57 protein-coding genes (2 of these 57 running past the window's edge) are annotated in these 57671 nt (G+C 45.8%); 37 read left to right on the plus strand and 20 right to left on the minus strand.

Features of this window, described 5'->3' with window-relative positions; translation table 11 throughout:
- Positions 1 to 778, plus strand: the 3' portion of a protein-coding gene (locus EKN16_RS30350) for a (Fe-S)-binding protein (RefSeq protein ID WP_125665154.1). The gene continues 593 nt to the left of window position 1, outside the view; 778 of the gene's 1371 nt are visible here — the last part of the coding sequence; the start codon falls outside the window, past its left edge; it ends in the stop codon at positions 776 to 778.
- 148 nt (positions 779 to 926) lie between these two features.
- Here EKN16_RS30350 and EKN16_RS30355 read toward each other — a convergent pair whose 3' ends face one another.
- Positions 927 to 2168, minus strand: a complete 1242-nt coding sequence (locus EKN16_RS30355; protein WP_125665156.1) for an MFS transporter — start codon at positions 2166 to 2168, stop codon at positions 927 to 929.
- 14 nt (positions 2169 to 2182) lie between these two features.
- A complete protein-coding gene (locus EKN16_RS30360) occupies positions 2183 to 2644 on the minus strand; it encodes a MarR family winged helix-turn-helix transcriptional regulator (RefSeq protein ID WP_232016102.1) in 462 nt (153 codons plus the stop codon).
- Positions 2645 to 2793: 149 nt separating this feature from the next.
- On the opposite strand from EKN16_RS30360, the gene EKN16_RS33335 reads away from it, so the two are divergent.
- Both EKN16_RS33335 and yunB read left to right on the plus strand, forming a co-directional pair.
- Positions 2794 to 2997 (plus strand): hypothetical protein, encoded by a 204-nt coding sequence (locus EKN16_RS33335; protein WP_232016104.1) that lies wholly within the window; start codon positions 2794 to 2796, stop codon positions 2995 to 2997.
- Positions 2936 to 3793: a sporulation protein YunB gene (gene yunB / locus EKN16_RS30365; RefSeq protein ID WP_125665158.1), complete on the plus strand. Its 858-nt coding sequence runs from the start codon at positions 2936 to 2938 to the stop codon at positions 3791 to 3793. Before EKN16_RS33335 ends, yunB begins: the two co-directional genes overlap by 62 nt.
- 141 nt (positions 3794 to 3934) lie before the next feature.
- Here yunB and EKN16_RS30370 read toward each other — a convergent pair whose 3' ends face one another.
- A complete protein-coding gene (locus EKN16_RS30370) occupies positions 3935 to 4969 on the minus strand; it encodes a M23 family metallopeptidase (protein WP_125666826.1) in 1035 nt (344 codons plus the stop codon).
- A gap of 217 nt (positions 4970 to 5186) precedes the next feature.
- On the opposite strand from EKN16_RS30370, the gene lipA reads away from it, so the two are divergent.
- Complete coding sequence (gene lipA, locus EKN16_RS30375; RefSeq protein ID WP_125665161.1) at positions 5187 to 6080, plus strand: lipoyl synthase; 894 nt, start codon at positions 5187 to 5189, stop codon at positions 6078 to 6080.
- A 19-nt stretch (positions 6081 to 6099) separates the two neighbouring features.
- On the plus strand, positions 6100 to 6915 hold the full coding sequence (locus tag EKN16_RS30380) for a YutD family protein (protein ID WP_125665162.1): 816 nt from the start codon (positions 6100 to 6102) through the stop codon (positions 6913 to 6915).
- 87 nt (positions 6916 to 7002) lie between these two features.
- Here EKN16_RS30380 and EKN16_RS30385 read toward each other — a convergent pair whose 3' ends face one another.
- From EKN16_RS30385 to ylbJ, 3 genes are all read right to left on the minus strand, one after another.
- On the minus strand, positions 7003 to 8742 hold the full coding sequence (locus tag EKN16_RS30385) for an ABC transporter ATP-binding protein (RefSeq protein ID WP_125665164.1): 1740 nt from the start codon (positions 8740 to 8742) through the stop codon (positions 7003 to 7005).
- A complete protein-coding gene (locus tag EKN16_RS30390; protein ID WP_125665166.1) occupies positions 8743 to 9540 on the minus strand; it encodes an NAD kinase in 798 nt (265 codons plus the stop codon).
- A 70-nt stretch (positions 9541 to 9610) separates the two neighbouring features.
- Complete coding sequence (gene ylbJ / locus EKN16_RS30395; RefSeq protein WP_125666828.1) at positions 9611 to 10696, minus strand: sporulation integral membrane protein YlbJ; 1086 nt, start codon at positions 10694 to 10696, stop codon at positions 9611 to 9613.
- A gap of 457 nt (positions 10697 to 11153) precedes the next feature.
- Here ylbJ and EKN16_RS30400 point away from each other — a divergent pair, with 457 nt between their 5' ends.
- Together EKN16_RS30400 and EKN16_RS30405 are read left to right on the plus strand one after the other, a co-directional pair.
- Positions 11154 to 11534: a globin domain-containing protein gene (locus tag EKN16_RS30400; protein WP_125665167.1), complete on the plus strand. Its 381-nt coding sequence runs from the start codon at positions 11154 to 11156 to the stop codon at positions 11532 to 11534.
- Between the two features lie 18 nt (positions 11535 to 11552).
- Positions 11553 to 12248 carry a DUF2225 domain-containing protein gene (locus EKN16_RS30405; protein WP_125665169.1) on the plus strand — a complete coding sequence of 232 codons (696 nt, stop codon included), beginning with the start codon at positions 11553 to 11555 and terminating at the stop codon, positions 12246 to 12248.
- Between the two features lie 161 nt (positions 12249 to 12409).
- Here EKN16_RS30405 and EKN16_RS30410 read toward each other — a convergent pair whose 3' ends face one another.
- Both EKN16_RS30410 and EKN16_RS30415 read right to left on the minus strand, forming a co-directional pair.
- Complete coding sequence (locus tag EKN16_RS30410) at positions 12410 to 12643, minus strand: hypothetical protein (RefSeq protein WP_125665171.1); 234 nt, start codon at positions 12641 to 12643, stop codon at positions 12410 to 12412.
- A complete protein-coding gene (locus tag EKN16_RS30415; protein ID WP_125665172.1) occupies positions 12640 to 12837 on the minus strand; it encodes a YycC family protein in 198 nt (65 codons plus the stop codon). Before EKN16_RS30415 ends, EKN16_RS30410 begins: the two co-directional genes overlap by 4 nt.
- A 196-nt stretch (positions 12838 to 13033) precedes the next feature.
- Between EKN16_RS30415 and EKN16_RS30420 the strand changes: the two genes are divergently transcribed.
- Both EKN16_RS30420 and ndk read left to right on the plus strand, forming a co-directional pair.
- Complete coding sequence (locus EKN16_RS30420; RefSeq protein WP_125665174.1) at positions 13034 to 14842, plus strand: M3 family oligoendopeptidase; 1809 nt, start codon at positions 13034 to 13036, stop codon at positions 14840 to 14842.
- A gap of 131 nt (positions 14843 to 14973) precedes the next feature.
- Positions 14974 to 15444 carry a nucleoside-diphosphate kinase gene (gene ndk, locus EKN16_RS30425; protein WP_125665176.1) on the plus strand — a complete coding sequence of 157 codons (471 nt, stop codon included), beginning with the start codon at positions 14974 to 14976 and terminating at the stop codon, positions 15442 to 15444.
- Positions 15445 to 15548: 104 nt separating this feature from the next.
- Here ndk and EKN16_RS30430 read toward each other — a convergent pair whose 3' ends face one another.
- A complete protein-coding gene (locus tag EKN16_RS30430; protein ID WP_125665178.1) occupies positions 15549 to 16187 on the minus strand; it encodes a nitroreductase family protein in 639 nt (212 codons plus the stop codon).
- Between the two features lie 286 nt (positions 16188 to 16473).
- Here EKN16_RS30430 and EKN16_RS30435 point away from each other — a divergent pair, with 286 nt between their 5' ends.
- From EKN16_RS30435 to EKN16_RS30480, 10 genes are read left to right on the plus strand one after another with little or no spacing between them, the layout of a single operon-like run.
- Complete coding sequence (locus tag EKN16_RS30435) at positions 16474 to 17622, plus strand: AAA family ATPase (RefSeq protein ID WP_125665180.1); 1149 nt, start codon at positions 16474 to 16476, stop codon at positions 17620 to 17622.
- A complete protein-coding gene (locus EKN16_RS30440; protein ID WP_125665182.1) occupies positions 17588 to 18826 on the plus strand; it encodes a TadA family conjugal transfer-associated ATPase in 1239 nt (412 codons plus the stop codon). Before EKN16_RS30435 ends, EKN16_RS30440 begins: the two co-directional genes overlap by 35 nt.
- Positions 18823 to 19647 (plus strand): type II secretion system F family protein, encoded by an 825-nt coding sequence (locus EKN16_RS30445; RefSeq protein ID WP_232016107.1) that lies wholly within the window; start codon positions 18823 to 18825, stop codon positions 19645 to 19647. Before EKN16_RS30440 ends, EKN16_RS30445 begins: the two co-directional genes overlap by 4 nt.
- A gap of 32 nt (positions 19648 to 19679) precedes the next feature.
- Positions 19680 to 20561, plus strand: a complete 882-nt coding sequence (locus EKN16_RS30450) for a type II secretion system F family protein (RefSeq protein ID WP_125665184.1) — start codon at positions 19680 to 19682, stop codon at positions 20559 to 20561.
- A gap of 27 nt (positions 20562 to 20588) precedes the next feature.
- Positions 20589 to 20774: a Flp1 family type IVb pilin gene (locus EKN16_RS30455; protein ID WP_375782088.1), complete on the plus strand. Its 186-nt coding sequence runs from the start codon at positions 20589 to 20591 to the stop codon at positions 20772 to 20774.
- The gene (locus tag EKN16_RS30460; protein ID WP_125665186.1) at positions 20758 to 21489 is read left to right on the plus strand and encodes a pilus assembly protein; all 732 of its coding nucleotides are present in this window, start codon (positions 20758 to 20760) and stop codon (positions 21487 to 21489) included. Before EKN16_RS30455 ends, EKN16_RS30460 begins: the two co-directional genes overlap by 17 nt.
- 40 nt (positions 21490 to 21529) lie before the next feature.
- Positions 21530 to 23755 (plus strand): hypothetical protein, encoded by a 2226-nt coding sequence (locus EKN16_RS30465; protein ID WP_125665188.1) that lies wholly within the window; start codon positions 21530 to 21532, stop codon positions 23753 to 23755.
- Positions 23718 to 24686 carry a TadE/TadG family type IV pilus assembly protein gene (locus tag EKN16_RS30470; RefSeq protein ID WP_125665190.1) on the plus strand — a complete coding sequence of 323 codons (969 nt, stop codon included), beginning with the start codon at positions 23718 to 23720 and terminating at the stop codon, positions 24684 to 24686. The genes EKN16_RS30465 and EKN16_RS30470 overlap by 38 nt, the downstream gene beginning before the upstream one ends.
- A gap of 40 nt (positions 24687 to 24726) precedes the next feature.
- Entirely contained in the window at positions 24727 to 25245 is a 519-nt protein-coding gene (locus EKN16_RS30475; RefSeq protein ID WP_164523057.1) for an A24 family peptidase, read from the plus strand.
- A gap of 18 nt (positions 25246 to 25263) precedes the next feature.
- On the plus strand, positions 25264 to 26865 hold the full coding sequence (locus EKN16_RS30480) for a DUF6382 and FHA domain-containing protein (RefSeq protein WP_164523058.1): 1602 nt from the start codon (positions 25264 to 25266) through the stop codon (positions 26863 to 26865).
- A gap of 23 nt (positions 26866 to 26888) precedes the next feature.
- Here the strand turns inward: EKN16_RS30480 and EKN16_RS30485 are convergent, their stop codons facing one another.
- The 3 genes from EKN16_RS30485 to EKN16_RS30495 all read right to left on the minus strand — a co-directional run bounded on the left by EKN16_RS30485 (position 26889) and on the right by EKN16_RS30495 (position 29071).
- Complete coding sequence (locus tag EKN16_RS30485) at positions 26889 to 27797, minus strand: TIGR01777 family oxidoreductase (RefSeq protein WP_125665196.1); 909 nt, start codon at positions 27795 to 27797, stop codon at positions 26889 to 26891.
- A 26-nt stretch (positions 27798 to 27823) separates the two neighbouring features.
- Positions 27824 to 28339, minus strand: a complete 516-nt coding sequence (locus tag EKN16_RS30490) for a hypothetical protein (protein WP_125665198.1) — start codon at positions 28337 to 28339, stop codon at positions 27824 to 27826.
- A 300-nt stretch (positions 28340 to 28639) separates the two neighbouring features.
- A complete protein-coding gene (locus EKN16_RS30495; RefSeq protein ID WP_125665200.1) occupies positions 28640 to 29071 on the minus strand; it encodes a DUF2621 family protein in 432 nt (143 codons plus the stop codon).
- 301 nt (positions 29072 to 29372) lie between these two features.
- Here EKN16_RS30495 and EKN16_RS30500 point away from each other — a divergent pair, with 301 nt between their 5' ends.
- The 4 genes from EKN16_RS30500 to ppnP all read left to right on the plus strand — a co-directional run bounded on the left by EKN16_RS30500 (position 29373) and on the right by ppnP (position 34359).
- Positions 29373 to 30500, plus strand: coding sequence for a deoxyribonuclease IV (locus EKN16_RS30500; protein WP_125665202.1), 1128 nt, complete (start codon positions 29373 to 29375; stop codon positions 30498 to 30500).
- 57 nt (positions 30501 to 30557) lie between these two features.
- Positions 30558 to 31457 (plus strand): formyltetrahydrofolate deformylase, encoded by a 900-nt coding sequence (purU, locus tag EKN16_RS30505; RefSeq protein WP_125665204.1) that lies wholly within the window; start codon positions 30558 to 30560, stop codon positions 31455 to 31457.
- Between the two features lie 371 nt (positions 31458 to 31828).
- Complete coding sequence (tkt, locus tag EKN16_RS30510; RefSeq protein ID WP_125665206.1) at positions 31829 to 33844, plus strand: transketolase; 2016 nt, start codon at positions 31829 to 31831, stop codon at positions 33842 to 33844.
- Positions 33845 to 34047: 203 nt separating this feature from the next.
- Entirely contained in the window at positions 34048 to 34359 is a 312-nt protein-coding gene (ppnP, locus tag EKN16_RS30515) for a pyrimidine/purine nucleoside phosphorylase (protein ID WP_125665208.1), read from the plus strand.
- 101 nt (positions 34360 to 34460) lie between these two features.
- Here ppnP and EKN16_RS30520 read toward each other — a convergent pair whose 3' ends face one another.
- Complete coding sequence (locus EKN16_RS30520) at positions 34461 to 35756, minus strand: NAD(P)-binding domain-containing protein (protein WP_125665210.1); 1296 nt, start codon at positions 35754 to 35756, stop codon at positions 34461 to 34463.
- Positions 35757 to 35991: 235 nt separating this feature from the next.
- Here EKN16_RS30520 and EKN16_RS30525 point away from each other — a divergent pair, with 235 nt between their 5' ends.
- The 6 genes from EKN16_RS30525 to EKN16_RS30550 all read left to right on the plus strand — a co-directional run bounded on the left by EKN16_RS30525 (position 35992) and on the right by EKN16_RS30550 (position 41979).
- Positions 35992 to 37341: a glucose-6-phosphate isomerase gene (locus tag EKN16_RS30525; protein ID WP_125665212.1), complete on the plus strand. Its 1350-nt coding sequence runs from the start codon at positions 35992 to 35994 to the stop codon at positions 37339 to 37341.
- Positions 37342 to 37344: 3 nt separating this feature from the next.
- A complete protein-coding gene (locus EKN16_RS30530) occupies positions 37345 to 37977 on the plus strand; it encodes a YigZ family protein (RefSeq protein ID WP_125665214.1) in 633 nt (210 codons plus the stop codon).
- A gap of 209 nt (positions 37978 to 38186) precedes the next feature.
- Positions 38187 to 38993 (plus strand): sulfate ABC transporter permease subunit CysT, encoded by an 807-nt coding sequence (gene cysT, locus EKN16_RS30535; RefSeq protein ID WP_375782090.1) that lies wholly within the window; start codon positions 38187 to 38189, stop codon positions 38991 to 38993.
- A complete protein-coding gene (locus EKN16_RS30540; protein ID WP_125665218.1) occupies positions 38990 to 39787 on the plus strand; it encodes a sulfate ABC transporter permease subunit in 798 nt (265 codons plus the stop codon). The genes cysT and EKN16_RS30540 overlap by 4 nt, the downstream gene beginning before the upstream one ends.
- A gap of 3 nt (positions 39788 to 39790) precedes the next feature.
- Positions 39791 to 40855 (plus strand): sulfate/molybdate ABC transporter ATP-binding protein, encoded by a 1065-nt coding sequence (locus EKN16_RS30545; RefSeq protein WP_125665220.1) that lies wholly within the window; start codon positions 39791 to 39793, stop codon positions 40853 to 40855.
- A gap of 47 nt (positions 40856 to 40902) precedes the next feature.
- On the plus strand, positions 40903 to 41979 hold the full coding sequence (locus tag EKN16_RS30550; protein ID WP_125665222.1) for a sulfate ABC transporter substrate-binding protein: 1077 nt from the start codon (positions 40903 to 40905) through the stop codon (positions 41977 to 41979).
- 162 nt (positions 41980 to 42141) lie between these two features.
- On the opposite strand, the gene EKN16_RS30555 is transcribed toward EKN16_RS30550, so the two are convergent.
- Positions 42142 to 43287 (minus strand): stalk domain-containing protein, encoded by a 1146-nt coding sequence (locus EKN16_RS30555; RefSeq protein WP_183530810.1) that lies wholly within the window; start codon positions 43285 to 43287, stop codon positions 42142 to 42144.
- Positions 43288 to 43503: 216 nt separating this feature from the next.
- Here EKN16_RS30555 and EKN16_RS30560 point away from each other — a divergent pair, with 216 nt between their 5' ends.
- The gene (locus EKN16_RS30560) at positions 43504 to 44553 is read left to right on the plus strand and encodes a YeiH family protein (RefSeq protein ID WP_375782089.1); all 1050 of its coding nucleotides are present in this window, start codon (positions 43504 to 43506) and stop codon (positions 44551 to 44553) included.
- 137 nt (positions 44554 to 44690) lie between these two features.
- Here EKN16_RS30560 and EKN16_RS30565 read toward each other — a convergent pair whose 3' ends face one another.
- Both EKN16_RS30565 and EKN16_RS33860 read right to left on the minus strand, forming a co-directional pair.
- Complete coding sequence (locus tag EKN16_RS30565) at positions 44691 to 45497, minus strand: Cof-type HAD-IIB family hydrolase (RefSeq protein WP_125665226.1); 807 nt, start codon at positions 45495 to 45497, stop codon at positions 44691 to 44693.
- 87 nt (positions 45498 to 45584) lie between these two features.
- Positions 45585 to 45875, minus strand: a complete 291-nt coding sequence (locus tag EKN16_RS33860; RefSeq protein WP_125666837.1) for a helix-turn-helix domain-containing protein — start codon at positions 45873 to 45875, stop codon at positions 45585 to 45587.
- On the opposite strand from EKN16_RS33860, the gene EKN16_RS30575 reads away from it, so the two are divergent.
- Together EKN16_RS30575 and EKN16_RS30580 are read left to right on the plus strand one after the other, a co-directional pair.
- Positions 45843 to 47267 (plus strand): S41 family peptidase, encoded by a 1425-nt coding sequence (locus tag EKN16_RS30575; RefSeq protein ID WP_125665228.1) that lies wholly within the window; start codon positions 45843 to 45845, stop codon positions 47265 to 47267. The two genes, EKN16_RS33860 and EKN16_RS30575, sit on opposite strands and share 33 nt — an antisense overlap.
- A gap of 138 nt (positions 47268 to 47405) precedes the next feature.
- Positions 47406 to 48905 carry an IMP dehydrogenase gene (locus EKN16_RS30580; protein WP_125665230.1) on the plus strand — a complete coding sequence of 500 codons (1500 nt, stop codon included), beginning with the start codon at positions 47406 to 47408 and terminating at the stop codon, positions 48903 to 48905.
- Between the two features lie 120 nt (positions 48906 to 49025).
- Here the strand turns inward: EKN16_RS30580 and EKN16_RS30585 are convergent, their stop codons facing one another.
- Both EKN16_RS30585 and EKN16_RS30590 read right to left on the minus strand, forming a co-directional pair.
- Complete coding sequence (locus tag EKN16_RS30585; RefSeq protein ID WP_125665232.1) at positions 49026 to 50510, minus strand: M14 family zinc carboxypeptidase; 1485 nt, start codon at positions 50508 to 50510, stop codon at positions 49026 to 49028.
- Positions 50511 to 50820: 310 nt separating this feature from the next.
- Positions 50821 to 51057 carry a hypothetical protein gene (locus EKN16_RS30590; protein WP_125665234.1) on the minus strand — a complete coding sequence of 79 codons (237 nt, stop codon included), beginning with the start codon at positions 51055 to 51057 and terminating at the stop codon, positions 50821 to 50823.
- A 269-nt stretch (positions 51058 to 51326) separates the two neighbouring features.
- Between EKN16_RS30590 and EKN16_RS30595 the strand changes: the two genes are divergently transcribed.
- The 3 genes from EKN16_RS30595 to EKN16_RS30605 all read left to right on the plus strand — a co-directional run bounded on the left by EKN16_RS30595 (position 51327) and on the right by EKN16_RS30605 (position 54071).
- A complete protein-coding gene (locus EKN16_RS30595; protein ID WP_125666839.1) occupies positions 51327 to 51932 on the plus strand; it encodes a DUF2087 domain-containing protein in 606 nt (201 codons plus the stop codon).
- The gene (locus tag EKN16_RS30600) at positions 51929 to 52570 is read left to right on the plus strand and encodes a hypothetical protein (protein ID WP_125665236.1); all 642 of its coding nucleotides are present in this window, start codon (positions 51929 to 51931) and stop codon (positions 52568 to 52570) included. The genes EKN16_RS30595 and EKN16_RS30600 overlap by 4 nt, the downstream gene beginning before the upstream one ends.
- Before the next feature lie 832 nt (positions 52571 to 53402).
- On the plus strand, positions 53403 to 54071 hold the full coding sequence (locus tag EKN16_RS30605) for an MBL fold metallo-hydrolase (protein ID WP_125665238.1): 669 nt from the start codon (positions 53403 to 53405) through the stop codon (positions 54069 to 54071).
- Between the two features lie 88 nt (positions 54072 to 54159).
- On the opposite strand, the gene EKN16_RS30610 is transcribed toward EKN16_RS30605, so the two are convergent.
- Both EKN16_RS30610 and EKN16_RS30615 read right to left on the minus strand, forming a co-directional pair.
- Entirely contained in the window at positions 54160 to 55194 is a 1035-nt protein-coding gene (locus EKN16_RS30610; protein WP_125665240.1) for an RluA family pseudouridine synthase, read from the minus strand.
- A gap of 261 nt (positions 55195 to 55455) precedes the next feature.
- Positions 55456 to 56274 (minus strand): phytanoyl-CoA dioxygenase family protein, encoded by an 819-nt coding sequence (locus tag EKN16_RS30615; RefSeq protein WP_125665242.1) that lies wholly within the window; start codon positions 56272 to 56274, stop codon positions 55456 to 55458.
- 143 nt (positions 56275 to 56417) lie between these two features.
- On the opposite strand from EKN16_RS30615, the gene EKN16_RS30620 reads away from it, so the two are divergent.
- Positions 56418 to 57293: a helix-turn-helix domain-containing protein gene (locus EKN16_RS30620; RefSeq protein ID WP_125665244.1), complete on the plus strand. Its 876-nt coding sequence runs from the start codon at positions 56418 to 56420 to the stop codon at positions 57291 to 57293.
- A gap of 147 nt (positions 57294 to 57440) precedes the next feature.
- Positions 57441 to 57671, plus strand: the 5' end (the start) of a protein-coding gene (locus EKN16_RS30625; RefSeq protein WP_125665246.1) for a stalk domain-containing protein. Its footprint extends 1338 nt past the window's final position; 231 of the gene's 1569 nt are visible here — the first part of the coding sequence; its start codon is at positions 57441 to 57443; its stop codon lies beyond the right edge, outside the window.

Raw genomic sequence — 57671 nt, forward strand, 5'->3', positions numbered from 1 at the left:
AGGAGAGCCAATTGCTAGGGTGGCTCTGTTCAGAGGCTGTATTATGGACGTCCTGTTCGCTGGAACGAATGTGAACACGGTGAAATTATTATCGGAGGCAGGCTTTGAGGTATTCATCCCTGAGACGCAGGTTTGCTGCGGAGCGCTTCATGCACACAGCGGAGAAATGGATGCAGCCAGAGAACTAGCCAAGAAGAATATAGCGGCCTTCAAGGCGGCCAATGTTGACTATATCGTTTCTAACGCTGGCGGCTGCGGAGCGCTTCTGATTGAATACGATCATTTGCTGCATGAAGATAAGAACTGGCATGAGGACGCAAGCTGGTTCGCAACGCGTGTGATCGATGTGAGCCAGCTCATTATGGAGAAGGGACGAATCCCGTCTTTCGCTGACGCTCTTGCGAATACTGGAACATCCGAGATGGTTCGGATTACGTATCAGGATTCCTGCCATCTACGCAACGCCATGAAAGGTTCAGCGGCTCCAAGACAGCTGATGAAGCGGGTTGCCAATGCCCAATTCATCGAAATGAAGGAATCGGATCGCTGCTGCGGGTCAGCTGGCATCTACAATGTTACCCAGCCGGAGATGGCTGGACAGCTGCTGGAGCATAAGATGGAACATGCCAATCAAACGAATGCTCGGTATATGCTGACAAGCAATCCCGGTTGTCTGCTCCAAATGAAGCTCGGAATTCAGAAACATAAGCCCGAAGAGAAAATGGAAGCCATGCATATCGTCGATTTCTTGCATGAGCGGCTGATTGTTTCCGACTAATTAAGGAGGCTGTAACAGTCCTCATAGCTTCATTAAATATACGAACCTGATCATACCTTCATCAAATTAGACCAATTGGAAAAGCTAAAAAAGCGCGTGCCGATAATCAACCGGTGCGCGCTTTTTCAGCTTGCTTTACTATACATTCTTATTTTACAAGTTGAGGTTTCTTCTTATTACCCACAAGGAGGATGCAGCCATATACGAGCAAGAATACAAGCATAATGCTGGCAGCATAGCGATACATAACAGCATAGCTGCTGACAGATGCAATTGAGCCAAGCAGCATAGCACCTAGAGCGACACCCAAATCAGTGGAATTGTAAAACATACTATTTACCATGCCATGCTTCTCAAGAGGTGATTCTTTAAGCATCCAGGCTTGAGTGGCTGGTTGAATAACACCGAGTCCAAGTCCGTAAAGCAACGCGGAGATGACTAGAGAAGGGAACGTATGCGCATAAGAAAGAATAGTCAGACTCGCGATGATGAATAATGCACCGGGAATGAGTAATACCATATGTCCTCTTCGATCAAAGAGGCGCCCAGATATCGGCCGGATGATGAGAACCGATAAAGCATTGAAGAGGAAAAATAAACCGATATGGGCAAGATGGACCTCTTTAGCAAACAGGGCAATAAAGCTTAACAGGCCTCCATAAGTGATGGAGAATAAGGCGTTCAGAATAGCCGGTAGTAGAAATTTTCTGCTTGATTTTGTAATTGGCTTCCTTGTAGCGGTTGCAGTTGAGTTGCGTTCATCTGGTGCTTGAACCGGCTTCATCGTTAGGCTGCGACTGAATACTAGGGTAGGGATAATGATGATAACGATAACGCTACTAAGAGTGGTTAATGAAGGGAATCCGTATCCAGCCAGCATGCTGAGACCGATCATAGGTCCGAATGACATTGCTAAGCTGGTGGATAAGCCGAAATATCCGACTCCTTCACCTAATCGACTGCGAGGTATAATTTGTGAGACTAGCGTAGGCAAGATCGTGCTGCTCATGCCAAAACCAATTCCGAAGCCAACCCGAAGAAACAATAATACGGTAATGGAATCAGTAAATGAGATTGTAGCAGTTGATACTGCGGTAAGGAACAAACCGATGAAGAGCAGAAGATTACGTTGATACTTACGCATCAATATAGCAGTAGCAAATCGGGATACGATGGCGGCCAACGCAAATAGACTGGTTAATAAGCTCACGACAAAATTACCCGAGTGAAACTGATCCTTTACATAGGAAGGTAGCGGGGCAAGCTGCATTTGCAAGCATAGAAAAAGCAAGAAAAAAGATAGCGTTAACGCGATAAACGTCGACGTCCACAGCTTCTCCGGTTTCTCTATGAGCTTTGTATTATTTTGAAGTTCTAGCTGATTAGACATGGTCAGGACTCTCCTTAGTCTTCTTTCGTTAATTGATTCAGATTCTCGCCAATTCGCAAGAGCAGCTGGATGAGCATATCATATTCGCTCTTGCTGAAACCGGCTGTAACATCGACTAGCGTTTGCCGTTCGATGGGTAGGGTTTGCTCAATGAGTGTGTTGCCCTTTTCAGTCATGTAAATAAGAAATGATCTTCTGTCGCTTTTATCTGGTTTCTTCGTAATATACTGCTTGCTTTCCAATGTATCTAGAATTCGTGTTGTAGTTGGCTTATCTTTACCAGAACGCGCTGCGAGTTCCTTCTGAATTAAGCCCTCCTGTTCCCGCACACGAACGAGTACAGCCCATTGTTCAGGCGTTATATCATAATTTTTGAGCCGCTGAAGCAAGAAGTTTGTTAATTTTCGGTAGGTTACTCCCATGAGGAAGCCAACCGATTCATCGAGCTGGCTTGTTGTTAACGGTGATTGTTCCACTTTAAAAACACCTCAATATCATTTAGTTGTTAAGACAACTATAAGTGAGACAACTACAATTGTCAAATCAATCGTTAGCCCAATCCAACCTTTGGCTAATGATTGATTTGACGATAATCCCGCGGCTCCTACTGATATGGATTTACTCGGTGAAATGGTTCAGAACATTTCGTATCATAACGCTCGTCGTTATTTCGAATTCTAATGGAAGTGACCTGTTGTCTTCTTTTTTGGACGATCTCCGCATAAGCTTGGAAAAGAAATGCGGACGAAGTGCAGAGGAGGCGTCGCATGCCAAAGTGGGGGAGACGGCGATGGCGCGGCAGCAGCGGCGGAAAACGCCGATCAGGTAAAAAGAGCCGTAAGGGTTTGTGGTTATTCATTCTGCTGATCCTATGCTTACTTATGTTCCAAATGTTCATATTCGTCGAGCGCAACTTGCAGGAGCCGCTGATGACGGTTGCTAAGATTCGTGTGAAGCAGGTCGCTACGCAAGCGATCAATGAAGCGATATCCCAGCAAGTAGCCACGCAGACCAATCCGGATAAACTGATCGATTGGAAAACGAATGCCAGTGGTAAAATCTCGGGCTTCATGCTTAATTATGCCGAGCATATGCGTATTACGTCAGAAACAGCTATTCGAGTGCAAAACACACTTAACCATATGGGTGATATTCCAGAGAAAATTCCACTTGGGCAAGCACTGGGTAGCGCGATTATCGCCTCATTTGGTCCGCGAATTCCGGTAAAGTTCGAGCCGATCGGAGCGGCCAAGGTTGATCTGGAGACAAAACAGCAGAATGCCGGGATTAATATGATTTTGGTAGAGGTATATATGCATATCGTTGCAGAGGTTTCGATCATTATTCCGTTTGACACACAGCCTGAACTGGTTGAAACGGATGTGCCGATCTCTTATCTGCTCGTTGTTGGTGACGTGCCGATGTACTACTACGATAATAACGGGAAGCCTGTTGGCAGCTCGGCACAGAATGCTCCGAGCATTTCATTACCGGTGCAGAACGGCCGAGGTGGTGTCTCGACGACAGTTCCACATAACGATCCAAATACAGAATCGGACTCTTCCGACACATCGACCCATTCGATGAAAAGTGATTCAGCTTCAGGCCATTCAAATAGCCCTTAGAATTAGTTGAAAAATTTGCAAAAAAAAAGCGGTTGCTCAATTGAGCTGAAACTCGGGTGGATCGATACTTAGTCCTAAGAACCTAAGTGTCTATTCACCTGAGTTACGGTTTCAATTTGAGGGCAGCCGCTTGTTCGCATGTTACTTATTTTTTATTCGTTTCCGCTCCTCGGCTTCCCACTGCCGAAGTAACGGATAAGGGTCGAATGACCATTCCATTAAACCTCGATCCCGATACACCCCGTAATGCAGGTGAGGAGGGAATTTGCCTTGTGTGCCGGGCTTGCCATAGCCGGAGCTTCCCACCCAGCCGATAATTTGGCCTGGTTTCACTACAGTACCAACTTCTATCGTCTTATCATAACCAGAAAGATGAGCATAGTAATGGTAAATATTATTTAAATCACGAATCCCCATCCTCCAGCCACCATAAGGATTCCAACCCTTCACCTCAATGACACCATAACAGGTGCTGCGTACCGGCAGTCCGTGATGGGCAAAAATATCGGTCCCTTCATGGATGCGATAGCCGCCCCAGCTTCGTTTGGTGCCCCACGTCCCCTTATAGGAGTAGTTGTTGCCTACGGGAACGGGGAAAGCATGCTCGAAGAGGTCTAGCTTACCGAAAGCCGCATACAAGCGGGAGAACTGCTGAACACGTTGAACCGATCTCGCATTATGGTAATAATCCCACATACCAATCGCAAAATCCTCCTCTGAGCCCCCATATCGCATCAAATGGCTGGCAACCGAATAGAGTAAATCTGTGTCATTTGTACGTTTTGCTATACCGTCTCCGTCTCCATCGGATCCAATACCGTTGAACCAACGAATGGAGGCAGGAACCTCATCGTGAACGTCCGGGTTTAATTGTCCGCTCCAATCGGCTTCGGTTACGAATATGCTAATCCAACTGCCAAGCTGCTCTCGGGTCTTGGAGCGAACCTTCGTAATATTTCGTTCATATTGATCAATTGCGGCAAGGCGGTACCACGGGATACTCGTTAATTCGCTGATTCGATTGTAAAGTTCCTGTCTTTTCTCAAAGCCGTCATCCTTTGGTGCCGAAGTTGGATTTGCGGACATTTGGCTAGCAGGATTGAAGATAGTGATCGCTTGCGGCTGTACAGCAGCAGAGGAAACACGGCTGTCGTAGAATGCTTCTGCTGTACCCATGACGATCGTGCTTAGTAGCGTAAGGCGTAATAAGTTATGTCTCAATTGCTTCTTCTCCCAACCACAAAAGGTAAGCCTAGCTTGTAGGCTGGTCGTCTGACGAAATCAGAGTGAAATGGTGGCTGACCGACTGTTGTTATGATTTGCAAATCATTGGTTTTTATTCGAAACATGTTATAATAGGGCGAAGGAATCAACAGAAAGCAGGTATGCCCTCATGAAGACCAAACAGAAGGAATCTCTTCCAAAACCGGACTGGCTCCGAATTAAGCTAACAACAGGCGGCAATTATGCCGAACTTAAAGATATGATGCGTTCCAAAACACTTCACACGGTATGCGAAGAAGCGCGCTGCCCGAACATTTATGAATGCTGGGCGAACCGAACAGCGACTTTTATGATACTTGGCGATATTTGTACAAGAGCATGCAGATTCTGCGCGGTAACAACGGGTATGCCAACAGAGCTTGATCTGGAGGAACCAGAACGCGTAGCGGATGCAGCAGAACAAATGGGACTGAAGCATTGCGTCATTACTTCTGTAGCCCGTGATGATCTAGCTGATGGCGGGGCAATGATCTTCGCTGAAACGATTAAAGCTGTTCGTAAAAGGATGCCTTTATGCAGCGTTGAAGTACTTATTCCAGATTTTCTGGGTAACATGGATGCACTCCAAACCGTTATGGATGCGAATCCGGATATTCTTAATCATAATATCGAGACCGTCGAGCGATTATCTGATCGCGTTCGCGCGAAAGCTAAGTACAGCCGTTCCATGGAGCTGCTGAAGCGTGCTAAAGAAATGAAGCCAGAAATCCCTACGAAGTCAAGTATTATGCTTGGTGTTGGGGAAGAATGGGACGAGATTTTGCAGGCCATGGATGATCTCCGTGCCCATGACGTTAATATTTTAACACTTGGTCAATATTTGCAGCCTTCGCCAACTCATCTGGCAATCGATCGTTATGTCCACCCGGATGAATTTGCTCAATTGAAGGTTGAAGGTTTGAAACGCGGGTTCAGTCACGTTGAATCTGCACCGCTTGTCCGAAGCTCTTATCATGCGCATGAGCAGGTAAAGTCCGCTACCGAGGCAACGGCAACAATGTGAGAAGGAGTGGGGAGAACCTTTGATCTATATCAGCGGCAGAACTTACGAGCTAATGCATGAAAATAAAAATGGATGGAACATCGAAGCCTTTCGCGAGCGTTTCAGCGATGTTCTGGAACGATACGATTACGTTGTCGGTGATTGGGGCTACAATCAGCTTAGGTTGAAAGGCTTCTTCCGTGATAATAATCCAAAAGTAACGCGCGATAGCGCTTTTTCCAGTATGGTAGATTACATCAATGAATATTGTAATTTCGGATGTGCATACTTCGTGCTCCATAAGCAGCCAGAGAGTCCGAAGCAAGGTGAGGATGCAGAGTTGTCTGGTCATGAAGAAGACGACGCTAATGCTTCTGAGCATCGAGAGGGCAGCGAAGAGATTTATGAAACAGGCCCTTCTCGTACAGCGACTGTAGTCGAGGGTGAAGAAGGTGCCCAGGAATATCAACAGGTCAAATTCCTGCCGCGTCATCAGCGTGATCAACGGAGGGAATTCCACCATAAGAATGTCCGGAAGGATGCTCCGAAGGAAACGGATAAAGATCAGCCGCCTGCCAAAGAAGGCCGTAAGCCCTTTAACAAGGACCGTGATAAAGGTGCTCCTAGGCAGCAGCAGGGTGGCAGTGCGAATCTTCAACAGCAGGAACGTGCCAGTAACGCAAATGAGCGTAGTGAACGACCGGAACGATCAGATCGTGGCGATCGTAACGAACGCAACCGTGCGAAGAGACAGCATTTCGCAGGCGCAGCCAAAGCTCCTGTTGCTGCAGCCTCCGAAACGGGTTCACCGCAGCAGCAAATGCGGGGAAAAGATCAAGGACCTAAGCTTAGTTAATTATAAAGAACCTTCAGTTCCACTTAATAGTGGAACTGAAGGTTCTTTTGCACATTTTATGGGATTGGTACAGGATCCATTCTTTGCCTACAAATGCTGCACATTATATAGCCTCGCATAAGCCCCGTCTTGCTCCATGAGCTCTTCATGCGTTCCTTGTTCGGTAATCGATCCATGCTCAATAACAACAATTAGATCCGCATGTGTGATGGTTGATAAACGGTGTGCAATTACGAGTGTGGTACGGTTCTGAGCTAGCTGAGCAAGTGATTCTTGAATGGCATGCTCCGACTCTAAGTCTAGTGCCGAGGTTGCTTCGTCAAGAACAAGAATGGCGGGGTTCTTCAAGAATACCCGTGCAATTGCAATACGCTGCTTTTGCCCCCCAGAGAGCTTGACACCGCGTTCTCCGATCTCGGTGTCATAGCCCTTAGGTAGTGTCAGGATAAAATCATGGGCATTCGCTTGTTTGGCAGCTGTCAGCAGTTCCTCTTCTGAACCGAATGGATTACCAAGCTGAATATTCTCGCGGACAGATCCGCTAAATAGAATGTTATCCTGGAGCACCATGCCGATTTGTGAGCGTAAGCTTTGCTGCGTAACCTTACGTATATCTTGTCCATCAATTGTGATTCTGCCTTCCTCGGCATCATAGAACCTGGCGAGAAGGCTGACCAACGAAGATTTGCCGCCGCCACTCATTCCGACAAGCGCTACCGTATGTCCACGGGGAATGGTTAAATGGATATGCTGGATGACCCAATCACTGTCATTGTCATAACGGAAAGAAACATCATTGAATGTGATATCGCCTTTTACCTTCATCATGCTAACCGCATCAGGCAAATCTTGAACTTCTGGTTCCTCATGAAGCAATTCCATGACACGTTCAAGTGAGGCCGACGCCTGCGTGAGCACTGTTGATGAATCAACAAGCCTGCGAAGCGGTCCATAAAGACGGTCCAGATAACCATAGAAGGCTACAAATTCACCAATTGTCAATCGGCTCTCAATAACCAGATAACCGCCAAATAGAAGCACTAGAAGCGGTGCGATCTCCGTTAACGTGTTCACGATAGACTGAGTAAATGCATTCCATCTCGTAAGCGCGAATGCACGTTCTAAAAAGCTTTTATTACGTGCACCGAACTGCTGTTCTTCGTAGGACTCTAGCGTAAAGCTTTTCACGACGGAAATGCCATTAATATGCTCATTTAGATAGCCCTGCATCTCCGCAAGAGATTGGGAGCGCGAACTGGAATAACTACGGAGACGCTTATAGAGCTTTTTCACGGCGTATGCATAGAAAGGAAAGATAGCAATCGCTACGAGAGTTAATAGAACATTCATATTAAACATAATAAGCAAAGCAATAGAAAGAGTGAACAGATCGAGCCAAATGTTCATGAGGCCGGTTTCAACGATGGTTTTGGTCTGTTCTGCATCATTCATTATACGAGAAATGATCTCGCCTGATTTGCGGTTTTGATAGAATCGAATGGAGAGCCTCTGCAGATGAGCATACAGCTTGTTTCTTAAATCAAATAAAACGCGGCTCGTCGTGAGCTGCGCAAAATATTGGCGGAAGTATTCAATCGGATAGCGTATGATGACAAATAGGATAAAGGCTAGTCCGACTGCATGGAATAACTTCTTGTATTTATCAGGAGCTGGAAGAGGCGCAAGCAATATATGATCAATGACATACTTAAGAAAGAGCGGCAATGTAAGCGGAATAGAGAATTTAATGATGCCGATCACAATCGTCCACCCGATTAACCATTTGTATGGCTTTACGATCTGCAAATAAGCACGAAATACCTTCATCTACTTCACGTCATATCCAATAAACGCTTCACGCACACGGTTCCAGAAAGGAAACGGACGATAACGTGCGAAGCTGACTTTGAAACCGGCAACGCTGCAGCGAATGGATCGAATGTCGCTGCGAGTAATATTCAAATGATCAAAGGTCAGCTGTAAACGCTGATCCTTGCGCGAAATAATATCGCAATGGTGATGCTGCGGCAGGACGACGGAAGAACCGAGCGTCCGGTAAACACGATTATTGATAGATGCAATCTCGGCAAGCTGCAGTGATTCAATGGAGGGATGAATAATCGCGCCTCCCACGCTTTTATTATAAGCCGTGCTGCCTGATGGCGTGGAGACGACAATGCCATCGCCCCGGAACATTTCGAACAGCTGATCATTGATATTGATTTGTGCAACTAATGTATTGTCTACGCCTTTGACCGTAAACTCATTAAGTGCCAAGCGGGTGGAAAGTCCTTCTTCTGTATCTAATTCAATTTGGGCGAGCGGGTACCGTACGATGCGCGGATCACTCTCAGCCATCATACGTACAAGCTCTTCAAGCTCATCAGCTTTCCAGTCGGCAAAAAAACCAAGGTGACCTGTATGGACGCCGATGAAAGCGACATCCGTTATTCGATCCACATAAGTATGGAAAGCTTGCAGGAGGGTACCGTCACCGCCGATGGATATAACCATCTCTGGCAGGTCATCGTTACGCTGAAGTCCATTAGCAGCTGCTAGGACGTGAAACCGCTCTGTAAGCTCTTTAGATAATCGATCTCCTCTATCCACAACGACATAGTTCAAAGATGTAAGCTCCTTCCGCACTGATGATAAGATACATCGATCATAGCGGAAAATGCCGATGAATACAATGTTAGCCGGTGGGACCCAGAATGCTCCAAAGAATATATACGAGCGCTGCAGCAATGCATCCATGAACGAGGCGAGCAATCAGAAAAGGTCGATATCGAAGGTCAGTACGACTTAACAGACTGGCAACCTGCGCGTGAACAGATAACCCGCCCCAGGAAAGGACGAAGGCGGCTATTGCAGCCTGATGGATAAGTCCGCTACCTGCAGCGGCACCGGCTGAACGCACACCGAGTGTCACTTCAAAAAGTCCATTAACGACACTATCCGATAAAGCTGCTGGAACGCCAATTAGATTAAGAATAGCTTGAATAGCTTCAGAAAGAACGCCAATTGCTCCAGCCTGCTTAAGCATCTCCATAATTACAGAGAAGACAACGACCAGCCCACCAACAACGATCATAAGTCTGAGCGCTGCTTGAACGGCGTCCTGCAGTAAAGTCCCGATACTGCGTCCATCGAGCAGTCTTGCTTGATGCATCGTGCGAAGCGCTTCAGCTAAGCGTGATTTTTTACTTCTGGTGGACAGCATCGGTGGTTTGGCAGTTGGAGAGACGATGGTACCTGGAGAACGTCTGTCATGGAAGCGCATGAGGAAACCAATCAGGAGTCCGCCTCCGTAGTGGGCAGCAGCGAGAACCGGTGCCAATGCTGCGTTATGAAAGAAGCCAACGGAAACCGCCCCAATCAGGAAGATCGGATCTGAAGTGGTTGTAAAGGCAACAAGCCTCTCACCCTCCGCTCGCGTTACAAGCTTCTGTTCCCAGAGCTGAGCAGTTAATCTAGCGCCGACCGGATAACCGGATGCATATCCCATCGTCACCACGAAGCCGCCACTGCCAGGAAGCCTGAATAGTGGCCGCATAAGCGGATCAAGTATCGTGCCGAAGAAGTGAACAATGCCAAGGCCAAGCAGCAGCTCAGATATAACAAAGAAAGGGAAGAGTGCCGGGAATAGGACCTGCCACCAGATGGATAGGCCTCGAAGTGAAGACTCAAGCGCAGCAGAGGGAAAGAGAATAAGCAGCAAGGTGATAAGCACGGCCGACCATGCAGGAATGATTGCTGGACGAAGCATGAAACGAACCATAGACACAGGCGTCCCTCCATATGAATAAAAAAATGACTTTCTATTTCTATATGAGCCAAGTAGGACAAACATCACTTGTTGAATTAAAAAGCATACTTTTTCCGTACAAAAATCAACTGGAAGGAGCTGTTAAATTTTTGGAAAACGCTTGCATAAATGAGTATTATTTTCGACATAACTATGATATAATAGAAGTACATCGAATGCTTGGGGTGATGACTTATGAGTATTATTGCCGGCATCCTCGTGTGCGCCTTCGTTTATGTCATCCGTGAGTCACTGATGGCTCCTGGTGAAGAGGATTATGAGAGCTAATTCTGTTGTTTATTCGTACTAATACACACCGAATGCCCTCCTAGTGAAGGGCATTTTTTTGTTTTCTGGAAGCTATTTACTGGAAAAAAATAATTTTAAAGAACCACTACAAAAGACCTACAAATTGGAGATGAATTGGACGATGAATAACTATAGTACTATTTATGAAGCGGTCGGCGAAACCGAGGGGGTAAGACGCATTGTTGAGGTCTTTTATCCCAAAGTGAAGGAGCATCCTTTACTTGGACCGCTTTTCCCGGAAGATATTACACCCGTTATGGATAAGCAAGCGCTATTTCTTTCTCAATTTTTTGGAGGGCCGCCGCTTTACTCTGATCAATATGGTCACCCGATGATGCGGGGGCGCCATATGCCTTTCCCAATAACGCCGGAACGTGCCGAGGCATGGCTGGATTGTATGAATAGAGCGCTAGTTGATCTGGGTATGCCGGAGGAGCTGCGACTATTCATTATCGAGCGCTTGTCCGCTCCGGCCCATCATTTTATAAATACGGACGACTAGCCGAGGAGATGTGGTTGTATGGAGCCGCTCTATATGATTTCGATGACTTGTATCTGCTGTGAAACACCTTACCAAACGTCCCGCGTAAGACCAAGCTTTAAGAAAGCTTCTTCACGGGACAGCGACTTTTGCTCTTATTTCAAGGGTGATGTTAATCCAGAATATTATGTTGTTCGTGTTTGTCCGACTTGCGGCTATGCATCTACGGAGAATGGAATAGGCCAATTGTCGGATAGACAAAAGAAACAATATCTGGATGGAATTGGGTCGAAATGGACATATAGGGATTTCAGTGGTACTCGAAGCGAGGATCAGGCCATGGATTGCTATAAGCTGGCACTGCTTTGTGCCCAAGCAATTGGTGAGAAGGAGCGGGTCGTAGCCGGTATTTTACATCACATAGCTTGGCTTTATCGTTACAAAGGTATGCAGCAGCAGGAACTTCGTTTTCTGCGGTTTGCACTGGATTCCTATATTAACGTATATGAGACGGAAGTGGATTCACTTAACAATGCGAAGCTCATGTTCCTAATTGGTGAATTAAATAGACGGCTTGGTGAAGGAAAGACTGCCGTACGTTGGTTTTCTAAGGTTGTGAATGATAAGCGCATCGCGGATGCAGCCATGATTCGAGCATCACGTGATATGTGGCAGCTGCTGCGTAATGAACCTGTTGAGAGTGAAGCTTTAGAAGAAGAGCAAGCAATCGTTTAATAAGGGTTGTTCCCGGATTACATGCATAGAAGAAGCCTCCAACTCCACTATCGTAGTGGTTTTTGGAGGCTTTTTCGTTCTAATATTGGGATTGACTCACAATGTGCAGCCCTTTTAAGAAAACCCGATGCTGATGATCGAGGCTTATCCGCTATAACTTTCTATCGTCTTAGCTTAGTATCTGCGAGCAGATAATCCTGATCAGCATCAATAATCGTTAAACGTCCATGGCAGCAAGGGAAGACGAGTAAACGTTTCTTGCCCGTTCGAATGTCACCGAGTTCAGCTGGCTTAAGGGGAAGCAATACATTATCTTGGCCGCAGAAGGGACAAGAGGGGACGTAGACATCTTTCATGATGATATCATAAGGCCATGTTTGTTCAAACGGAATCACGAATCGGTTGCTCCTTTATCAGCTTGATTATTCTCAGCTGTTGGTTCCGGTGCGTTATTACTGTTCTTAGCTAGCTCGGCTAGCTTCTGAAGTAAAATATGTTTGGGCATATGCATCAAATGCTCAAGTGGCACGTTTAGTTCCTTCGAGAGTTTAACAGCTGTTTCCGCAGACAATTGCAGAGGCTTGGACATACATTCAGCTCCTTATAACGTCCGATGCTGGATGAAGCATGCGGTCCGCTTGTTTAATGATTGGCTTTAGGGGTCACCTTTTCGATATAATTCAGTTATACACTGCAAAGATGGATTAAGCAACGTTGGGTAGTCCATACATAGGGAACTTAAGCTTATCCTTATAAGGTAAAGGATTCTATATTTTTAGGAGGTCATGATGACAAATTACACTTTAACATGGGACTTAGATGCCATTTATGAGGGTGGCTCGGACTCTTCTGCTTTTGTCGCTGAGCTCGCTGGGATGGAAGCAGATATTGAGGTTTTGACACAGGAGCTGCAAGCAGCTGCGGAACAATCAAATGTTTCTAGAGAACCTGTGAAAGGTGAGCAACTGACGGCTTGGACCGGCACTGTTCAATCGATATTGCTGCGGCTTCGTCAGGTGGATTCCTTCGTTTCTTGCTTACTAGCACAGAAGATGAAGGATTCTACAGCACAGGGCCTGAATGATCGAGTAAAGACCATGGCAGCCAAATTTAACAGTGCCTTAACGAGCTTTGATGAACAGCTCCGGTTGGTTGATGAAAGGGATTGGAAGCGATGGATCAAGCAAGAGGCTGTTAGCCCGGTCGCTTTTATATTGAATGAACGTCGCGAAGCTGCCAAAGAAAAGCTGCCCCCAAGCCTAGAGGCGCTTGCCGGTGAGCTTTCCGTTGATGGATACCATGGCTGGGGTGATTTCTATAATACAATCGTATCCCGGGCTCGCTTTCAGGTGACTGAGGAGGATGGAAGCACCAAGTTTCTATCTGCGGGTCAAATGCATAATCGATTATCACATCCTGACCGTGACGTACGGTCAGCCGCATTCATCGAATGGGAGCGGGAGTGGGGCGAGCAGGCAGAGCTTAGTGCAGAGACACTCAATCGGATCTCAGGTTTCCGTCTGAAGCTTTATGGGAAGCGTGGATGGGAATCGGTGCTTAAAGAACCGCTGGAGATGAATCGCATGAGCGAAGCGACGCTTAATGCCATGTGGACGGCAGTCAATGAAGGCAAGCTGGAACTCGTTCGTTATCTAGACCGTAAGGCGGAACTGCTTGGTATCGCCAAGCTTGATTGGCATGATGTAGATGCCCCAATCGGATCAGCAAGTCGGACGGTACCCTACGATGAGGCGGCGGCTTTTATCATTGATCAATTCCGAGCGTTCAGTCCGGATCTAGCTAAGTTTACAGAGAAGGCATTCGAAGAAGGCTGGATTGAAGCAGAAGATCGGCCGGGTAAGCGACCAGGTGGATTCTGCACTTCTTTTCCGAAGAGCAAGCAAACTCGCATTTTCATGACCTATTCAGGTACAGCATCGAATATTTCAACGCTGGCTCATGAGCTTGGACATGCTTATCATCAATATGTGATGGATGATTTGCCGCCGTTTGCACAGGAATATGCCATGAATGTTGCGGAGACGGCTTCTACGTTTGCTGAGCTTATCGTATCCGATTCGGCGCTGCAGGCTGCGATTGATCCTGAGGAAAAGCTGGGTCTGCTCGAAGATAAGCTGCAGCGCTCGGTTGCCTTTTTTATGAATATTCATGCACGCTTCCTGTTTGAAACACGCTTCTATGAACAAAGGAAAAAGGGCATGCTCAGTCAGGAAGAACTGTCCAGCTTGATGGAGGAAGCGCTGCGGGAAGCCTTTAATGGAGCCCTTGGCAAGCTGCATCCGAATTTTTGGGCATCTAAGCTTCATTTTTACTTGACCGACGTTCCATTCTATAACTTTCCGTATACGTTTGGATTTTTATTCAGCTGTGGCATTTATGCAGTTGCGAAAAAGGAAGGCAAAGCCTTCGCCGATCGTTATGTGGAGCTATTGCGCGATACGGGCCGAATGACAGTCGAGGCGCTTGCAGAGAAGCATCTTGGCGTGCGTTTGGATGAGCCGGATTTCTGGAGAGGTGCTGTGGCGGTAACGACTGAGGATGTCCATACCTTTCTTAAACTTACAGAAAAGTAAGGAAGAATGCTCGGATTAGGGTTGAAACATGGCTGATAATGGAAAACTAAAGAGTGAGGAAGAATTTGCTTAATCTTGCCCGCTGTTTAGTTTCTGTAAAAGCTTGTTTTCTGAAGGGAGCCCTACGTCAAATGGAACGCACATTCGTTATGATTAAGCCTGATGGGGTGAAACGTCAGCTTATTGGTCCTATCATTACTCGGTTTGAACAGAAAGGGCTGCTGCTAACTGCCATTCAATTAATGACCATTGAGCAGTCGCTAGCCGAGCAGCATTACGGTGAACTTCAAAGTAAGCCTTTTTTCAGTGAATTGGTTCATTATCTGACATCAGGTCCGGTATGTGCCATGGTGTGGGAGGGGCAGCATGCAGTTGCTAATGCCCGCGCATTGATCGGCAAGACGAATCCTGTTGAAGCAGCTCCGGGAACGATTCGGGGAGATTACGCTTTGGATATTGCAGGGAATATTGTACATGGTTCAGATTCTACGGAAAATGCTCAGCGTGAAATCAATCTGTTCTTTCATGCGGATAGAGTAGATCCTATGTTATTCCACATGACAGGTTATGAAGACTCTGGTAACGTTAATATTTCACATTAGACGCAAAAGCCCTTCGATTCCCCTTTTTAAAAGAGGGATTGGAGGGCTTTTGCTTTATTTAAAATATATGAAAGTATAAGTTTTGATGCGTTCGATAAATACGATTAGAATGATTCTTTTATGACCGACTGTTCTAGTGTAATTCGGCCTGTAGCACGTCCTGGGCTAGCTGCTTCGCCAATAGGAATAATCATAACGGGAAGATAACGTGCAGGGATTTTGAGTGCTTCAATTAATCGATCCTTATCGTATCCACCCATAGGTACCGAATCATAGCCTTTGGCTTTTGCCGCAAGCATAAGCTGCATGGAAGCTAGACCAGCATTTTTAAGGGCTTCATCACGAGCGACCTGCTCAAATTTATAGGCGCCATCGATTTGACCAAGCAGTGTATCGCGAACCTCTGGAGCAAGCTCACCTGCGTCAACAGCTTGATTATAAATTTGGTGTCCGGTTAAATTGGCTTGAAGATCACCAAGGACCACCACAACGACAGAGGCATCAGAAACTTGCTGCTGCCCATAGGCAATACCTTTGACAAGGTCCTTCTGAGCTTGTTCTTGAATGACGAGGAAACGCCAGTGCTGAAGATTCCATGCGGATGGTGCGGCTGAAGCCAGCTCCAGAATTTCGTTCAATGTGTCTGCTGGAATCGTTACATCCCGCTTGAAATTACGAACGGAATGCCGTGTTTTGATAAATTCCTCTGCTGATAATACTGGGATTATAGTCGGTTGGCTCATAATATCTCACGTCTCCTATTTATATGTTTATTGTACACACTTACTTATTTGGTGTATGCTTACTTTAGTATAGTTCATTTAGTTATGATAAGCAATCGGAATAATGGTAGTTTAAAAAAATTTTTTTCTGAGCATTGACTGATCACCTCACCTTATGGTAGATTATGGGCAATTGAAAAAGGACCTTACGGAAGCACCGTAATAACGCAGATCATCTGTGTTGTTACGGTGCTTTTTTGCGTCTTCATAACTCTCAATTGGCATAGGAAGTGTGGGGGTATTATCTATGAGCAAACAGAGCTTGATTCTTGCAGTCAAGGAAGCGGATTATATTGAGCGCCTTGCCGATTATATTCGGCAGGATGCATTCGGTGAGAATTGGCAGCTGACTGCTTTTACGAATCCGACCGCGTTAAGGCATTTCATTCGGGCTGGTTATCGAGCTGATCTAATCGTTGCTCAGCAATCGATGCTCGAAGAGTTAGGAGAAGCAGCAGGAATAACGCCTACTGTGGTGCTTGTTGCCCACCTCGGACAATGTTCCATGTATACGGAAGTCATACAGTATCAGCCTTTGCCGCAGCTGCTTCAGTCATTCTCGGCTGTTCACGCCGCTTCGGCTTCGGGTGATCACATGGTTCATGCTGAAGGGGGTGCTGGAGCTGTGGTTGTCTCTGTTTACTCGGCAAGCGGTGGAATAGGCAAAACTACGCTAGCGCTGCAGCTGGCAGGACAGGCCGGGATGCGCCAAGCGCGAGTTTTTTATTTGAATTTGGAACAATGGAATGCCACTTCTCTTTATTTCGGAGAAGAGGGCGAGGATGATTTTTCGCAAATGCTCTATACGTTACAGAGTCAACCGGAAAAGGCGCTAACGCGATTAACGCAGCTGCGCAAACGGCATGCGAACTTGAAGATTGATTATTTCGCTCCTTGCAGTAATGCCGAAGAGCGGCTTTCTATAACAAGCGAGCAGGCGAAGCGGTTGTTACATGTGATTGCTGGGCTTGGTCAATATGACATGGTCGTTGTTGATCTGGATAGCAGACTGGAGCCGCTCCATCAAGCGGTATATGAGGCTTCCGATCACGTGTTGTGGTTAGTCAGTGAGCAGAGTGTCGTCCTCCGCAAAACCGAGCTTGCGCTTAAGTATGGCGAACAGAAGTGGGGGGCAGCATTTTTGGAGCAAAGCCGCAAATTCCGCTTCATTCAAGCAAGGGCCCAGCGGCAGGAAATAAGCATGGATACGAAATTGAATCTGCGAATCGATGGGGTGCTGCCCTATATAGCTGAATGGGACAACGGTGGTCAAGCTTTTGATACATTCGCTTCAGCGGCTTATCTTGGAGCGGTAGATTCGCTATTAAGTCGGGTATCTCATGTCGAAGGGGGAGCAGGTGATGCAAGAGGAAGTCGTCATGCAGCTAAAGGCTAAAATTCGGGATCAGCTCGATTTGGACAGTGCCATGTCAGATGAGGCATTCATGGAGCGAATTGAGCAGACCGTCTTTCAGTGGTGCCGTCTACATCCCTTAACAGCAAGCGGGAAGGTACAGCTTGTTAGGCGCTTGTTCCACTCCTTCCGGGGATTAGATTTACTTCAGCCCTTAATGGAGGATGAGACAGTAACGGAAATTATGATCAATAGTCATGAGGAGCTGTTTGTGGAGCGTGCAGGGCAGTTAAGCCGTTTACCGCTCACATTTGAAAGCCAATCGCGTCTGGAGGATTTAATACAGTCCGTCGTTGCGGGAGTGAATCGGGTCGTGAATGAATCCTCACCTATAGTGGATGCCAGGCTGAAGGATGGCTCAAGGGTTCATATCGTTCTGCCGCCTGTGGCCTTGAAGGGACCCACAATGACGATTCGTAAATTTCCGGATAAGCCGCTTCAAATCACGGATTTAATAGCGCTGGGCGCGTTAAGCGAGGAGTCAGCCGAGTTTCTTCAGCAGCTTGTTGCCGCTAAGTACAATATCTTCATAAGCGGGGGAACGGGCTCGGGGAAAACCACCTTCCTGAATGCTTTGTCTCAATACATTCCTTCTGACGAGCGAATTGTAACCATCGAGGATTCGGCTGAGCTGCAAATACGTAACGTGCCAAACTTAGTTTCATTAGAAACACGTAATGCCAATACAGAAGGAAAAGGCGAAATCACGATACGAGAGCTGATCCGTGCTTCACTTCGGATGCGACCGAATCGAATTGTTGTTGGGGAAGTGCGGGGTGGTGAGGCGATCGATATGCTGCAGGCTATGAATACTGGCCATGATGGAAGCTTGAGTACAGGGCATTCAAACAGTGCGCGGGATATGATGGCTAGGCTTGAGACGATGGTTCTTAGCGGAGCTGACTTGCCAGTTGCAGTCATTAGGCAGCAAATTGGATCAGCCATCGATATTGTCGTTCACCTGTCTAGAATGCGTGATCGAAGTCGGCGTGTAACCGAAATTTGTGAAATAACCGGTGTTGACGGAGGCGAGGTTAGCCTTCAATCGCTTTATCGCTTTGAAGAAGAAGGAGAGCAGGACGGCCGTGTAATTGGCGGTCTAGTAAGAACGAAGCAGCGATTGCAGCGGACCTGGAAGCTGCAGATGGCAGGTTTTACGCCGCTGAAAGGAGATGACGAGCAGTGAGAAACCAACGAAAGCGTTGGTTAGTCTGGCTTGGCTGGCCTCAGAGCAGAGATGATCCAAAGGTTAGACGGGGGAGCGTACTGCCGAATTACTCGGTATATGACCTAACCGACAAACAATTTATAAGGGCTGCGCTTGTCGGGGGTGTTATCGCTTTTATTGCAACTTATTTGTTTTATAGATCGGTTAGCGTTTCGCTTATTTTATCGTTTGCAGGCCTTCTGGCACCTCGGCAGCATCGGAATTCACTTCTGCAAAGGCGTAGAGAAAGACTAAAGCTGCAATTCAAAGAAGCTTTGTATTCCTTAACCTCTTCACTAGCAGCAGGACGATCAGTTGAAAATGCGTTTGTAACCTCTCTTGAGGATCTGCGATTGCTTTATCCCGACCCGCGAACAGAGGTCATAACCGAATTCGAAATCATTAAATCACGAATGGCGTATGGGGAGCCGCTCGAACATGCGCTATCTGATTTCAGTAAGAGAGCACAAATCGATGATATCACCCAATTCGTTGATGTCTTCATGACATGTAAACGCTCAGGTGGAGATTTAGTTGAGGTCATACGGCGCACATCGCAGACGATTGGTGAAAAGCTGGAAGTCCAACAGGAGATTGCGGTTATGGTCGCGCAGAAACGTTATGAATCTAGAATTATGATGGCTGTTCCATTTGTTTTTCTCGCTTTTCTAGGCATGACAGCTCCAGATTATATGGCTCCCCTTTATCACGAGATAGGCTATGTACTGCTAACCGTATCCCTTTTGCTCCTAGCGGTTTGTTATTGGGCTATGGTGCGAGTGATGAACATTCGTATGTAGATCAATAACGAACGAAGGAGGCATGACGCGCGATGGCTGTACTAATCGGTATACTGCTTACGATGATTTGGGTTATAGGGTTCGTAATTTGTGAACATGATTCGGAGCAGTTCGGGCTTATGAAGATAGATAACGAGGCATTGAATAATCCATCTGTTAGACGATTAATCATTTTGCCTATGCGCTTATTACTGGAGAGAAGCGGTATTTTTGATCGTCTTCAACCCTTTATGGCAGCCCTGCATAGTAAGCTCTATGTGCTGTGTGGGGCAGGATGGTCGGTTGAAGCAACGAAGCAGTTTGCCTCGTTGGCCATAGGCTGCGGTTATGCTGCTGCAATTAGTGGAGCTTGGCTTAGTGTATTAAGCGGAGAACAAATACTTCTCTATCTCGGCTTACTGTTGGGCTTCGTTATTCCGACGGCGAAGTGGAGAGATACGCATAGCAAGTTTGATCAGCGTAAGCAAGATATTTTACTTATTATTCCTGAAGTATTAAGTAAGCTGATGCTTCTGCTAGGAGCAGGAGAGACCGTCCAGCGGGCACTAATTCGGTGTGCGGAGCGCAAGGAAGAGAAGCTGGAAAATTCTTTTCTGATTGAGCTTCGCCGGATGAACGAGGAGGTGCGCAACGGCGAGTCCTTCAGTACTGCGATGGAAGCTTTCAGCAGACGCTGTGCAGTGCAGGAAGTATCTTTATTTACGACGACCATTCTGCTGAATTACCGAAGAGGCGGTGATCGTCTCGTATTGTCATTGAAGGAGCTGTCTTATTCCCTTTGGGAGAAGCGCAAAGCAGTTGCTCGATCAAGAGGAGAAGAAGCATCGACCAAGCTCGTATTCCCACTAGTAGGCATATTCCTCATATTAATGGCACTTGTTGCCTCACCGGCTATTCTCATGATGGGTGGATAAAAAGAAAATTAAAGGAGAGATTCGATAGTGAAAAAATGGACAAAGACAATGCGTAAGTTCTGGAGCGAGGAAGATGGCCTGGGTACACTCGAGATCGTATTAATTATTGCGGTAGTCATTATTTTGGCCTTGTTGTTTAAGAAGTGGATCATCGCGCTTCTGAATAGCCTTATGGGTAATGCTGATAAAAAGGCAAATGAAATCTTTAATTAAGAGGGGGATGCGCTGCTGGCCCAGAGGGGAAGAAGGAAGCTTTACGCTGGAATCCTCCATGGTCTTCCCTGCTATTTTCTTCGCTCTTTTAGTGTTGATTATGTTTAGTATGTACAGCTATCAGAAGATTGTCCTTTATTATACTGCTTCAGTATCTGCTGAGCGAGCTGCGTTCCGCTGGGATAATAGTAAGCGTGACGTGAGCAGTGGAATTGGCTTGACGGGACAATATGATGGCTTGTATTGGCGAATGTCCAGTAACGGCGTCATTCAATCTTTATTTGGCTTTGATGATGCCTCCAGTCCCGATAAAAGTATGAGGGTTGAAATCAATCAGAAGGGCAGTCATAACCAGGATACTTCTGAGGCTTCCTCTTCGAATCTTCCCCTAGCTAAGATGAGCCGTATAGCAGATAGAATACCGGAACCCTTTGAAGGAAATATGAAATATTCCTATGGTCTTATTGAGAAGCGGGTTGAGGTTGCACTTCGGCAGCCATTATCTATCACTCCTCTTGAGGCAATGCTTGGTTCTTCTGAACCTAACACGATGGGACATGCCAATGTGGTGGACCCTGTTGAAGGTATACGCAATGTCGACTTGGTTCGTTATTACTCAGCTAAATTCAGTCAAATGACAGACAGTAAGGAAAAGAAGAAGCAGGCCTCAGATGTGCTCAGTAAGCGGAAAGTGTTGGATCTGAAGAATAAATGAAAAGGTATGTTTTCTATGCCTGAACCTGTGGAGAGGACGTGTGGACAGACTATTGCAATTCATCAATGCAAGCCTTAAACAAGAGCGATTCAAGTTATGGTCTGGCCAAAACGGTTCTGTATCGGTCTACCTCATAGTCGCTACAGCTGGGATTCTTTTATTAACTACTGTCTTGATTGATTATGCGAGAATTGCCGCCTTTCAGAAGCAGATAGAGATAGCTGCCCAATCCGGAATTCGTTCATCTTTATCCGCTTATGAGGGTGGGCTCTATGATCAATACGCATTATTCGGGACAGGTGGTTCCGATAGGGGAGAGCTGTTTAAACATTCGGCAGCGAACAATTTGAGATCGGCAAAAGATAAATCATTTCAATTGCTGCAGATTGACCTTCTCTCCTCTCATGTAGACAGCTACGAGGTTCTTGGCACTCATTCTGTATTTAATAGACAGGTACTTGAAGAAATGAAATATAAGGCGCCAATTGATTTCACAATGGAGGTCGCCTCCCGATTCGCACCTATTTCATCAGCGATGAAGGAGGCCTCCACTGCGGTTGATGTTCTGGAGAAGGTTCGCAAGTTGTATGATCAACGCGAGTCTCAGCTTCAGACTGTACTCGATTATCAAAGAGATTCGGCCAAGGCGGCTGAAGAAGTTGAAAACAGTGGGAATGGTCTAGCTGGCATGATCAGCACCTATAATTCTTATCTTGCTTGGCGTAACCATGATGTTTCCCTTAAGGAAGGGGAGAAAGCACTTTATATAAATGAGATTGCCGCTTATGAACGTAACGTAAGAACCGCAAGTGCGGAGCTTAGCAATAAGGTTGAATCGGCTTCAAGTTTTCATCAAAAGCTGGACAGTAAGGCGGTAGCGGCTTTGCAGGATGCAGAAATTTACAATGCCGATATGCGCGTTATCATTCAACAGATGAAGCAGAAGCAGACAGGGACTGGTTATGACCGCGTCAACAACCAGCAGTTAGATACCGGCACCACCGCTGCGGTAAGTGCTAATGATCTTACTCAAATGGATCAAACGAAACAAGCGGTGGAGCAGCTGCTTCTATCGCCTGAATGGTTTCTTGATTATCGGAAGGAGCTTGCTGAACAAACGGCTAAATTCCAAACTCTTCAAACAGAAGCATCCAGCTTCCAATCTAGCATGCTTATGGCACTTTCCAATCAAGCATCTATACAGCAGCTTAACGAAGGTTCTAATCGCTTACGCAATGTTTATAACGCTTACGCATATCCCTATATCCAACCGGCCGCCATTATTAAAGCGCGCGCTAATGAATTGTCGGGGAGGCAGTCCTTTGATGCGGAACGAAAGAAAAAGGAACAAGAGGCGAAGGTCAAATGGGGACAGGTAAGCAGCCTGCTGCAAAGCATGAAAGCCGTCCCGCAAAAGGAGGAGCATCAGAAGGAATTTGATGAGGTGAAGAAGCGTTATGAAACAAACCTTCACTTTAATCAACTCTTGAAAGAAGGGGAGCTGACGGAGGAGGAAGGGGGTTCAACTGATAGCAATGGTGATATTAATGAGGAGGCTGAAGCTTCCATGTCCAAGATGGGCACCATTTTCACTGGCATGGCTGATATGCTCGAAGATATTCGGGACCCGCTATACATGAATGAATACATCGTGCATCGGTTCACAACATTTGATCCATCTAAATTTAAAGCTATGATGCAAGGTTCGGACAGCAGCGAATTTAAAGATGCACTGAGCCTTCATAATCAAGAAGTCGAATATTTGTTGTATGGACTTCATAGTCCTGCTGCCAATGTGTCTGCTGCATATGGCGAGATATTCGCCTTTAGACTGGCAGTTCGTACGATGGAAGGACTTGTAGAGTGTCGCGCACTCGGTCATCCACTCCTTGTATTGGCAGCATCGATACTATACGGCCTAGAGAAAGCGATGGAGGACATGTTATCACTTGCCCAGAAGGGATCGACACCGCTATCCAAATATGTGCGAGTCGATGTGACTTATCTTGATTATTTGAGGATTTTCTTACTCTTACATGGCAGTAGTGAAAGAAGAATGGCTCGTGCTATCGCAGTTATTGAACAGAATAGAGGAATCACGCTTACCCAGACATCTACTGGGTTATCCGGTGAGCTAACGGCCTCTGTGAACCTTTGGTTCCTACCTGGACTCATGAAGAGCTTTACCAGGTTCGGTATTTTGAAAGGAAAGGTAAAGGGTAACCGTTATGAAACGACAAAAACAATTGGCTGGTCGTACGGGTAACTTACGGTGTGAATCAGGGAGTATCGCGCTTGAAGCATCTCTCATTATGCCAATTGTATTGATGGTTATTATTTTCTTCATTTGCCTCATCCGCTTGTCTGCGGTTCAAATGGCGCTGCATGGCACGGTTTCCCAAACGGTTCGTCAGATGGCAGCTAATATATATCCTGTAGAGCTCGCCTTCGATGAGGTGGCATCATCCCTTCCAGCCTCAGGAAAGCCTGATTCCTCTTCATCTATGCAGAAGCTTCCGGGTCTCTCGTTTGCTTCCGATAAGCTCGAGGAATGGCTTCCTTCACCTGCTGGGCCTTTAATGGCTGCAGTTTTACGTGGTGATTGGAAGGCTGTTAGTGATACAGCTTCAACGGAAATTGGTCGATCTGTCATTGAACCCTTACTTCGCCATGAGGCTGATCAAGCCATACTCGATCCAGAGCTGCTGAGACTTAGTAAGCTATCCCTGCCTGATTTCAAAGGGAAAACGGAAGCATACGTGCTTGTGGAAGCAGAGTATACGTTTAAGCTTGGTTTTCCATTTACGAAACGTTCCCTTATTGTACGTGAGCAGGCAGAGGAGAGAGCTTGGATTCGTGATTCTGTACCGGCAAATTCAGAGGGTGAAGAAACCGATCAGGACCATGCCCATATTCAGATTATCTCCATAGAGCCTGATCCACTGCGCCCAGGCAGAAAGGCACGATTAATCGTTCAGACCGATCCTTGCCGTGCATTGAATTTAGTCATTGATTATAAAAGTGGACGAAGCGAAGCGAAGCATATTGGTGAAACGACGGCAGATGATACTGGACGGGCTGAGTGGACATGGCTGGTATCCGGCAATACAACACCGGGTGTTTGGGAGCTTAGTGTATCGGCAGCGGACGGGACGACGGTATCCAGACATTTTATCGTAGAGAAAAAAAGTTCCTAACAATTAGCTTGAGAATTAGCTTGAGAGGATGAAATGTACTATGGCCGTTACCGTTTCTATCGGCGCATCGGCGTTGCTGCTGTTACTCGCATTCATTAATGATGTACGAAGAATGAAGATACCGAACAGTTTGACGGTAACGTTTGTGATTATGGGGATCGGCTATCATTCCGTTAATGCTGGGCTGGCTGGTAGCAGTTATTCCCTGCTTGGTGCTGCTGCTGGGTTTATACCTCTTCTAGTTCTTTATGCACTTAAGGGGATTGGAGCGGGGGATGTAAAGCTATTTGCTGCACTTGGTTCTTGGATGGGCGCGATAACGGTCTTTCAGGTTCTTGCTTATGCCATCTTTTATGCGGGAGCTGTGGGCGTTTTCCTTCTTTTTGTTAACGGGTCTTTTGGCAGGCGTATATGGATGGGGATCCTTACGATGATGGTTCCAGGAACTGAAAGCAAGAGAGAAGTGCTCCTGGCATGGAATAAGAATGGCTTGCGATTTCCTTTTATGATTGCAGTTGTTCCGGCAGCGCTGACTGTTTGGTATATCACTTATATGTAGATGAGAGGAGGAGCTGTGTTGAATACAGAAGAATTGCGTGTTGATTTCTCTACAAGTCGGGGTCATGAGATGATTGTTGACCGAGATTCGGGGATACTGCGCGAAGAATTGGATGAGGTAGAGATACAAATGCTTCAAGGTCAACGAATTCCAAAGCTGCTTCCAATAGACTGGGTGGACATTGATGGAAAGGTTACCTTCCGCTTTTCACTATCCGGGAGACGAATGTTGATTCATAGACTGCAGACGCAGCAGATCTCCATGCTTGAGTTTTATTCGCTGCTGTTAACAGTAGCTGAAGCACTTGATGATAGTCAGCATTACATGCTGCGTACGGAGGGTTTTATGCTTAGTGACCACTGTCTTTTTGTGGGCGAATCCTGGTCGGATGTGGCACTTGTTTATATGCCTCTGCGGGGGATAAAAGCTGTACCTTCCACAGGTGAAGCTGTACTTGCGATGACGGTAAAGTGGATTGGTTATGTCGATCAGCCAGATGGAGTGGGTCTTCAACGTATTCTTCACGATCTGAGAGAGGAGCATGTTTCATGGAGCCGTCTACGACAAACGATTCATTCCCTTTTAGGTACGATTCACAGTGAGGATATGGAACGTTTTAGTAGGCAAGCCGCCGCAGCGCAAATTCAAAATTCGAACCTAATTCCATTCAGAATGAAAGAGTCTTCAAATATAGAACTGCCAAAGATCAGCGAGGCTCAACCTAATTATACCCATTGGAATGTTGATAAAGAGCTGCCTCTTGTTCATATGGATAGCGAAGATACTGAGCAAAATCCATCCAAAAAAGGCTGGATTTTAGGCACAATGTTTATTGTAATTGTCGGGATAATCTGGCGATTTCTTTATTTGCCCTCCCCTAATCAGACAAGTCTTCTAATCAGTACAGGACTAACAATTATGGCGGTAGCAGGATTATTAATATATTGGAAGGCGAAGCATGGTAATAACGAGGTCTCAGCTGAAGATTGGCGTCTTGGATCAAAGTGGAATGAAGAGGAAGATGGTTTCGTGCCTGATTCGATACCGTTGAGCAGAGCCGTTAAGAAACCAGGGCGCGTAATACCGGGTAAAATGAATAGTCGCGATGAAGTGATGGTAGGGCTGGCTGGAAATGAGAATCGAACTCCCTTTGCTGCACGTAAAGAACCTGAAGTACAAGCACCTGAAGTACAAGCACCTGCTCCTGAGCCTGCAAGGCAGATGGAGATAGTTGCAAGTAGGAACAATAACAATGAGGCAACTGTTTTGCTTGGTAAAGAAGCAGATTACTCAGGCAGTACAAATGAATCGGCAAATTTTTGGGTAGAGCGTGAGACAGAGGGATCTGTGGAGAAAATTATTCTTCAAGCCAAAAGCTTTATAATCGGACGTTCAGAGGAAGGCACAAACTATGTGGATAGCTCGTCAGGCATTTCACGTGCTCATTTGGAATTGACGTCAAGTCATGGAGGCTGGTCCGCCAAGGATGTCGGGTCTAGAAATGGAAGTACATGGAATGGTCAAATGATGATTCCTTATAAGGCCTACCCCTTAAACAGTGGGGATTGCGTACAGTTGGCTGGAGACAAGGGTCCAAAATACACGTATCGAACCTTATAAGGGCATCTCTAATACGAAGAAGCTCAGTTTTTGTTCTTACCTACTAGTTCCTTCATAGCAATTTCAATAGTGGGATATCGGAATGTAAAGCCATGCTCCAATGCTTTACGAGGTACAGCTCGCTGTCCTTCCAGCAGTAAGAGTGACAATTCACCCAATACCGTTTTTAAAAGGAAAGCCGGTACTGGGAACCAATGTGGTCTGCTCATTGCTTGACTAAGTGCACGCCCAAACGAATCATTCGTTACCGATTCAGGCGCGCATGCATTTACGGCTCCCTCTATCTCCTTATTATCCAGACAGAATAAAATAAGACGAGTAATGTCTTCTATATGTAACCATGGCATCCACTGCTTGCCACTTCCAACTCTGCCTCCCCCAAACAGTCGATAAGGCAGGGCCATCAAAGGAAAAGCACCGCCATTCTTACCAAGGACAAGTCCTACTCTAAGCTTTACTAAGCGAGAGACTGCAATGCGGTCAGCCGCCGCTTCCCATTTCTCAACGACTGAAGATAGAAAATCGCTGACGTTCCATGGACTATGCTCGTCAAATGTCTCCGTCAGCGACATACCATAAATAGAAATACCTGAAGCGTTAACAACGACTTGAGGCTTGGTTTTCAGGAAAGTAACGAAATGCTCGATCTGACTTGCGGCATCAAGTCTGGACTGAAGAATTCTTTCTTTCGCTGCTTTGGTCCATCGTTGATTAATGGATTCACCTGCTAAGTTTATGATCGCGTTCAAGCCTTCAAGCTTATTAGGGGAGGAGGCAAGTTCAGACCACGTAATCCGATGCAATCCAGAGCGCTCTATGGCCTTCTTGCCCTTCGAGCGTGAAATAATCCATACCTCATCACCACGTTGTAGTAGTGCATCGACGACATTACTGCCGACAAAGCCAGTTCCACCGGTTACTGCGACCTTCATAGCCCAAGCCTCCATTAATTCATTAATTAACCAACTTTAATGCTAATCAGCCATAGCTGCTTAATCTTTTGGCTGCCATCATTAATTTCTTTCTCGACATACGTAAACGTAACAGCAGCATCATCGGCTATTTGACTTACTTTCTCGGACATCTTGTCATCCACTTGGAATACAGATGTTGTACCTTCTTTTGTCTTGATTTCAATGGAATTTGTATCTGCTTGACCTATATAGGTGCCTTCTCCTTGCTTCTCTGCACTAGCAGTAGGCTTTGTACTAGGTTCGGTTTTATCGTCATTTGCTGGAGGAGTGGGTACTGTTGGTTCTGGCTTGACAACATTGGAGTCTGTTCCACCTGAAGAGTTGATACCTCCGGTGGTACTATCATTTGTAGTCCCTTCATTATGTACCTTTTCGTTCACACTATTTGCTGCAGGACTATCATTATTTTTCCCGCATCCAGCTGTAATTGAGAATACTACCATTACACTAATAATAAAAGCAAAAGCACGCTTACCTGTCTTCTTGTTCGTTTGATTCATGATGTGATCCTCCTAAAAGTTTTTGCGTGGCTCTGCCTGATAGGCCGAAGAATGAGGCTATCAAGCAAAAACTACTTCGAAAGCATAACCTAAGTTTTTGCGTGGTTCTGCCTGATAGGCCGAAGAATGAGGCTATCAAGCAAAAACTACTTCGTAAGCATAACCCAAGTTTTGCGTGGCAAAACTCACATTTAACGCAAGTCTATACCTTCTTTAACGTATACATACCCTTGAAAGTTTCTCTTCAATCGTTAAACAGCCGCAGCATGCAACGAAAGCCGCCAGAATTGGCGGCTTTCGTTATTTATTCAATAAATGTTTATAGGGCAAATAATCAATGTTTTGTTTATCCAAGAATGTAATGAGGCTGCGGTAATCTCTCTTAGGGGTCGCGCGTATGTAGCCTTCTATGCAGTGATTCTGCGAGACTTCAGTAGCTCCGCTCTCTACAGCAACCTGCGCGATCTTGGCCGCAATAGAATGTCTAGCAATATCACGGAAGGCGCCTGGTACCGGAGCAACCAACCGTTCCAGGAAGGTCTTTGAATCCTCGGGCCACATGCCGCGGCTGCGTTCCACCCAATAATTTTGCCAATCAAGCTTGGATTTGCCGTCCCGTTGAGGCAGTACCTTCAAGAATTTCCTGAACATAAAATAACCGCCAATCGACATGAAACCAAGCATGACGAAGGCCCAGAACACGATAAAATACATAAACCAATTGTTGCCCATGCCTCTTTTTCACCTCTACTACGAATTATACATTATTTGGTGGCGTCGAAGCCGCCTTATTATGAGAAGTTCTCAAATCGCATTTTGAAAATTGATTCTATTATAAGCTATGCCCGATACACCTCGCAACCTGTTGACCGGTCAGAAGAAACTTGAAGATCTACCGAATGTTGGGTCTAGTCCTTCTTCTTGAACCTAGATTTATTTCATTATTCCTTGTAAAATAGGAAGGACAAGCATTTCAATAGGTTAGCCATCTCATATGGGAAGGCTGGCAATAGAAAGGGAGCGAATAATAGCAATGTTGAAAATTGGATCTCACGTTTCATTTTCCGATAAGGGCTTGCTTACTGCGGCTACTGAAGCTGCATCTTACGGTTCCAGCTCATTTATGATTTATACTGGCGCTCCTCAAAACACCCGGCGCAAGCCGATTGAAGATTTATACATCGAAGAAGGCAAAGCAGCAATGAGCAAGGCCGGAATTGACGAAATCGTCGTTCACGCCCCGTATATTGTTAACCTAGGTTCTTATAAGGATGATACATTTGAGCTTGCGGTTCGTTTTCTCCAAGAGGAGATTCGTCGCACGCATGCAATCGGTGTTCGTAATATCGTTCTGCATCCAGGTGCGTACACAGACAAGGATGCCGAATATGGAATTGCACGCATTGCCGAAGGCTTGAACGAGGTGCTTGAAGGCACTAAAGAAACGAATGTCAACATCGCTCTGGAAACGATGGCGGGCAAAGGTACGGAAATTGGACGCAGCTTCGAGGAAATTGCGTCGATTATGGATAAGGTTCGCGACAACGAACGTCTGACTGTATGTATGGACACCTGCCATATGCATGATGCAGGCTATGATTTAGTCGGCAATATCGATGGCGTACTGGAAGACTTTGACCGTATCGTGGGTCTTAATCGTGTCGCGGTTGTTCACGTCAACGATAGCAAGAACCCTCGCGGAGCGGGTAAAGACCGTCATGCTCCAATCGGGGCAGGCTGGATCGGTTATGAAGCCATTCGCAATATCGTCCATCATGATGGGCTGAAGGGCCGACCATTTATTTTAGAAACACCATGGATTGGACAAGTAGACAAGACACAGCGTCCGATGTATGAAGCAGAGATCGCTCTGCTTAGGGGCGACGCGATGAGTCGCTTCGGCGGTGAGTTTTTTGAGGATGTGGAGCGTCTTCGTTTCTTCTTCGATAAGGAAGAAATAGACCACCGTGCTTATGTACTTCATACGTGGGACGTACTTAAAAATGATGCCAAAGCAAAAAAAGCGGATCCGCGCGAGCCGATGGACCGTCTATACGAGCTAGTTGCCGAGCATCGTGTACTGCCTGAGTTGTCTGAAGAAGCAATCAATCAGCGTATTACAGCATGGTTTGCAGGTAAAGCGCTTCTCGTCAATGTTTAAGCTAGATCCAATAGCAGCGGAATAACTAATTGTTTATGGAAGGAAGTCAGTCGTCTTATGCCTAACACGTATCAACCCCAGCAATCTACACAGCGACCGGACAAGAGTAACCGAGCGAGAATGCTGATCTCATGCCCAGACCGCTCGGGAATCGTAGCGGCAGTGTCTCATTTTCTTTATGAGCATGGAGCGAATATCGTTCAATCCGACCAATACTCGATGGATCCAGGGGGCGGAATGTTCTTCATTCGTTTTGATTTTGATTTAAAGGATTTGGAACGTGAGCTGCCTGTACTGCAGGAGGATTTTGCACGCGTAGCAGATCGGTTCAGTATGAAATGGAGTACATTCCGTGCGAGCCGTAAGAAACGGTTAGCCATCTTTGTATCCAAAGAGGATCACTGTTTGCTTGAGCTGTTATGGCAGTGGCAAGCCGGTGATTTGGAAGCGGAAATTGCCATGGTTATCAGCAATCATAATGATATGAGACCGCTGGTCGAGTCATTCGGTATTCCTTTCCACCACATTCCGGTTACGGCTGATAACAAAGCAGAGGCGGAAGTGAAACAGCTTGAGGTTGTTTCAGATAAAGCCGATTTGATCGTACTTGCTCGTTATATGCAAATTATTTCTCCAAAGTTTATTGAACAATTTCCGAACCGGATTATTAACATTCATCATTCGTTCCTGCCAGCATTTGTTGGTGGCAAGCCTTATGCACAGGCTTTTAACCGAGGTGTCAAAATCATCGGAGCAACAGCTCATTACGTAACTGAGGAGCTGGATGGCGGGCCGATTATTGAACAGGATGTGCAGCGTGTCAGTCATCGCGACAATGTCGATGATTTGAAACGAATTGGTCGTACAATTGAACGTGTCGTACTTGCGCGAGCAGTGAAATGGCACTCCGAGGATCGACTTCTGGTGCACCAGAATAAAACGGTTGTTTTTAATTAAAGACGCGCATTGTCAGTTCTGTGGATAGATTCAAGCATTTTACTGACAATAAGAAGGGTCAAGCTGAGGTCTATCGCCAAGATTTGAGGCGGGGCTCGCTTTGACCCTTTTTGCAATTGATTTTCGATAATTATTGCAGCGCTGTCGCATTAAGGATGGAAATGGGTTAAAGGTAATGGTACAATATCTCGTAGCCAGTGCGTGACAAACGCATATTAACAGAGAGAATAACATTTTTTCAAAAGTAAAGCCTATACAGAAGTAGAAAGTAAACAAGATCCATTCTTACGAAGTGAGTTTTTGCTCGAGCTTACCGATAATCGGTACGTTGGGGCAGAATTTCGCAAAAACTTTTAGGAGGAACTAACGCAATGACAGTTACACAAAAATCAGTTGATCAGCTCTCCATTGATACGATCCGTACACTTGCAATTGACGCAATTGAGAAAGCAAACTCGGGTCACCCAGGAATGCCTATGGGTGCTGCTCCAATGGGGTATCAATTATTCGCAAAAAGTATGAAGCACAATCCATCCAATCCAACTTGGATTAACCGCGACCGTTTCGTGTTATCAGCGGGTCATGGTTCAATGCTGCTATACAGCTTACTACACCTATCCGGTTATGGTTTGTCAATCGACGAGCTGAAGAACTTCCGTCAATGGGGCTCCAAAACACCAGGTCACCCGGAATTTGGTCACACAGCGGGTGTTGATGCTACAACAGGTCCGCTTGGACAAGGGGTGGCAATGGCGGTTGGTATGGCAATGGCTGAGACACAGCTGGGCGCAACTTATAATAAAGACGGTTTGAACGTTGTTGACCATTTTACATATGCAATCTGTGGAGATGGCGATCTAATGGAAGGCGTCTCCAGTGAAGCGGCTTCCCTTGCTGCACATTTGAAGCTTGGTAAATTAGTTATGCTTTATGATTCCAATGATATCTCACTAGACGGTGAGCTGAACCTGTCTTTCTCTGAGAATGTTCAAGGTCGTTTCGAAGCTTACGGCTGGCAGGTTATTCGCGTAGAAGACGGTAATGATTTGAATGCACTTGCGAATGCAGTTGCAGCTGCTCAAGCAGAGACTGGTAAACCGACATTGATCGAAGTGAAGACAGTTATCGGTTACGGCAGCCCGAATAAAGGCGGCAAAGGCGGACATGTGGGACCACATGGTTCACCGCTTGGTGCTGACGAAACAAAGCTGACGAAGGAATTTTATGGCTGGAATAATGAGCCTTTCTTCGTACCAGAGGAAGTTCGCGCACATTTTGCAGATGTAAAAGCGAAAGGCGAGAAAGCAAACGCAGAGTGGGATGCCATGTTTGCAGCCTACAAAGCAGCTAACCCAGAGCTTGCTGCGCAGTTCGAAACAGCTATCAGTGGGAAGCTTCCTGCAGGCTGGGATAAAGATTTGCCTGTTTATACTACTGACGACAAAGCGGTATCCACACGTGTTGCTTCCGGTAATGCATTGAATGGTCTAGCTAAGAATGTACCGAACCTAGTGGGTGGTTCTGCTGACCTTGAGAGTTCAACAATGACTCACCTTAAAGGCTTGCCTGTCTACAAAGCTGGTAACTATGACGGACGCAATATTTACTTTGGTGTTCGTGAGTTCGCAATGGCTGCTGCTATGAATGGTATCGAGCTTCATGGCGGCTTGAAAGTATACGGTGCAACGTTCTTCGTATTTACCGATTACCTACGGCCGGCTGTTCGTCTGGCTGCGCTGATGAAGCTTCCAGTGGTCTATGTACTTACGCATGATAGTATCGCTGTTGGTGAAGATGGCCCGACACATGAGCCGATCGAGCAGCTTGCATCACTTCGTATCATTCCGGACCTGACAGTTATTCGTCCAGCTGATGCGAATGAAACTTCAGCAGCTTGGGCTTATGCGCTTGAGAATGGCAGCAAGCCTGTTGCACTCGTTCTGACTCGTCAAAACCTGCCGATTCTAGAAGGTACAGTCACGAATGCTCGTGAAGGTATTGCTAAAGGCGGTTATGTGGTATCCGAGGCTTCAAACGGTAAACCACAAGCCCAAATCATTGCAACTGGTTCTGAAGTGCAGCTTGCTGTTGCAGCGCAGGAGGCTCTTGCAGCGGAAGGCATCCAAGTTCGCGTCATCAGCTTACCAAGCTTCGATCTGTTCGAGCAGCAATCACAAGCGTACAAAGACTCCGTTATTCTTCCTGACATTAAAGCGCGTCTTGCTATTGAGATGGCTTCACCATTTGGTTGGGAGCGTTATGTTGGCGACAAGGGAGCTATCCTTGCGATCAGCACATTCGGTGCTTCCGCGCCGGGTAACCGCGTCATCGAAGAGTACGGCTTTACGGTTGCTAATGTAGTTAGCAAAGTGAAAGCACTCCTGTAGTCACATAACAGGACCCGCATCTCTAGAAGGAATTAGTGGGGCTTGCAGCTCTTAAGGGGCCGCAAGCCTTACCTTAAATATAAGAAAGTATAAGTTTCCTCCATACTTTGCTTATATTTCAGAGGGAAGAAACTTACTTTACCGCCAAGGACGGCGATAGCCGTTTCTTCTTAATTTTACATAAAAGGAGCTTGAATCTACCCATGTCCCAGTTCGAAAATGTTACAATCGTGAAGCAAGCCAATGTCTATTTCGATGGTAAAGTAACTAGTCGTACCGTAGTTTTTGCAGATGGAACGAAGAAAACGCTCGGTATCATGCTTCCAGGTGAATACGAGTTTGGTACCGATACGACAGAAATCATGGAAATTCTCGCAGGGGATTTGCAGGTGCTTTTGCCAGGTGATTCGGAGTGGATCAGCATTTCCGGCAAAGGTGAGTTCACGGTTCCTGCTAACGCGAAGTTCAAGCTTATAGTGGCGACTGTAGCAGATTACTGCTGCTCATACTTGTAAGCCAGAAATTTAGCATGCATCTTCAAAAAAAGGCTGCTTCCTTATCGCCGTGAGATCGACGGTAAGGAGCAGCCTTTTCCCTATGAAGCCCTGTTTGCTAATTAACCAGCGCTGATTGTTTGTTTATTAATGTAGGCTTCGAGCTGAAGACGCTGATAAGGCGCAAGTCCAGCAAGCATACAGCCATAGCGGAAAGTCTCTCCACTTGCTTCTATACGAATAATACGTCCAGTTACCGGCGGCAGATCAGAATCCTGTGGAAAGTGAATGACGACAAACATGTCTTTCTCGAGTGGAGATTTGGAGGAGATTTGAATCCCACTTTCGGAAAGATCGCATAAGGTGCCTTCAATGAGCTGACCGGAGAAGGAGCCTTCCTGCTCCCATTGATAGACGGACAGCTTGAGCGGTACATCTAGGGAAAGTCTTCCGCTGCGTCTACGGTCGGAAGAATCAGCTTTGGAGTCTGCTGCGGCATCTAAAGCGGAAGGAATCGAATCTTGTGCCCCAGAGTTCGTAATTCGTTTATTAATCCATTGCTCATAACAATGAGCCAGTGCGGATAGGTCAAGCTCGCCAAGCCCCATGGAGTCGGCCATTTGGAATAAACTTTTCACCGTTTCAAGAATCGGAGTTGGGGTCTTTAAGTTGTCCGATAGGACAGAGGAAAGTCTCAAGTCTTTTAGCATGAGCTCCAATGAGAATTGAACAGTGAAATCACGATTGAGCAGCTTCGGTGCTTTTAGCTCTGCCATTTTGCTGGCAGCACCGCCGGATTGGACAAGTTCTAGGAAGGCTGCTGCATCGATACCGCCGCTAGCAGCGATGGCCATGCCTTCAACCAATGCGGCAGTGTTAATACCCACAATCGTATTATGTGCCAGCTTCGCTGTAGATCCGCTTCCATTTGGACCCATAGGTATAACTTTTCTACCCATTGCAAGCAGGACATCTTCGACCTTATCAACAACGGCCTTGTCTCCGCCAACCATAAATACTAGCGTCCCACCCTCGGCAGCTGGTTTGCTTCCCGTTACGGGTGCATCCAGGAAGTCTGCAAATTTCGCAGTCACATCACGAGCAAGATCCCTAGCAAGAGAAGGAGAAATGGTGCTGCTGTCGACGATAATCGTACCTGGCATAATACTGCTTAGTATGCCGTTTTCACCGTAATAAACCTCACGAATGGCATCATCATTGCTAATCATTGTGATGACCAGTTCGGAAGCGCGCGTAACAGCAGCCGGCGTTGAAGCTTCGTCAGCACCGAGTTTAACTAGCTCATCGGCTTTACCAGCTGTGCGGTTATATAGCGTGACTTGATAGCCTTTACGTAGTAAATTTGCTGCCATTGGTGCCCCCATGACACCTAGTCCGATAAATCCAATTTTGTTCAAGACTTTCATCTCCTTGTAGCCGATTAAATGATTCTTTTATTTTATCATAAAACAAGGTAGAGAAGAATTGAGCCTCCGATTCCCTTGTGTTTGCATAGAAAATCCATTATCCTAATGCTAACGCAAAATTGGACAACCCTTTTGGTCATGGTACAATGGAGGGCAATCGCAATTGAAGGCAGCTTTTAGGAGCAATTTTCCTCGATAACACAAATTTTTGGGAGGTTTCTTATTCATGAGTAAAGCCGTTAAATTTGATTACAGTAAAGCGCTGGCCTTTATCGGGCAGCATGAAGTGGATTATTTAGCAGACCAGGTTCGTGCGGCCCACGATCAGCTGCATAATGGAACGGGCGCAGGCTCAGACTACTTAGGCTGGATCGACCTGCCAAACAATTATGATAAAGAAGAGTTCTCACGTATTCAACAGGCTGCTGCTAAGATCAAATCCGATTCTGAAGTATTGGTTGTTATCGGTATCGGCGGTTCTTACCTTGGTGCGCGCGCTGCGATTGAAATGCTTTCGAATTCCTTTTATAACCTACAACCGAAAGAACAGCGCAAAGGTCCTCAAGTCCTGTTCGCAGGTAACAATATCAGCTCTACATATGTAACACATTTGAAGCAATTGCTTGAAGGTCGCGATTGGTCCATCAATGTTATCTCCAAATCCGGTACAACGACTGAACCGGCTATCGCTTTCCGCGTATTCCGTGAAGCACTCGAAAGCAAATACGGCAAGGCGGAAGCTCGCAAACGCATCTATGCAACAACGGATCGTGAGAAAGGTGCACTCAAAAAGCTTGCTACAGAAGAAGGTTACGAGTCCTTCATCATTCCAGATGACGTAGGTGGACGCTACTCCGTGCTGACAGCAGTTGGCTTGCTTCCAATTGCAGCAGCAGGTATCGACATTGAAGCGATGATGAAAGGCGCGGCTGATGCTACTGCAGCATACAGCAGCCCGAACCTGGCAGAGAACGAAGCTTACCAATATGCAGCGGCTCGCAACGCGCTTTATCGCAAAGGCAAAGCAACAGAAATCCTCGTAAACTACGAGCCGTCGCTTCACTTTGTATCGGAGTGGTGGAAACAGCTGTTTGGCGAAAGCGAAGGAAAAGACTACAAAGGGATTTTCCCAGCGGCAGTCGATTTCTCGACAGACCTTCACTCGATGGGACAATTCATTCAAGAGGGTAACCGCAATATCTTCGAAACGGTTATTCAAGTAGGTCATGTTGCCGAGCAAATCACGATCGAGCATGATGCGAATGACTTGGATGGACTTAACTTCTTGACTGGCAAGACAATGGACTTCGTTAATAAAAAAGCATTTGAAGGTACACTGCTTGCTCATACGGATGGTCAAGTGCCAAACTTTATCGTCAACATTGCTGATCTAACACCATACACATTTGGTTACCTGGTTTATTTCTTCGAGAAAGCTTGTGGAATCAGCGGCTATCTGCTTGGCGTGAATCCTTTCGACCAACCGGGCGTTGAAGCTTACAAAAAGAACATGTTCGCGCTTCTTGGCAAACCAGGCTACGAGAAAGAAAAGGCGGAGCTTGAAGCTCGCTTATAAGCCATGCTTAATCGATACAAGACTGTTCGTCAGCTAGGCAGTAAAGAGATTGTCATCAAGAAATCCCGTTTTATCGGCTTTGGCAAGCCCGTTGCTACGGAAGCGGAAGCCATCGCGTTCATAGAAGAAATGAAGAAGCAGCATTGGAATGCCACCCATAATTGCTCCGCCTATATGATTGGTGAGCGAGATGAGTGTCAGAAGCAATCCGATGATGGAGAACCTAGTGGTACAGCGGGAAAACCTATTCTGGAGGTCATGAAGAATCAAGGCCTCAAAAATACGGTTATTGTTGTCACACGTTACTTTGGCGGTATCATGCTTGGCGCAGGAGGACTCATTCGAGCGTATACAGACGGTGCGGTTGCGGCTATTGAAGCCGCCGAACCGATTACGCAGGTGCTGCACCAGGAAGTTATCGTGGATGTGGATTACACGTGGTATGGCAAGCTTGAGAATGAGCTGCACGCGCGTGGCGTGCGTGTGGGCGCTGTCGATTTCACGGACAGAGTCATCATTACTTGCTTGCCTGAAGCGCCAGATGCCGAGCGGTTCACTGCCTGGATTATTGATGTCACACAAGGTCAAGCAATCCTCTCAAGCGGCGAAAACAAGTATTTTATTGATGGAGAATAGGCGACAATCCATTATCCCTAATAAAACGAAACTCCCCAGCGTTCGAAGCAGGGGAGTTTCGTTTTTTTTACATAATCGATTACTTTTTCTTATATTAATGATTGACTAGATTAGGCCTAAAATGCTAAATTGAATATTACCAAGTAAATTAATAGGGATTAGCGCGATTCCTCAAGGAAAGCGTCAGGGGGTAAGATAAGTTGAATTTTATGATGCGCAGCAGATGGTGGAGCTTCGGCTTTCGCACCACGATAATATTGTATTTTGTTCTCCTCATCGTTATTCCCATTATAGGTATTTATACTCAGTCGTTTTCATTAGGCTTGAAGCCATTCTGGGAGAGCGTCACCGATCCACTCGCGTGGAAGGCTGTAGGGCTAACGTTGAAGCTGTCCATTATCGCTACCATCATTAACATACTGCTAGGTACGATGATTGGCTGGGTATTGATCCGTTACCGATTCCCGGGCCGAAGACTCTTAAACAGTTTAGTTGATTTGCCTTTTGCGCTGCCGACAGCTGTCGGTGGGCTTATGATATTATTGCTGCTGGGTCCCAACAGCTTTGTTGGGGGACTATCAGAGAAACTCGGCATGGAAATTGTATTTCATGAACCAGCCATTATTATTGCCATGATTTTTGTTACCTTCCCTTTTGTTATAAGATCGGTTCAGCCGCTGCTGGAAGAGATGGACAAATCAGAGGAAGAGGCTTCTTATACACTTGGCGCGTCCAAGGCGAAGACATTCTTCCAAGTCATATTCCCTTCGATGCTGCCTGGTATTATAAGTGGTGCGATGTTAGCCTTCTCACGTGCGCTTGCTGAATTCGGGGCTGTCGTCCTCGTGGCGGGCAACATTCCTGGCAAAACGTTAATTGCCGCTGTTTACATTTTCGGAGAGATCGAAAGCGATAACACACAAGGTGCTGCTGCTGTCTCCGTTCTACTGCTCACGCTATCCTTCCTCATTCTATGGGCCGTTAACCTCGTCCAGTCGAGGAGGCTTGGCAAATGAAGAAGCTGTGGATTACCCTTACGTATCTCGTATTTCTTATCCTGCTCATTGCGCCGATTATCAAGATTTTCACGGGAGCATGGGAGGATGGCTGGAATGGTTTTGTAGAATCATTAACACGCGAACAGTCCGTACATGCATTGATGATGACAGGGATTATCGTTGTGGTCGTTACGGTATTGAATACGATCTTCGGTGTTATGCTAGCTCTTTATCTGGTTAGAGCCACATGGATTGGAAGACGACTGAAGCAATTTCTTAATAGTATTGTCGATCTGCCCTTTGCTGTATCACCTGTCATTGGTGGACTGATGATCGTGCTGATGCTCGGGCCGAATTCAATAATCGGAGCATTTTTTGAAGATATCGGATTTAAGGTTGTCTATGCACTGCCTGGTATGATCTTGGCCACGTTGTTCGTGACTTTCCCACTTATGGTGCGAGAGGTTATGCCTGTACTGCAGGAGATCGGTGCACAGCAGGAGGAGGCTTCCTCGACGTTGGGTGCTTACTCATGGTATACGTTCTGGCATGTCACCTGGCCATCGATTCGGTGGGGCGTCATCTATGGAGTCGTATTGACCGTCGCACGCTCACTCGGCGAGTTTGGAGCGGTGCTCGTTGTTTCAGGCAATATTATGAACAAAACACAGACAGCGACAACGCTCGTCTATCAGGATGTGGAGAATTTCAATGTAACTTCCGCTAGCAGCGTTGCTCTAGTGCTTGCGGCCTTCTCAGTGGGATTGCTGTTACTTATGGAATGGGCCAAAAAAAGAAAGGAAGTGCATTAGGCGATGCATATCGAGGTGCGCGGTTTAAACAAACAGTTCGGTGACTTTCATGCCGTTAATGAGGTCAATTTTGAAATTGCAAAAGGACAGCTAATTGGCCTTCTTGGACCAAGCGGCGGCGGTAAAACATCGATTCTCCGAATGCTTGCGGGACTGGAGACGCCAACATCAGGGGATATCATATTTCATGGCAAGCGTGTTAATGATCTGCCGCCTCAGGAGCGGGGAATTGGCTTCGTGTTCCAGAACTATGCCTTGTTCAAGCATATGACCGTTTACGATAATGTGGCATTCGGATTAAAGGTTAAGAAGCAGCCCAAAGACCAGATTCGTGACCGTGTCATGTCCTTGGTGGAGCTTACAGGCTTGAAGGGCTTCGAGCACCGTTACCCGCATCAGTTGTCAGGTGGACAGCGTCAACGTGTTGCTTTTGCCCGTGCGCTGGCGCCTGAGCCGCAGTTATTGCTGCTCGATGAGCCATTCGCAGCGATTGATGCCAAGATCCGTTCAGAGCTTCGCACATGGCTGAAGGATATGATTGAGCGCCTTGGGATTACTTCCATTTTCGTTACACATGACCAAGATGAGGCCATTGAAGTGGCTGATGAAATTATGATTATTAACAAAGGGCGGCTGGAGCAAAAGGGATCGCCTTGGGATATATATAAGAATCCACAAACTCAGTTCGTTGCTAGCTTCATTGGCGAATCAACGATTGTAAGTCAGGTTGACCGTCTTCCAGGGTTCGAGGAAGCAGCCAATTGGACGGGAACGCAAGCCCTTATTCGTCCGGAGTATATCGAAATTGGCAAGCGTCATGAATTCCGTATGCCATCAGCGACGGTGGAAGGCAAAGTGAAGCATATTCATTTTCGCGGCAGTGAATGGATGATCGAGGTGGAGGTTGGTGATATCAAGCTGATCACCTATCGTTCGCTCGAGAAAGATGTCCTGCAGCCAGGTGATAAAGTGAATGTCCTTATTCATCGGGCGTACTTGTTTAATGATAATGATACATGGATTATGGAAAACAAGCTGAAGGAAGATCCAATGCCGATTCATATCTAGGTACTTGATTCACACTATTAGGCTTAATAGAAAGCGTTGTGTAGACGATGAAACCTACCCTAACAAAAGGATGGCGGTTAATAAGCGTGACTCTGATATGTCTTTCTCTGCTCGTATTATCTGCATGCAATGGCAGCGGAAACGAGCAGAGCAAGAACGGGGAACCTGTCTCGCCTTCAAAAGGTGATATAACCCTCGTTATTGGGGCCTACTCTGTCGCCAAGGATGCATTCGCGAAGCTGCTCCCTAAGTTTCAAGCGGAGTGGAAGGCGAAGACGGGGCAGACCGTCACCTTTCAAGAGTCATATGAAGCATCTGGAACGCAGGCACGCGCGATTGCGGGTGGCTTTGAGGCTGACGTAGCCGTACTCGCTATGGAAGGCGATATGGATAAGATTAAGAAGGCAGGCTTTATCACGCATGATTGGAAAAAAGCAGCGCCAAGCAATGGCATGATTACACGCTCTATTGCCGTTCTCGGAACGCGCGAAGGTAACCCGAAAGGAATTCATGATTGGGAGGATTTGACCCGCAAGGGGATCAAGGTACTGTACCCCAATCCGAAGACCTCCGGTGGCGCCCAGTGGGATATTAACGCGATATACGGAGCTGGGTTGAAGCAGTCGGAATTGAAGACGGGCAAGAAAGATCCCGCCTATGCAAAAGCCTTCCTTGAGCGTATCCATGCGAATGTTGAATCCCTCGATAAGAGTGGGCGAGCGTCAATGGCAGCTTTTGAATACGGGGTTGGCGATGTTATTGTTACTTACGAGAATGAGCTGATCTCACGAATTAAACAAGGTGTCCATTATGAGATTGTTGTTCCGAAGTCGACGATTCTTATTGAGAACCCTGCAGCAGTAGTGGATGTCAATGCTGACAAACACGGCACTCGCAAGGTAGCAGAGGCTTTCGTTGAGTACCTGCATAGCGAGGAAGCGCAGCGCTTGTTTGCCGACTTTGGCTTCCGTCCCGTTGATGAGAAAGTGATGCAGGAAGTGAAAAACAATTTCGTCATCCCAGCTGACTTATTTGATATCTCGTACTTAGGCGGCTGGGACTACGTTCGTAAGACACTCTACTCCCCAAAAGGAGTTTGGTATCAGGTGCTCGCAGGCCTTTAGCGCAGCGATAGTAAGCGCATGTGCTGCAGACCCCAGATAAGTGCAAAAGATCTTTAAATACAAAGAAAAGCTCCCCAACCTAAGGGGAGCTTTTCTTGTTCCATTCGAAGGAACAACGTTCAAGCACTCATAGTTCTTGCGACCAGGGGATTAATTAACGATTTAAGAGCCAGTAGTAAAAGTTACAGCATTACTGGAATAGGCCACTTTAACCTTCAATACCTTTGAGAAGAAAGCAGCCGGAACATAGAGCTTTCCATTCTTTTGAACGGGAGCAGCACCGATCGTGAACGTAGGCAAGCCGTCTAGCCCGTAGTTATCTTTATTGGTTTCCAGGTAGGCTAATTGTTTTCCATTGGAAACACTTATTACTTTACTAGTACCAATCCGGTTTAATTGGTAACCAAGCGCTTCAGCGACTGTACGTAACGGGACCATTGCAATACCCTCGTCATTGGTATAAAGCGACGTGGACTTCAACGCTTTTCCATTAACCATAACAGATAGCGCGCTTAAATTTCCAGGTGTAGTTGTTGTGTGACCAGGGAGTGCGATATTAATTTCAGGTATGCCCGCAGCGTAAGGTGCGATTTCATACTGCTGGAACACAATAACCGCTCTACCATCCTGAACGTAGAAAGACTGTTCTTCAGAAATGCTTTTGAAGCCATCTTTATAATAACTTTCTGGATCCTTTGCGATTGTGCTTTTGATTTTCGCATTTATGACTTTTTTATAATGAGTGCCGAATAGATCCTTCAACGTAATTCGGGTTGCGGCAGCTTTGTTTCGTACATTATAAGTATCGACTCGAGTCGAACCATGTGCACCACCGGTGTAGGTGGAAGTAAGCACTTTGAGCGATAAGATTCCGTTCGTACCTTTGCTTCCATTGGACTTCAACTCATATTGGACTTCGACATCATAGGGGTGGAATTCATAGGCTGGTGTAGGGTCTTTCTTAAGAGAAGCTGCTTCGTTATTAGCTTGCTTCTTAATAATAGTAAAGTCCTCCATCGCATGACGTGAGAGGATATCATTAAGCTCGGCTTGATACTTCTTATCTAACAGCCCATCGATCACGGGAATCTGCAATCTTGCTGTATAGTTATCTGTCGTCTCATTAAAGGTTTTAGTGGTAACCTTGACCGATGCCTGAATGGAGTTAGCAGCTGTAGCAGCGGTAGCTTTGTTCATCGATTGTGCATCTGAAGCGAAGGAAAGTTGGGCTCCTGTAGTAAGCAGTAGGGCACTGACGGCACCAATTGTCATGAGTTTCATAGGGATGTTCATTCTTGTGTGGGACATACTAGGGTTCCTCCAGTGATATAAGTTTCGTAATACAACGTTATTATAGATGACTGGCTGAATACACAAGTTACAAATTAGTAAATATCGCCTTAGCTTCTTTTCCCCATACTCCTCTCTATAACAAACCGTTATCCTTTTCATCACAATGATTGATTTCTCTTATCGAGTGATGCGCCGTATAATGAGAACAACATCAGGGAGGTGCTTACAAACATGCCTATACAATCAACAAGCAAACCTCTTAGCTTCAAAATGAGTCTGAATTCCTATAAACATAAGTTGAGCGGAATCAGTTTTACCTTTTTACTCGCATGCATCGGGTACGGGTTATCCTATCTTCCTGGTTTGCATCTTATAGGGCAAATGGCTTGTGCAATTTTACTTGCTGCGATCTATCGACATTTTTGGGGGTACCCAGAGAAGCTTCGGTTAGGCATACAGTTCTCCAGTAAACAGCTGCTGCGGTTTGCCATTATTCTCTTCGGCTTGAAGCTGAATATTGGCGTTATCCTTCATCAAGGTCTGGGGTTACTCGTTCGCGATATGGCAATGGTTCTACTAGCAATTGGAATGACACTGCTGTTATCCAAATGGCTGAAAGGAGATACTTCCCTTTCACTCCTGCTTGGTATTGGCACAGGGATATGCGGTGCAGCAGCCATTGCTGCCGTATCGCCGATCCTTAAGTCGAAAGAAGAGGAGACAGCTCTTGGTGCGGGTCTGATCGCATTAGTAGGGACATTATTTGCAATCGGCTATACGATCTTTCGTCCGTTCATCGGGCTGACTGATCTTCAATATGGCATTTGGTCGGGCACGAGTTTACATGAGATTGCGCATGTTGCTTTAGCGGCAGCACCTGCTGGACAAGATGCATTGGCCATTAGCTTGCTCGCCAAGCTCGGTCGTGTCTTCCTGCTTATACCGCTTAGCTTCGTGCTGATGGTTTGGATGAGAAGGAAAAGAAAGGCAAGCAATGGAGCTGCTGCGCAAGAGAGTGGACGAATCGAGTTTCCCTGGTTCTTACTCGGGTTTATTGCAATGAGCTTGTTTGGCAGCTTTGTACTTAATCATGCTTTTATACTTCCTACACAAGTAACGGATTCCATCTCGACGGTTACCACATTTATTCTAACTATGGCGATGGTCGGCCTTGGACTGAATGTTAATCTTCGGAATATGCGTATGGCAACGATCAAATCGCTTGCGGCGATGGCGATCACATCCGTATTGCTTTCACTCGCTGCTTTACTGACAGTGTGAGGCAAAGGTGAAACAGTATCATCTAGTAAGCCAAGCTGTTAAAGCTTGCATGAACAAGGTAGATGTATACGAGAAAAAGAGCTGCTTCGAGTCGTCACTAATTATGACGCGGGAAGCAGCTCTTTATTCGAATTCATTTATACTTCTGTTTTACCGAGGATAAATTTGTTGATGACATGCATGACGCCATCTTCATTGTTGGATGTGGTTACATATTGAGCTAATTCCTTCAACTTTGGAATTGCATTGCCCATCGCGACTCCGAGTCCAGCGGCTTCAATCATCTCATGGTCATTCCAGGAATCACCGATAGCAATGACCTCGCCGAGCGTGCAGCCAATATGCTCAGCCATGAAAGAAATAGCGTGGCCCTTTGTACCTTCTTTATGCGTAACTTCTAGATAATGTGCCTTTGATTTCGTAATATGAACACGGTCCGCGATAAGGGGAGCAAGCTCTAGGGCAATTTGATCCAAATAGTCAGGCTCACCAATCATGAGCATCTTCGTCGATGGCAGCTCGATAAGCTTCTCAAAATCCGGTTCTACGACGAACGGGATCTTGGCTAGCGCAGAGTAGCCGCGTGCTTCCTCGTTATCTTCTCTAACATACAGGACATCATGGATATAAAGCTGAAGATGCAAACCGCGTTCATGGCAAAATTGCATCAATTCCTTCGCTGCATCCTTCGGTACGCTGCGCTCATAAAGTACCTGCTCATCAAGCAATGTCTTTACTAATGAACCCTGGTAGGTAATGATCGGAACATTCAGTTCAATTTGCATGGCGATTTTCTTAGCGGATGGGAACATGCGGCCTGTAGCGAGTGTAACGAATACACCATTTGCAATCGCTTCTGTTAGTGCCGCCTTCGTTCCTTCGGTGACGACGAGGTCGTCATTAAGGATAGTATCATCAATATCGATAGCAATCATTTTGTACATGTCGGTTTCTCCTGCTCCTTTTATATCTCTGTATGTTTTTATTGATTGTAGCGCACAAGAGTTCAGTTGAACAAGTCTTATTATTCATCATGACAAAGGGAGAAATAAGTTGCGGTAGGTACTTGGAGCCATTTGTTCATTTTCTAGAAATCGTTTGTTAAAATAACTGGAATTCTCGTACCCGGATAATTGAGCGATCTGATGGATGGGCAGATCTGATTGCTCTACCAGCAGCCTGAATAGGGCACCTTTTTTGCTTGATTTGTTGGAAGCTTGCGACCTATGCTCGAATGCGATAAAGTGAGTAACAGATTCATTTTTTTGTTTGATGAAAAGAGGTGGACGATGAGCATTTTTGGTGAGAAAGCAGTAAAGCAGCGGAGAAGAGTGTCCGTTGGGATACTAGTGGTTGCCGCATGCCTAGTGGGCTTCGTTGGTGGACGAGTAAGCTTTCAGTGGCAGTACCCGATTACGAAAGAGGCGACATTCCGTAATCTGTCCTACGCTTATAAAGAAATCATGAATAACTACCTGAACGGTGCCGATTCCAAAGCGCTTATCGAAGGTGCGGCAGAAGGAATGGTTGCTTCGTTAGATGATCCTTACTCGATGTATTTATCAGGTGATAAAGGTGAGCAGTATATGAAATCCTATGAGGATCACTTTGTTGGAATCGGTATCGAGATTCGCGAGCAAGATGGCGATTTTATCATTGAGGATACGATAAAAGGTGCTCCTGCTGAGAAATCAGGCTTAAAATCGGGGGATACCTTCATCACCGTAGATGGCAAGAAGACGAAAGGAATTACTTTAGCGGAGCTGAAGCAGCTTGTACAGGGTAAGGAAGGAACCGTTGCCAAGCTGATGATTAACCGTGAAGGGCTCAAGGAGCCGTTAGAGGTGTCGGTCACTCGCGGCGCAGTACCGGTTCATACCGTAGCTTCCCACATGGACAAGAATAATATCGGTGAAATTGATGTGACTCGCTTCGCCGAGAAAACAGATGAAGAATTTAAGGAAGCCCTTGATTCACTTCAAAAGCAGGGCATGAAAGGACTTCTTATTGATCTTCGTGGCAACCCAGGTGGTCTGCTCGATCCGACGATTCAAATTGCGCAGAACTTCGTGCCAAAAGGAAAAGTTATTGTGCAGGTCGTTTATAAAGGGGAAAAGCAAATCATTACGCATAAATCTGAGCAGACAACGCCATGGAAGGTTCCCATTGCGATCTTGGTCGATGCACATACGGCTAGCTCAGCAGAGGTGTTGACCGCTGCGCTTAAAGATACCGCTGGTGCGACAGTGATCGGTGAGAAGACCTTCGGTAAAGGAATCGTGCAGAACTTCCGTCAATTAAAGGATGGATCTGTGCTTAAATTAACCGAAGCGCAGTGGCGCTCTCCGAATGGACAATGGATTCACAAGAAGGGCATTGTGCCGACTGTCAGAGTTGAGGCTCCTGCATACGCCGAACTGCCAAGACTTCCAGCAGGTTTACATCTGAAGGCTGGCGATTACGGAGAGAAAGTGCAGATTGCGCAAACCATGCTGCAGACATTGGGTTACAACGTAGGTGTTGGAAAAGGTATTTATGACACGGATACCGCTGAAGCTGTCAAAAAGTTTCAACGTGATGAAGCGCTGCCGAATTCAGGTGTGCTCAACGATAAGTCTGCTTATCGAATTACGCTGCGTTTGACGGAGAAATTCAAGGCCCAGGATCCTCAACGCAATAAGGCGCTGGCTCTGCTCGAAGCAGCTGAGAAGTAATAGGATGACCAATTATTTGGTGAGAAACCCTGGATTTGGCTGGGGTTTCTTTTCTTTTAAACCTTCCATTGCTTGTTTCAAACCCGTGTGATATGCTTGTAAAAATTTATTCGGATTAAAACTTTCAGGAGGTCAATCATGGCTCATTACTACACAGAACCATCTCGAACATTTAGTGAATATCTCTTGGTGCCAAATTTAACATCAAAGGATTGCAATCCCTCAAAGGTGAGCTTGAAAACACCGATCGTTAAATTCAAACAAGGCGAGGAGCCGGAGTTCTCACTCAATATTCCTTTCTCATCCGCAGTCATGCAGGCAGTCTCTGATGATCGAATGGCAGTTGCATTAGCGCGAAGTGGCGGCATTTCCTTTATATTCGGTTCCCAGTCTGTAGAAGGACAAGCGGAAATGGTGCGCAAGGCGAAAGGCTACAAAGCAGGTTTTGTTGTGAGCCGTTCGAATTTGACACCAGGTCACACGCTTAAGGATGTGCTGGATCTTAAGGAAAGAACAGGTCATTCCACAGTTGCGATTACGGATGACGGTACACCTACAGGGAAGCTGCTTGGTATCGTAACCGGACGTGATTATCGGTTAAGCCGGGACCCGCGGGTCAAGCCAGTTAGCGAATTTATGACGCCTTTCTCCAAGCTCATTTACGGGAATGTCGGATTATCGCTATCGGAGGCCAATGACTTGATTTGGGACCATAAGCTTAATTGTCTACCGATTGTGGATGAGGAGCAGAAGCTGGTTTATCTCGTATTCCGCAAGGATTATGATGAGCACAAAGAAAATCCTTATGAGCTGCTGGATGCGAATAAAAGCTATATCGTGGGCGCAGGAATCAATACGAAGGATTACGAGGAGAGAGTTCCTGCTCTAGTTGCAGCTGGAGCGGATGTCCTTGTTATTGATTCTTCAGATGGCTACAGTGAATGGCAGCGCGAAACGATCCAATATGTAAAATCGAACTTTAAGGTTAAAATTGGCGCAGGAAATATCGTTGATCGTGAAGGGTTCCTATATTTGGTCGAATCTGGGGCTGACTTCATAAAAGTTGGAATTGGCGGAGGCTCGATCTGTATCACTCGTGAGCAGAAGGGGATCGGCAGAGGTCAGGCATCCTCATTGATCGAGGTAGCAGCAGCGCGAGATGAGTATTATCGTGAGACAGGAATCTATATACCGATCTGCTCCGACGGAGGAATCGTTCACGATTACCATATTACGCTATCACTTGCTATGGGAGCTGACTTTGTTATGATGGGCAGATATTTTGCCCGGTTTGATGAGAGTCCGACGAGAAAGCTGAAGATTGGCAACAACTTCGTGAAAGAGTTCTGGGGCGAAGGCTCGAACAGAGCTCGCAACTGGCAGCGCTATGATACAGGTGGCAAGCAAGGACTTGTCTTTGAAGAGGGCGTCGACTCCTACGTGCCTTATGCAGGCAGCTTACAAGAGAATTTGGACAAGACACTTCATAAGATCAAATCGACCATGTGTAACTGCGGCTCGCTCTCTATTGCTGAACTGCAGCAGAATGCTCGTATTACTTTAGTCTCTGCTACAAGCATCGTTGAAGGCGGCGCGCATGACGTTATTTTGAAGGAAAACAGCATTACTGGAGAATAGCAAACGAGATGATTTATAGATCTATATAGGTATAGATAAGGCTGACCAAAGTTCATAATGGACTTTGGTCAGCCTTATTTTGATAGATTAAGAAAGCAGAGGTCTATACAAATACTTCTTTTAAGCTGCTCCTACAGTGGTGGCTTCAGGAGTCACTGACGTTGGCGGTACAGCTGCTTTTGGCTCGCGAATCCAATAGGTGCCGCTATTCGTTTGAATAAGCAGCCATCCCTGCCAGCGCTCCACGATAGTTGCTGTCTGGTCAGTGAGTATGATTGGGGATGGCAGGGCAGCAAGCGGAGAGACATACGCGATCGTATTTGCATCTATTGCAATCGTTGATTGCTCCAATACATCGAAAGGCCCTTTAATAATGGAGCGTGCTGAGATCCAGACGATTCCCTTTATCGTTTGAATTTCGATCCAATCGCCCTTGAGTCTGGAAGCAGTATAACGACCGGGTTCAACCTTTGTAACGATTCTTGATTTCAAATCCGGGTACATATAGCCGAATTCTCCAGCCGTTACTCGAATGTCTACATGTAATGGTGATGCAGCTTGCCGCTTCATCCATAACGCATAGCCTTCTTTGGCTAATAGCCAGACCGTATTTCTCTGCTGTCCCCAAATTCGATTCCATTCGGAGAGAGGAACATTTGTCTCACCCGCGGATCGACCCAGCTCTGGTGTTAATCCAGGACGCTCGAATTGGGTAATAAACCAGTCCGTGAAGCCACCGCCGGATGGATGAGGCTTGGGCTGAACGAGCTGATAGCTGGTTAGGCTGGCATAAGCATTCGCGATGGCTTGGTCCCTCGCAAAGAATTGTGGCTTCGTCTTAAAGTTCCAGTATAAAATCTCACCGGAGGAATGATAGGCGACTGCGATCTCTGGTTTCGTGGAGAGAGTAAGGTCGTACATCGCTTTCGCTTCTTTGGCCTGAAGTGGCTGTAAGCCTTTGTAGTTCATATAGTAGGGAGCATTGCCCGGGTTATGAATATCACTCCAGCCGGCAGGATACGAACGGTTCAGGTCAATCCCCTTACCATTTGCCTTCCACCGTTTAAAGTTGCTGCTTCCGCTGTTCATTTGAATGAGAGATGGATGCACAGCAGCTGGAAAAGCTGAGAGTCCGAGCTGCTGCAGGGTTACGCCATCGGGATTAACCATCGGTACAATTCGGAAGGTGACCCGGTCAAGTAAGTCACGCGCACGGTAACCACCAAATACGGAAGCGCCCTGTTCATATTGCTGTGCCATTTGTTCCATTAGCATCATAGAATTAATAGTCGTGATCCATTCTCGGGCATGATGCGATCCAAGAAGTAAGATCACAGCTGAGCCTTTACCGATATCAGCTGTCCAGAGCTCGCGTCCATATTCACTCTTTCCAGCTGAACTAAGCTGAATGAAGTCAGAATAACGAGCAGCTAAAGCCTTTAAATCACGAGTCGTTGTCGCATACGTGTACACTTGCTGTGGATTGATAATGGGTTGAAGGGGTTGAGCGGTTTGGGCTGAAACGGGTTTGTTCAGAACAAAGAAGAGGGAGGACATGAATAAAACGCTTGTAAACACGAGATGAATAGAACGATGAAAAGACATAAGTTAGAATCTCCTGTTGATTAGATTGGATGACAAATATTAGGTGTCAGGAGATATTTATTCGACATATTTTTCTGTTTTCCTTCGAAAAAGAGCAAAAAACGACAAAAAGGCCGTCAATCCAATCGTTGGTTAGCGGTCAGGTGGAGGAGCCATGCTCTGTGGAATAGCCTTTTTTCATAGGATGATTAATCATTGAAGTCCAGTTCATGTAACGCATGTGTAATTCCGAGAGGAAATAAAAATAGACCCTTAAGAAGGGTCTGAGGGGTATCAAAGAGGATTAATACTCTTTGTCTATTTTCTTACATTAGATCAAAGCTATAGCAAGAAGGGTAAAGAGAGACAAAGTTAGAATATCATTTGAAGGTCCAAACCATGCCGATGTTTGAACTTTACCCGATGTACGGACTCCACCCGATGTCCGTAAGTAAACATTGTTTCCATCTACGTTAACGATAACGCCCTCGTGGATTTCTCCAAAGCAAGTATGCACGCGAACTCTGCGATTCATATGCCTCATGCATAAATGATATATCTCATCCATTTAGTTCTACCTCCCCTCATCATCAACATAATCACAGTATCCAAGTAAGCTTATTGAGATGGAAAAGTCGAGAACATACAGTAGACGGAAGTCTCTACGGCACTTCTGCATTCTATGAAAGGAATCCATTCGGGGACTGGACTGCTTGCAAAATGTGCGAATGGAACCCTTAGGAAGTTGACAATTCAATCCTACTGTAATATCATCTAATTTAACGATTCATAAATTAGATACTTGTTAAATTAGATGAGGGAGGTTGAATGCGACTGATGCAATTGGATAAGGTGGTTAGCTATCATAAAGCTCTTGCAGATCCTACAAGAATAAAGATTTTAATTCTGCTTGCTGATGGAGAACTTAATGGTCAAGTTTTGGCAGAAAAGCTATTTGTTACACCTGCAACAATAACTCACCATGCTGCGAAACTGCGGGAAGCTAGTCTGATTAACGAGCGAAGGGTTAAAAATACGATCTATTTTTCATTAAATGATTACTTCATCAAGAATAACGCCACCGCTACAGAAAATTTGATTTACCGAAAAGCAGATTCCAAAGGAGGTACGGACATTTTGCATGATGACCATAAGCGAATAAAGGATTCCGTCATTAAGAACTTCTTCACATCCGAAGGAAAATTGAAAAGTCTGCCCGTTCAACTTAAGAAAAAACTCATTGTGTTGGAACATTTAGTCTCCCAGTTGGAAAAGGGGCGGAAGTACACTGAGAAGGATATCAATGCTTTTATTAAGAATTTCCATGAAGATTTCGCAACGATACGCAGGGAATTTATTATGCACCAATTCATGTATAGGGAAAATCAAATTTACGAGTTAAATCCACAAGAAATGTGGGCGAGGTGGGAGATTCTGTCGTGACCACTGTAGGTATTCTAGGATTGGTTCATGATCATGAACTTAGGCAAAAGTATAATTTATCTTTGGAGTTCATAAAGGAGTTAATTTTAGAATTTAATCCAGATGTTATTTGTGGTGAGGTACTTCCCAACAGCTGGGAAAAATATAATAAAGACAGCAATCATCGAGGATATTGGGGAGAACCTGCAAGTGAATATTGGGATTTAATCTTTCCTCTATGTGAAGAAGAAAAATATGAATTTGTACCTATTGATTGGGTTGAACTTGATGTTTGGATGGATTTCGACCCTTTTAATAGTTATAACGAACAACAAAGGCAAAAATTGAATGTTGAGTTAGAGCAATGGTTTCAGAGACAGCTCTCAACATGGAATTCAAGTGTTATTCCATTAAATTCACTAGAATATGACGCTGTTACGAAACAGAAGTACGAATGGCTAGAACGAATTAACCCTCAAGCGCAATTATTTAGGTGGGTATGTAGACATCTTATTATGATTCAGCGAATAAAAAACGCCATTAAGAAGTACTCAGGGAAACGAATCTTGTCTATTGTAGGTGCAGACCATAATCATGTCTTGTATGAAGGGCTAATTGCAGAAAAGGACATACAACTCGTATATCCCTTGAGAAAATAAAGAGAGCAAATACTATTTCCTGGACACAGCGAATGCTTGACCGTAAGATTTGCGAATTCAATACTGTTTATGATGAACGACTGTTTTTAGACATAATAATAGGGATTCTGCTTGTCTGAGACAACCAGAATCCCTATCGGTACTCCTCAATCGTATTCAATTGGTACTTACACACTCCATTCAAACAACTTCCGTTGCATTAGTTAACCTTACTTAACCTTACTTAACCTTACTTAACCTTACTTAACCTTACTTAACCTTACTTAACCTTACTTAACTTTGCTTAACCTTACTTAACTTTGATTAACCTAACTTTACTTTGATTTCATTGGTCAGAGTACAATCAATTTCGATCGACGTCATCCTTGCCGCTGGTCCCCACATGTCCTGTAAGCAAATAACTTAATCTTGCTTACTCCTTTCCCAATTAGTGATAGGACACGCTTCGCTTACCTGCTTCATTGGACTATCCCCTCTCGGTGGAGTACTTGTACTTACTCCGACAATCACTCAGGTTCATTCATTCTTCTTTTGGAAAACGTTGTCTGAATGATATGAGCTAAGTGTACACGCTTTGTGTTAGTTTTGTAAATATTCAGAATAATCAAATTAAAGAGAAAATTGTAGGTTTATTGCCTATTTCCTCGCAATTACTCCTTTATCTTTACTATTTCGCAACTTGACTAAGAGGAAGCCGTGAGTGTCAGTTAATCCGAAGCGAGAGCACACCTCGTGAGCGCGATCAAAACTATTGACAGAATAATTGATTTTGGTTATATTATAACCAGCGGTTAGTAACCAGTGGTTACATGAAGAAACGGAGATGATCGAGATGAAAATTAAACAAATTTCCGAGCATATTTGGAGTTTGAAAACATGGCTGTTAATTCCGATTCATGTGTGGGTTGTGGTGGAGAAGGATGGTGTTATTCTCGTGGATGCGGGAATGGGTTTGATGACCAAAGGAATTTTATCTTTCATAGATAAACTGCAAGCAGGACCCCTTAAGGCGATCGTTCTGACTCACGGGCATTCCGATCATGTTGGAGCGATCAAACGTATTCAACAGCAGCATCAGGTACCTGTCTATGCGCATCGTATCGAGATGCCCTATATGGAAGGTAAGCTTCCCTATCCGAAACGAAAGAAAGTTGAACAGACGGTTGCTGCTGGCTTGGCAATACCGCTGAAGGAGGAGGCTTCTGGTGAGCTTGAGCTTGTCGGAGGATTAAGGCCGTATTTGACACCCGGTCATTCACCGGGCCATGTCGTTTATTATCATGAGCAGGATCAAGTGATGTTGGCAGGTGATTTGTTTACATCCAAGAAAGGCCAGCTTCGCAAGCCAATGGCGATGTTTACAGCGGATATGAAGGAAGCGATTGTCAGCAGTGAAATTGTGCGAAAGCTGCAGCCCAAACGACTTGAAGTCTGCCATGGTAATTCGGTCCTGCTGCCGGGAGAGCAAATCGATGCTTATATAGCCTCTAATAGCATATAATTTGGTCCACTTCAGGGGTGAACATAGCTGCATGAATAGGCGCCTTCTTTCTCGACCAAGCCGAATAGAAGACGCCTTAAATTACCTCCTATTTCACTAGGAACCCTTCACGGAATGGATTCAGAAACATTTTTGGAATTTCCGTTTCGAATTTCAGAAGAGCTCCTGTTCTAGGATGCACGAAGCTCAATACGCGCGCATGTAGGCCCAGCCGGTTAATCGCTTTGGATTTGGAGCCGTACTTCTTATCATTAACGATAGGATGACCAATGTCCTCCATATGTACCCGAATCTGATTCTTACGTCCAGTCTCAAGGGAAACCTCAAGTAAGGAGAAATTTTTATTGGACTGTATGACTTTATAATGGGTTATCGCGTGCAGTCCATCATTCGGGTAGTGGCTGGAATACATTTTCAACGTCTTACTTTCCTTCAACCATGAGTTAATTGTTCCTTCTGGTTTCTTGACCATGCCTTCAACCAAAGCGACATATGTGCGCTCCTTTACGGTTTCCTGCCATGAATTTTGCAGCTGCTGCTGTATTTCTTCACTCTTCGCAAACATCATAACTCCGGAAGTATCCCGATCCAGTCGATGTACGACAAAAATTCGATTATATTCATTTCCGCTCGCTCGTACATGAGCAGTCAGCTGCCTGTAGGCCGTCAGGTCTGTTTCTTTATCTGAGGCAATAGATAACAGGCCGGCATCCTTCACAACGATAATAAGATCCTCATCCTCATGCAGAATCGTAAGTCCGATAAGAGGAGGCATCTCGACTACTTTATCTTTGGATAGAGTAACCGTTTGTCCGACTTGGAGCTGATAATTAAAGGCGGTCACTACCTTGCCGTTAACTGAAATTTGACCGCGGCCCAGCATAGATTTGATCGCGTTTCGTCCGCCACTTGTAATGTTTTTCAATAAAAAAGGAAGCAGCTCCATCGGTTCTTGAACAACGAAGGGTTTACTTGTTGACTCACGGGCAGAACGATCCGTTACGGAAGTCATCTTGCTTCCTTTCACGTTAGGCTTGAGAGCGGGTCTGCCTTCTGAGCGCCTGCTTGGCGAGCTCTGTTTTCCATTGGGCTGACGCTTTGAATCTGTTTTACGTTTGTCCATTTATTACGCACACCGTCCTATCTAAGTTAACCTCCATATTAGCATGAAACGGCCTACCAAAGCTATGAGACCTCAAGTGCTCCAACGGTTCGAAACGGTTTCAAACCGTTCTCAGGAATAAAGCACCGAGCTGGAGATCTTCGCGGTAACGATTCGTACGGAGCGGTAGTACTCCCTTCTTGTGAACAGTTCATCCATATACGACGAACAAACCGATTAACCCTCAAGGGCTGATCGGTTTGTTCGTGATCGGAGGCAAGTCTACTTCTGATAAACGACTGGAAAATGTGGACCAGTCAGCAGCTCACCTGGTTCAACTGTAACGTATGGAAGCATCGCATGGCCGCCAATCGGCTCGTATCTCGTATGGCCTGGCATATAATGAACCGCGATTGCCCGGCGTTTCTTGTCTGAACGGTTATGCGGACTGCCGTGCCAAGTTAGGCAATGATGATAGCCGACCTGGCCTTTCTTGATTTCAAAAGGTACGGCTTCAACCTTTGCATGATTAGGCAGCATTTCAGGCTGTTTATGGAAGGGCAAGAAATCTTCTGTGCTGGAGAGATAGCGTTGGTGGTTGCCCCACTTGTGACTGCCTGGTACCATCCACATGCAGCCGTTCTCAATTATTGCATCGTCTAAAGCGACCCATGCGCTGACTAGGTCAGAGGGCTGAATGATCGGCCACAGCGGGTGATCCTGATGCCAAGCTGTCGGTCCGCCGGTTATTGGCGGCTTATATTGAATTTGATCATGCCAAATCCGCAAGGTATCGGTGTGAGAGAGCTGAGCGATTTCCTCGCAGATGGTTTGGTTAGCTGCATGTTTCAAGAATAGATCGCTAGCCATCCAAATATTGACGATTTGGACAACCTTAGAGCTAACCGTCATTTTCATATTGTCATAGGGAGAGTCGTCCTGAAGCATGTCACGGTTCAGAACCGGTTTTTTGACCGATTGCCCGTCCATGACGAGATCGAGTTCCTCGCGCAGCGCTTCTACCTCAGCATCATCCAGAACAACACTGCCCTTTAGAAATCCGTTGTTTTCAAACTCATTTAATTGTGCTTGACTTAACATGAGACTGACACCTCTTTTATAGGAATTGTGGTTGATAACGCAATCATAATGGATAACAGCAAGCTCGTATTTACATTAACGCAACAGGGTGTTGCACTTTTCAAACATCATCGAGTGATTCGGTTAAAGGAGATGCGAATTCATTGGACAGCTATCAATTAGGATCCATATATGAGATTCAGCCGACGGTTAATTTCATCGGTCATGCGGAAGCGGCTGCTGGTATTGCTTGGGGGCCGCGGTTCATCCCGGACTACCAGCTTTTTCATATCGTATCAGGAGAAGCTGAAGTTTATTATGGTGCAGAACATTATGTACTGGGGCCCGGAGATTGTACCTTCTACGGCCCCCAAGTTCCTCATAAGCTAGTTGTAATAAGACCCGTTGTTTATTTCAGCCTCCACTTTCAGCTGCGGCATTCATCGCCGGAGCCTCAGCATCCTGCCTACAACATTCAACCTTGCAGCGAGGGGGATTTACTTCAACATACGAAGCTTAACTACTATCTGGGTATTCCTAACCATGAACCTTTATTAATTCCACCTGTGTTCTCTATGCCAGCTTTGGAGTCAATCATGCTGCGTATTGCGAATGAATATCGGAATGAACAGACCGGCTATGCGATCGTGCTTCGCGCATTACTGACAGAATTGATTGCAAGCATCGTCAGAGATCGTTTAGCAGCACGTCCGCACTCACTAGAACGAACGAAGGTCGACCCAGCTCTTCGCGCAATCGCTATGCATCCGGAGAATAATTGGACGATTCCACAGCTGGCTGCGTTATGCGGCTATCATGTCATCTATTTCTCTTCCTTATTTAAGAAATGTACAGGTGTGAGTCCCAAGCAATATCTCATTACAGAGCGCATTCGCAAAGCTAAATCCTATCTATTGGGAGGGGAGAAGCTGGAAACTATTGCAGGCAAGCTAGGTTATACCAGCATTCACTATTTTTCGAGAAACTTTAAAGAGGAGACAGGTCTGAGCCCAACTGAATTTAAGCAGCAGGAGCAGTAAAAAGAACTAGCCTTATCGTCATTTTATGGAAATTTACATGGGCACTTCACATTTGAATCTAGTAATTTAGATATAATAGACAAAAGAGATAGCTGGTGTTACGATAACGACTGAGAGATTAGGAGATAATTGGAGGAAACTAAAGGCGTGAAACTACAAAAGAGGTTCAATATGAAGCAAAAGCTATTATTATCCGTTCTTGCTGCCGGACTCGTATTCGCCCCCCTACAAGGGCTGACCGGCAACACAGCCGCAGCTGCCGCACAGAGCTCAACAACTGCCATCCAGACAGCCAAGATTCAAGTTTTCATTGATGGGAAGAAGCTTTCACTTGCTCCAGCACCGGTAACGATAAAAGGCATAACCGTCGTCCCGATG

The sequence above is a fragment of the Paenibacillus baekrokdamisoli genome, assembly GCF_003945345.1.
In the GTDB taxonomy this organism is placed as follows: Bacteria; Bacillota; Bacilli; order Paenibacillales; family Paenibacillaceae; genus Paenibacillus_Z; species Paenibacillus_Z baekrokdamisoli.

Bases quoted from the DNA above. Each gene is read 5' to 3' on its own strand.
- EKN16_RS30355 (WP_125665156.1), bottom strand. From the start codon at position 2,168: ATGTCTAATCAGCTAGAACTTCAAAATAATACAAAGCTCATAGAGAAA.
- yunB (WP_125665158.1), top strand. From the start codon at position 2,936: ATGCCAAAGTGGGGGAGACGGCGATGGCGCGGCAGCAGCGGCGGAAAA.
- EKN16_RS30370 (WP_125666826.1), bottom strand. From the start codon at position 4,969: ATGGGTACAGCAGAAGCATTCTACGACAGCCGTGTTTCCTCTGCTGCT.
- lipA (WP_125665161.1), top strand. From the start codon at position 5,187: ATGAAGACCAAACAGAAGGAATCTCTTCCAAAACCGGACTGGCTCCGA.
- EKN16_RS30385 (WP_125665164.1), bottom strand. From the start codon at position 8,742: ATGAAGGTATTTCGTGCTTATTTGCAGATCGTAAAGCCATACAAATGG.
- ylbJ (WP_125666828.1), bottom strand. From the start codon at position 10,696: ATGGTTCGTTTCATGCTTCGTCCAGCAATCATTCCTGCATGGTCGGCC.
- EKN16_RS30400 (WP_125665167.1), top strand. From the start codon at position 11,154: ATGAATAACTATAGTACTATTTATGAAGCGGTCGGCGAAACCGAGGGG.
- EKN16_RS30405 (WP_125665169.1), top strand. From the start codon at position 11,553: ATGGAGCCGCTCTATATGATTTCGATGACTTGTATCTGCTGTGAAACA.
- EKN16_RS30415 (WP_125665172.1), bottom strand. From the start codon at position 12,837: ATGTCCAAGCCTCTGCAATTGTCTGCGGAAACAGCTGTTAAACTCTCG.
- EKN16_RS30420 (WP_125665174.1), top strand. From the start codon at position 13,034: ATGATGACAAATTACACTTTAACATGGGACTTAGATGCCATTTATGAG.
- ndk (WP_125665176.1), top strand. From the start codon at position 14,974: ATGGAACGCACATTCGTTATGATTAAGCCTGATGGGGTGAAACGTCAG.
- EKN16_RS30430 (WP_125665178.1), bottom strand. From the start codon at position 16,187: ATGAGCCAACCGACTATAATCCCAGTATTATCAGCAGAGGAATTTATC.
- EKN16_RS30435 (WP_125665180.1), top strand. From the start codon at position 16,474: ATGAGCAAACAGAGCTTGATTCTTGCAGTCAAGGAAGCGGATTATATT.
- EKN16_RS30440 (WP_125665182.1), top strand. From the start codon at position 17,588: ATGCAAGAGGAAGTCGTCATGCAGCTAAAGGCTAAAATTCGGGATCAG.
- EKN16_RS30450 (WP_125665184.1), top strand. From the start codon at position 19,680: ATGGCTGTACTAATCGGTATACTGCTTACGATGATTTGGGTTATAGGG.
- EKN16_RS30460 (WP_125665186.1), top strand. From the start codon at position 20,758: ATGAAATCTTTAATTAAGAGGGGGATGCGCTGCTGGCCCAGAGGGGAA.
- EKN16_RS30470 (WP_125665190.1), top strand. From the start codon at position 23,718: ATGAAACGACAAAAACAATTGGCTGGTCGTACGGGTAACTTACGGTGT.
- EKN16_RS30475 (WP_164523057.1), top strand. From the start codon at position 24,727: ATGGCCGTTACCGTTTCTATCGGCGCATCGGCGTTGCTGCTGTTACTC.
- EKN16_RS30485 (WP_125665196.1), bottom strand. From the start codon at position 27,797: ATGAAGGTCGCAGTAACCGGTGGAACTGGCTTTGTCGGCAGTAATGTC.
- EKN16_RS30490 (WP_125665198.1), bottom strand. From the start codon at position 28,339: ATGAATCAAACGAACAAGAAGACAGGTAAGCGTGCTTTTGCTTTTATT.
- EKN16_RS30495 (WP_125665200.1), bottom strand. From the start codon at position 29,071: ATGGGCAACAATTGGTTTATGTATTTTATCGTGTTCTGGGCCTTCGTC.
- EKN16_RS30500 (WP_125665202.1), top strand. From the start codon at position 29,373: ATGTTGAAAATTGGATCTCACGTTTCATTTTCCGATAAGGGCTTGCTT.
- purU (WP_125665204.1), top strand. From the start codon at position 30,558: ATGCCTAACACGTATCAACCCCAGCAATCTACACAGCGACCGGACAAG.
- tkt (WP_125665206.1), top strand. From the start codon at position 31,829: ATGACAGTTACACAAAAATCAGTTGATCAGCTCTCCATTGATACGATC.
- ppnP (WP_125665208.1), top strand. From the start codon at position 34,048: ATGTCCCAGTTCGAAAATGTTACAATCGTGAAGCAAGCCAATGTCTAT.
- EKN16_RS30525 (WP_125665212.1), top strand. From the start codon at position 35,992: ATGAGTAAAGCCGTTAAATTTGATTACAGTAAAGCGCTGGCCTTTATC.
- EKN16_RS30530 (WP_125665214.1), top strand. From the start codon at position 37,345: ATGCTTAATCGATACAAGACTGTTCGTCAGCTAGGCAGTAAAGAGATT.
- cysT (WP_375782090.1), top strand. From the start codon at position 38,187: ATGATGCGCAGCAGATGGTGGAGCTTCGGCTTTCGCACCACGATAATA.
- EKN16_RS30540 (WP_125665218.1), top strand. From the start codon at position 38,990: ATGAAGAAGCTGTGGATTACCCTTACGTATCTCGTATTTCTTATCCTG.
- EKN16_RS30545 (WP_125665220.1), top strand. From the start codon at position 39,791: ATGCATATCGAGGTGCGCGGTTTAAACAAACAGTTCGGTGACTTTCAT.
- EKN16_RS30550 (WP_125665222.1), top strand. From the start codon at position 40,903: ATGAAACCTACCCTAACAAAAGGATGGCGGTTAATAAGCGTGACTCTG.
- EKN16_RS30555 (WP_183530810.1), bottom strand. From the start codon at position 43,287: ATGTCCCACACAAGAATGAACATCCCTATGAAACTCATGACAATTGGT.
- EKN16_RS30560 (WP_375782089.1), top strand. From the start codon at position 43,504: ATGCCTATACAATCAACAAGCAAACCTCTTAGCTTCAAAATGAGTCTG.
- EKN16_RS30565 (WP_125665226.1), bottom strand. From the start codon at position 45,497: ATGTACAAAATGATTGCTATCGATATTGATGATACTATCCTTAATGAC.
- EKN16_RS30575 (WP_125665228.1), top strand. From the start codon at position 45,843: ATGAGCATTTTTGGTGAGAAAGCAGTAAAGCAGCGGAGAAGAGTGTCC.
- EKN16_RS30580 (WP_125665230.1), top strand. From the start codon at position 47,406: ATGGCTCATTACTACACAGAACCATCTCGAACATTTAGTGAATATCTC.
- EKN16_RS30585 (WP_125665232.1), bottom strand. From the start codon at position 50,510: ATGTCTTTTCATCGTTCTATTCATCTCGTGTTTACAAGCGTTTTATTC.
- EKN16_RS30590 (WP_125665234.1), bottom strand. From the start codon at position 51,057: ATGGATGAGATATATCATTTATGCATGAGGCATATGAATCGCAGAGTT.
- EKN16_RS30595 (WP_125666839.1), top strand. From the start codon at position 51,327: ATGCAATTGGATAAGGTGGTTAGCTATCATAAAGCTCTTGCAGATCCT.
- EKN16_RS30605 (WP_125665238.1), top strand. From the start codon at position 53,403: ATGAAAATTAAACAAATTTCCGAGCATATTTGGAGTTTGAAAACATGG.
- EKN16_RS30610 (WP_125665240.1), bottom strand. From the start codon at position 55,194: ATGGACAAACGTAAAACAGATTCAAAGCGTCAGCCCAATGGAAAACAG.
- EKN16_RS30615 (WP_125665242.1), bottom strand. From the start codon at position 56,274: ATGTTAAGTCAAGCACAATTAAATGAGTTTGAAAACAACGGATTTCTA.